57 protein-coding genes, 1 tRNA gene and 1 pseudogene (1 of these 59 running past the window's edge) are annotated in these 56,601 nt (G+C 44.3%); 30 read left to right on the forward strand and 29 right to left on the reverse strand.

Annotated elements, in window-relative coordinates; all coding sequences use genetic code 11:
• From G511_RS0110045 to G511_RS0110090, 10 genes are all read left to right on the forward strand, one after another.
• A protein-coding gene (locus G511_RS0110045; protein WP_028469515.1) for a type II secretion system protein crosses the window boundary here: on the forward strand, positions 1–115 show its final stretch. 941 nt of this gene lie to the left of the window's left edge; only the last 115 of its 1,056 coding nucleotides appear in the window; the start codon falls outside the window, past its left edge; the stop codon is at positions 113–115.
• 87 nt (positions 116–202) lie between these two features.
• The gene (locus G511_RS0110050) at positions 203–706 is read left to right on the forward strand and encodes a hypothetical protein (RefSeq protein ID WP_028469516.1); all 504 of its coding nucleotides are present in this window, start codon (positions 203–205) and stop codon (positions 704–706) included.
• Positions 707–721: 15 nt separating this feature from the next.
• Positions 722–2,770 carry a hypothetical protein gene (locus G511_RS0110055; protein ID WP_028469517.1) on the forward strand — a complete coding sequence of 683 codons (2,049 nt, stop codon included), beginning with the start codon at positions 722–724 and terminating at the stop codon, positions 2,768–2,770.
• Positions 2,751–3,380: a hypothetical protein gene (locus G511_RS0110060; protein WP_028469518.1), complete on the forward strand. Its 630-nt coding sequence runs from the start codon at positions 2,751–2,753 to the stop codon at positions 3,378–3,380. The genes G511_RS0110055 and G511_RS0110060 overlap by 20 nt, the downstream gene beginning before the upstream one ends.
• 11 nt (positions 3,381–3,391) lie before the next feature.
• The gene (locus G511_RS0110065; RefSeq protein WP_051221839.1) at positions 3,392–4,462 is read left to right on the forward strand and encodes a type IV pilus twitching motility protein PilT; all 1,071 of its coding nucleotides are present in this window, start codon (positions 3,392–3,394) and stop codon (positions 4,460–4,462) included.
• A 2-nt stretch (positions 4,463–4,464) separates the two neighbouring features.
• Positions 4,465–6,069: a GspE/PulE family protein gene (locus tag G511_RS0110070; RefSeq protein WP_028469520.1), complete on the forward strand. Its 1,605-nt coding sequence runs from the start codon at positions 4,465–4,467 to the stop codon at positions 6,067–6,069.
• Positions 6,070–6,218: 149 nt separating this feature from the next.
• Positions 6,219–7,448, forward strand: coding sequence for a type II secretion system F family protein (locus G511_RS0110075; protein ID WP_028469521.1), 1,230 nt, complete (start codon positions 6,219–6,221; stop codon positions 7,446–7,448).
• A gap of 10 nt (positions 7,449–7,458) precedes the next feature.
• Complete coding sequence (locus G511_RS22470) at positions 7,459–8,802, forward strand: GspE/PulE family protein (protein ID WP_051221841.1); 1,344 nt, start codon at positions 7,459–7,461, stop codon at positions 8,800–8,802.
• Complete coding sequence (locus tag G511_RS23830) at positions 8,799–9,494, forward strand: type II secretion system protein (RefSeq protein WP_028469522.1); 696 nt, start codon at positions 8,799–8,801, stop codon at positions 9,492–9,494. Before G511_RS22470 ends, G511_RS23830 begins: the two co-directional genes overlap by 4 nt.
• Positions 9,491–10,360, forward strand: a complete 870-nt coding sequence (locus G511_RS0110090) for a prepilin-type N-terminal cleavage/methylation domain-containing protein (protein WP_028469523.1) — start codon at positions 9,491–9,493, stop codon at positions 10,358–10,360. Before G511_RS23830 ends, G511_RS0110090 begins: the two co-directional genes overlap by 4 nt.
• Before the next feature lie 391 nt (positions 10,361–10,751).
• Here the strand turns inward: G511_RS0110090 and nrtS are convergent, their stop codons facing one another.
• The 3 genes from nrtS to G511_RS22485 all read right to left on the reverse strand — a co-directional run bounded on the left by nrtS (position 10,752) and on the right by G511_RS22485 (position 12,754).
• On the reverse strand, positions 10,752–10,955 hold the full coding sequence (gene nrtS, locus G511_RS0110100) for a nitrate/nitrite transporter NrtS (RefSeq protein WP_028469524.1): 204 nt from the start codon (positions 10,953–10,955) through the stop codon (positions 10,752–10,754).
• Positions 10,956–10,957: 2 nt separating this feature from the next.
• Complete coding sequence (locus tag G511_RS0110105; protein WP_028469525.1) at positions 10,958–12,400, reverse strand: dihydrolipoyl dehydrogenase; 1,443 nt, start codon at positions 12,398–12,400, stop codon at positions 10,958–10,960.
• 63 nt (positions 12,401–12,463) lie between these two features.
• Positions 12,464–12,754: a glutaredoxin family protein gene (locus G511_RS22485; protein WP_245573918.1), complete on the reverse strand. Its 291-nt coding sequence runs from the start codon at positions 12,752–12,754 to the stop codon at positions 12,464–12,466.
• A 121-nt stretch (positions 12,755–12,875) separates the two neighbouring features.
• On the opposite strand from G511_RS22485, the gene G511_RS0110115 reads away from it, so the two are divergent.
• The gene (locus tag G511_RS0110115; RefSeq protein ID WP_028469526.1) at positions 12,876–13,856 is read left to right on the forward strand and encodes an AraC family transcriptional regulator; all 981 of its coding nucleotides are present in this window, start codon (positions 12,876–12,878) and stop codon (positions 13,854–13,856) included.
• A gap of 102 nt (positions 13,857–13,958) precedes the next feature.
• Positions 13,959–14,348 (forward strand): DUF6858 family protein, encoded by a 390-nt coding sequence (locus G511_RS0110120; protein WP_028469527.1) that lies wholly within the window; start codon positions 13,959–13,961, stop codon positions 14,346–14,348.
• A 1-nt stretch (position 14,349) separates the two neighbouring features.
• Here the strand turns inward: G511_RS0110120 and G511_RS0110125 are convergent, their stop codons facing one another.
• Positions 14,350–14,922 (reverse strand): TetR/AcrR family transcriptional regulator, encoded by a 573-nt coding sequence (locus G511_RS0110125; protein ID WP_028469528.1) that lies wholly within the window; start codon positions 14,920–14,922, stop codon positions 14,350–14,352.
• A 158-nt stretch (positions 14,923–15,080) separates the two neighbouring features.
• Here G511_RS0110125 and G511_RS0110130 point away from each other — a divergent pair, with 158 nt between their 5' ends.
• A complete protein-coding gene (locus G511_RS0110130) occupies positions 15,081–15,590 on the forward strand; it encodes an HPP family protein (protein ID WP_028469529.1) in 510 nt (169 codons plus the stop codon).
• Here G511_RS0110130 and G511_RS22490 read toward each other — a convergent pair.
• A complete protein-coding gene (locus G511_RS22490; protein ID WP_051221845.1) occupies positions 15,577–16,503 on the reverse strand; it encodes a DMT family transporter in 927 nt (308 codons plus the stop codon). The genes G511_RS0110130 and G511_RS22490 overlap by 14 nt on opposite strands.
• Before the next feature lie 169 nt (positions 16,504–16,672).
• Between G511_RS22490 and G511_RS0110140 the strand changes: the two genes are divergently transcribed.
• A complete protein-coding gene (locus G511_RS0110140) occupies positions 16,673–17,560 on the forward strand; it encodes a LysR family transcriptional regulator (RefSeq protein ID WP_028469530.1) in 888 nt (295 codons plus the stop codon).
• On the opposite strand, the gene G511_RS0110145 is transcribed toward G511_RS0110140, so the two are convergent.
• Entirely contained in the window at positions 17,557–18,303 is a 747-nt protein-coding gene (locus G511_RS0110145; RefSeq protein ID WP_028469531.1) for a sulfite exporter TauE/SafE family protein, read from the reverse strand. The two genes, G511_RS0110140 and G511_RS0110145, sit on opposite strands and share 4 nt — an antisense overlap.
• 117 nt (positions 18,304–18,420) lie before the next feature.
• Between G511_RS0110145 and G511_RS0110150 the strand changes: the two genes are divergently transcribed.
• Both G511_RS0110150 and G511_RS0110155 read left to right on the forward strand, forming a co-directional pair.
• Positions 18,421–20,169, forward strand: coding sequence for an ABC transporter transmembrane domain-containing protein (locus G511_RS0110150; RefSeq protein WP_281170416.1), 1,749 nt, complete (start codon positions 18,421–18,423; stop codon positions 20,167–20,169).
• Between the two features lie 30 nt (positions 20,170–20,199).
• Complete coding sequence (locus tag G511_RS0110155) at positions 20,200–20,553, forward strand: YkgJ family cysteine cluster protein (RefSeq protein ID WP_028469533.1); 354 nt, start codon at positions 20,200–20,202, stop codon at positions 20,551–20,553.
• 13 nt (positions 20,554–20,566) lie between these two features.
• Here G511_RS0110155 and G511_RS0110160 read toward each other — a convergent pair whose 3' ends face one another.
• From G511_RS0110160 to G511_RS0110170, 3 genes are all read right to left on the reverse strand, one after another.
• Entirely contained in the window at positions 20,567–21,226 is a 660-nt protein-coding gene (locus G511_RS0110160; RefSeq protein WP_036551817.1) for a glutathione S-transferase family protein, read from the reverse strand.
• A gap of 114 nt (positions 21,227–21,340) precedes the next feature.
• On the reverse strand, positions 21,341–23,758 hold the full coding sequence (locus tag G511_RS0110165) for a putative bifunctional diguanylate cyclase/phosphodiesterase (protein WP_028469535.1): 2,418 nt from the start codon (positions 23,756–23,758) through the stop codon (positions 21,341–21,343).
• A 54-nt stretch (positions 23,759–23,812) separates the two neighbouring features.
• On the reverse strand, positions 23,813–24,559 hold the full coding sequence (locus tag G511_RS0110170; protein WP_156905192.1) for a transporter substrate-binding domain-containing protein: 747 nt from the start codon (positions 24,557–24,559) through the stop codon (positions 23,813–23,815).
• 466 nt (positions 24,560–25,025) lie between these two features.
• Here G511_RS0110170 and G511_RS0110175 point away from each other — a divergent pair, with 466 nt between their 5' ends.
• Both G511_RS0110175 and G511_RS0110180 read left to right on the forward strand, forming a co-directional pair.
• A complete protein-coding gene (locus G511_RS0110175) occupies positions 25,026–25,574 on the forward strand; it encodes an HD domain-containing protein (RefSeq protein ID WP_028469537.1) in 549 nt (182 codons plus the stop codon).
• Between the two features lie 31 nt (positions 25,575–25,605).
• Entirely contained in the window at positions 25,606–26,478 is an 873-nt protein-coding gene (locus tag G511_RS0110180; RefSeq protein WP_084629069.1) for a phytanoyl-CoA dioxygenase family protein, read from the forward strand.
• A gap of 142 nt (positions 26,479–26,620) precedes the next feature.
• On the opposite strand, the gene G511_RS0110185 is transcribed toward G511_RS0110180, so the two are convergent.
• From G511_RS0110185 to G511_RS24740, 5 genes are all read right to left on the reverse strand, one after another.
• Positions 26,621–27,523, reverse strand: coding sequence for a DMT family transporter (locus tag G511_RS0110185; RefSeq protein ID WP_245573921.1), 903 nt, complete (start codon positions 27,521–27,523; stop codon positions 26,621–26,623).
• 247 nt (positions 27,524–27,770) lie between these two features.
• Positions 27,771–28,490 carry a UTRA domain-containing protein gene (locus G511_RS0110190; protein ID WP_028469540.1) on the reverse strand — a complete coding sequence of 240 codons (720 nt, stop codon included), beginning with the start codon at positions 28,488–28,490 and terminating at the stop codon, positions 27,771–27,773.
• Positions 28,491–28,540: 50 nt separating this feature from the next.
• On the reverse strand, positions 28,541–28,936 hold the full coding sequence (locus tag G511_RS22495) for an AraC family ligand binding domain-containing protein (RefSeq protein WP_051221849.1): 396 nt from the start codon (positions 28,934–28,936) through the stop codon (positions 28,541–28,543).
• Between the two features lie 32 nt (positions 28,937–28,968).
• The gene (locus G511_RS24735) at positions 28,969–29,481 is read right to left on the reverse strand and encodes a threonine aldolase family protein (protein ID WP_245573927.1); all 513 of its coding nucleotides are present in this window, start codon (positions 29,479–29,481) and stop codon (positions 28,969–28,971) included.
• 110 nt (positions 29,482–29,591) lie between these two features.
• On the reverse strand, positions 29,592–29,837 hold the full coding sequence (locus G511_RS24740) for a beta-eliminating lyase-related protein (RefSeq protein WP_281170417.1): 246 nt from the start codon (positions 29,835–29,837) through the stop codon (positions 29,592–29,594).
• A gap of 279 nt (positions 29,838–30,116) precedes the next feature.
• On the opposite strand from G511_RS24740, the gene G511_RS0110205 reads away from it, so the two are divergent.
• A complete protein-coding gene (locus G511_RS0110205) occupies positions 30,117–30,896 on the forward strand; it encodes a Cif family virulence factor (RefSeq protein ID WP_028469541.1) in 780 nt (259 codons plus the stop codon).
• A gap of 97 nt (positions 30,897–30,993) precedes the next feature.
• On the opposite strand, the gene G511_RS0110210 is transcribed toward G511_RS0110205, so the two are convergent.
• The 7 genes from G511_RS0110210 to G511_RS0110240 all read right to left on the reverse strand — a co-directional run bounded on the left by G511_RS0110210 (position 30,994) and on the right by G511_RS0110240 (position 37,809).
• Complete coding sequence (locus tag G511_RS0110210; RefSeq protein ID WP_028469542.1) at positions 30,994–31,680, reverse strand: response regulator transcription factor; 687 nt, start codon at positions 31,678–31,680, stop codon at positions 30,994–30,996.
• Positions 31,681–31,692: 12 nt separating this feature from the next.
• Positions 31,693–33,459 (reverse strand): sensor histidine kinase, encoded by a 1,767-nt coding sequence (locus G511_RS22505; protein ID WP_051221851.1) that lies wholly within the window; start codon positions 33,457–33,459, stop codon positions 31,693–31,695.
• A gap of 30 nt (positions 33,460–33,489) precedes the next feature.
• Positions 33,490–34,836 carry a vWA domain-containing protein gene (locus G511_RS0110220; RefSeq protein ID WP_028469543.1) on the reverse strand — a complete coding sequence of 449 codons (1,347 nt, stop codon included), beginning with the start codon at positions 34,834–34,836 and terminating at the stop codon, positions 33,490–33,492.
• A gap of 132 nt (positions 34,837–34,968) precedes the next feature.
• Positions 34,969–35,553: a class I SAM-dependent methyltransferase gene (locus G511_RS22510; protein ID WP_051221853.1), complete on the reverse strand. Its 585-nt coding sequence runs from the start codon at positions 35,551–35,553 to the stop codon at positions 34,969–34,971.
• Positions 35,554–35,655: 102 nt separating this feature from the next.
• Complete coding sequence (locus tag G511_RS0110230; RefSeq protein WP_028469544.1) at positions 35,656–36,234, reverse strand: hypothetical protein; 579 nt, start codon at positions 36,232–36,234, stop codon at positions 35,656–35,658.
• Positions 36,235–36,337: 103 nt separating this feature from the next.
• A complete protein-coding gene (locus tag G511_RS0110235; RefSeq protein WP_028469545.1) occupies positions 36,338–36,703 on the reverse strand; it encodes a hypothetical protein in 366 nt (121 codons plus the stop codon).
• 44 nt (positions 36,704–36,747) lie between these two features.
• The gene (locus tag G511_RS0110240; protein WP_245573924.1) at positions 36,748–37,809 is read right to left on the reverse strand and encodes a TRAP transporter substrate-binding protein; all 1,062 of its coding nucleotides are present in this window, start codon (positions 37,807–37,809) and stop codon (positions 36,748–36,750) included.
• Positions 37,810–37,994: 185 nt separating this feature from the next.
• Between G511_RS0110240 and G511_RS0110245 the strand changes: the two genes are divergently transcribed.
• The 7 genes from G511_RS0110245 to G511_RS0110275 all read left to right on the forward strand — a co-directional run bounded on the left by G511_RS0110245 (position 37,995) and on the right by G511_RS0110275 (position 45,696).
• Positions 37,995–39,938 (forward strand): ATP-binding protein, encoded by a 1,944-nt coding sequence (locus G511_RS0110245; RefSeq protein ID WP_028469547.1) that lies wholly within the window; start codon positions 37,995–37,997, stop codon positions 39,936–39,938.
• Positions 39,935–41,302 (forward strand): sigma-54-dependent transcriptional regulator, encoded by a 1,368-nt coding sequence (locus G511_RS0110250; protein ID WP_028469548.1) that lies wholly within the window; start codon positions 39,935–39,937, stop codon positions 41,300–41,302. Before G511_RS0110245 ends, G511_RS0110250 begins: the two co-directional genes overlap by 4 nt.
• Before the next feature lie 199 nt (positions 41,303–41,501).
• On the forward strand, positions 41,502–42,482 hold the full coding sequence (locus tag G511_RS0110255) for a TRAP transporter substrate-binding protein (RefSeq protein ID WP_028469549.1): 981 nt from the start codon (positions 41,502–41,504) through the stop codon (positions 42,480–42,482).
• A 57-nt stretch (positions 42,483–42,539) separates the two neighbouring features.
• Positions 42,540–43,058 (forward strand): TRAP transporter small permease, encoded by a 519-nt coding sequence (locus G511_RS0110260; RefSeq protein WP_028469550.1) that lies wholly within the window; start codon positions 42,540–42,542, stop codon positions 43,056–43,058.
• Positions 43,058–44,365, forward strand: a complete 1,308-nt coding sequence (locus G511_RS0110265; RefSeq protein ID WP_028469551.1) for a TRAP transporter large permease — start codon at positions 43,058–43,060, stop codon at positions 44,363–44,365. The genes G511_RS0110260 and G511_RS0110265 overlap by 1 nt, the downstream gene beginning before the upstream one ends.
• Before the next feature lie 75 nt (positions 44,366–44,440).
• Positions 44,441–44,995 carry a hypothetical protein gene (locus G511_RS0110270; protein ID WP_028469552.1) on the forward strand — a complete coding sequence of 185 codons (555 nt, stop codon included), beginning with the start codon at positions 44,441–44,443 and terminating at the stop codon, positions 44,993–44,995.
• A 23-nt stretch (positions 44,996–45,018) separates the two neighbouring features.
• Positions 45,019–45,696 (forward strand): SDR family oxidoreductase, encoded by a 678-nt coding sequence (locus G511_RS0110275; protein ID WP_028469553.1) that lies wholly within the window; start codon positions 45,019–45,021, stop codon positions 45,694–45,696.
• A 24-nt stretch (positions 45,697–45,720) separates the two neighbouring features.
• Here the strand turns inward: G511_RS0110275 and G511_RS0110280 are convergent, their stop codons facing one another.
• On the reverse strand, positions 45,721–46,887 hold the full coding sequence (locus G511_RS0110280) for a TauD/TfdA family dioxygenase (protein WP_051221855.1): 1,167 nt from the start codon (positions 46,885–46,887) through the stop codon (positions 45,721–45,723).
• Between the two features lie 105 nt (positions 46,888–46,992).
• Between G511_RS0110280 and G511_RS0110285 the strand changes: the two genes are divergently transcribed.
• Together G511_RS0110285 and G511_RS0110290 are read left to right on the forward strand one after the other, a co-directional pair.
• Complete coding sequence (locus G511_RS0110285) at positions 46,993–47,877, forward strand: LysR substrate-binding domain-containing protein (RefSeq protein ID WP_028469555.1); 885 nt, start codon at positions 46,993–46,995, stop codon at positions 47,875–47,877.
• A 196-nt stretch (positions 47,878–48,073) separates the two neighbouring features.
• On the forward strand, positions 48,074–48,529 hold the full coding sequence (locus tag G511_RS0110290; protein WP_028469556.1) for an acyl-CoA thioesterase: 456 nt from the start codon (positions 48,074–48,076) through the stop codon (positions 48,527–48,529).
• 3 nt (positions 48,530–48,532) lie between these two features.
• Here G511_RS0110290 and G511_RS0110295 read toward each other — a convergent pair.
• A tRNA-Thr gene (locus tag G511_RS0110295) sits at positions 48,533–48,608 on the reverse strand.
• A gap of 568 nt (positions 48,609–49,176) precedes the next feature.
• Here G511_RS0110295 and G511_RS0110305 point away from each other — a divergent pair.
• Positions 49,177–49,773, forward strand: a complete 597-nt coding sequence (locus G511_RS0110305; protein ID WP_156905193.1) for a hypothetical protein — start codon at positions 49,177–49,179, stop codon at positions 49,771–49,773.
• Positions 49,770–50,183 carry a type II toxin-antitoxin system YafO family toxin gene (locus G511_RS22515; RefSeq protein WP_051221856.1) on the forward strand — a complete coding sequence of 138 codons (414 nt, stop codon included), beginning with the start codon at positions 49,770–49,772 and terminating at the stop codon, positions 50,181–50,183. Before G511_RS0110305 ends, G511_RS22515 begins: the two co-directional genes overlap by 4 nt.
• A 76-nt stretch (positions 50,184–50,259) precedes the next feature.
• Here G511_RS22515 and G511_RS22520 read toward each other — a convergent pair whose 3' ends face one another.
• The 6 genes and pseudogenes from G511_RS22520 to G511_RS24520 form a co-directional block, all read right to left on the reverse strand.
• Positions 50,260–50,547, reverse strand: a complete 288-nt coding sequence (locus tag G511_RS22520; RefSeq protein WP_051221858.1) for a DUF4376 domain-containing protein — start codon at positions 50,545–50,547, stop codon at positions 50,260–50,262.
• A complete protein-coding gene (locus G511_RS0110320; protein ID WP_028469558.1) occupies positions 50,528–50,908 on the reverse strand; it encodes a hypothetical protein in 381 nt (126 codons plus the stop codon). Before G511_RS0110320 ends, G511_RS22520 begins: the two co-directional genes overlap by 20 nt.
• Complete coding sequence (locus G511_RS0110325; RefSeq protein WP_028469559.1) at positions 50,905–54,825, reverse strand: host specificity factor TipJ family phage tail protein; 3,921 nt, start codon at positions 54,823–54,825, stop codon at positions 50,905–50,907. The genes G511_RS0110320 and G511_RS0110325 overlap by 4 nt, the downstream gene beginning before the upstream one ends.
• Entirely contained in the window at positions 54,815–55,237 is a 423-nt protein-coding gene (locus G511_RS22525; RefSeq protein WP_036551820.1) for an NlpC/P60 family protein, read from the reverse strand. The genes G511_RS0110325 and G511_RS22525 overlap by 11 nt, the downstream gene beginning before the upstream one ends.
• A 19-nt stretch (positions 55,238–55,256) precedes the next feature.
• On the reverse strand, positions 55,257–55,787 hold the full coding sequence (locus tag G511_RS0110335; protein WP_028469560.1) for a DUF1833 family protein: 531 nt from the start codon (positions 55,785–55,787) through the stop codon (positions 55,257–55,259).
• 68 nt (positions 55,788–55,855) lie between these two features.
• A pseudogene (locus tag G511_RS24520) lies at positions 55,856–56,601 on the reverse strand (hypothetical protein); the annotation flags it as partial.

The raw sequence follows: 56,601 nt of genomic DNA on the forward strand, positions 1-56,601 counted from the left end.
TACTGCAACAATTACTGCTACAGACCAAATATCTTTCGCTGGCGTTGTTGATGGTGCTGGTGATACCAAAGAAGAAGAGTTGGGTGAATGGGACGGTACTCGTAACACTATCTAATAATCCCTCCATTAGTTAGTGCGAATATCACCCAATCGGGCCGGCTGGTTTCCAGCCGGCCCTCTCTTTATTATGCGAGTTTCTTTTATGCTTTATTCACGCATTTTGTTATCACTGAGCTTATTACTAGCTCTATCTTCAACCGCTTTTTCAGAAAATCTTCCAGATACTGATATAAATAAAGAATTTAAGTCTATAAAGCTAAGCGATTATATCGATACTAACCAAGTATCCGCAGAAATGGCGGCAGCTAAAAATCGTTTCATGTTGCAGCCTAAAGCTATTCAGTTTGATGCCCTCCTCTTACAGCCGCCTAAACCCGGAAAGTTTTCGCTGGTTTATGATGCCCTCTCTTTATGGCAGAGCAACTCACCCCTACCAACGGTTGACCACAGTGCATTTTTACAAACCGATGATGAGAGAGTCATCGCTGTATATGTATCCTCTGTTGCAGCTGAGCAGCTAAAAGCAATCGCGGCACAAAATAGTAAAAAGCCTCAGAAAAGCCATATTTATGCCGTACATATTTACAACTATGCTAAAGGCCCTCGCCTAGTTGTGATTGGTGCATCCCCTCTTTCCAAACAGTAGCGACCGATAGCCATTATGAAGTTTTGGAAAAAAGCAGCACCTGATACGGCCATTAATGGAGCAGATGCGCCAACATCTTATAATGCACAGGATGCGCAGAACGAGCTAACCAACCCTTTTGATACCTCCTCACCGGAGCATTCAGCAGCAACAGAAACGCACCAGCAAACTGACCCAGAACTAGCCGCCGGCGTACTAACATTAAAGAAACGTTTTTCGCTAGCCTCTTTACAAGGTAATTCAGCCAGCCTGATTGCTTTTCAGGCTGGCAGCTTTGGCTTACGCGCAGCATTGGTGCAACAGTCTAAAGGCCGCGTTATAGCCAAAACGCTAGTGCAGTCGCGAACTGTTGACTTTACCCGTGCCATTGCCGATGTCATGGAACAACTAAGGGAAACTCAAAAACGTTTACCTAAACGCGCCATTTTACTAACACCCTCTGTGGTTTCTACGGTTGTTGAACTACCCGTTAGCCCACTGCGCCCGCGCAGTGATGAGCAAATGCAAGAGCTTATCCGTTGGGAGTTAGAAGGCGCTATCACTCAGCAGAATAAGCACTGGATGATTGGCTCAATGCTGATTGAGCGAGGTTACCTCAACTCAGAACAGCGCGATGAGGTCCTCACTGAATTACAGTTCAGGCAAGCTAAAGGAGGCTCACAATCTTTACTACGCTTTGGCGATCTGTCTGTTCAATTAGGTTTTATTACTCGCGACCAGCTCGACGAGTGCTTTGCACTACAAGGGAAACTCGTTGCTGTTGATGATGACCTTGTCTATGGCTGGCAGTCTGCTGAAACCCAACGTGGCGGCTTAAGCGACGAGGTATTACTCAGCCAAGAAGAAGACAGCGATAGCAGCCATGCTTGGCTTGTTAGCGGTATGAGCAAGATTGTACGCCGCCGCTGGGTAGGTGCCTTTAACTTAAACCACATTCACTTGGAAGCGTTTTACCCAACACTAGGGAGCGCTTTTGCTTGTCTAAACTTAGAAAGTGAAACATCACACCAGTGGCTTTTTGAGATTCACCAAGAGCAGCTCGCACTCATCAGCGGTACGCATAAGGTTATTAGCCATTTTCAATCGGCTGAACGCCAGCCAGGAAACACACCGAGTTTAAATGAGTGTATCGATCTTATCGGAATGCTACCCGCTAACATCACACGATTATTTTTAAATACGCCAGGCCAGGTAGACCTTTGTGAGTTATTACAACCACTAGCAGACACATTACAGGTAGAGATCCAGCAAGTCACAACACCAGAAGTAAACGGCAAAAAACATGAAAATAGTGATAAAGGAACACTACCCGGTCTTATTGGTGCAGCGAGTCACTACTTACAACAGATACCCGCCAGTAGGATCAGCTCGATTGAGGCACGAGAGCAAAAAGAACCGACATGGAAAAGGCTCTTAAAGCCTCGCAATTTAGCACTCTCTGGTGCAGCGGTTATTCTAGTAGCCATGTTCAGCTTTTTAGGTTGGGTTTATATCAATACACAAGAGCAAACCATACGCTTGAGTGAGCTTAATACAAAATATGAGCGCGACCTTAAGGTTAAACAACAGCTACAAACACTCTATAGCGACAGTATACAGAGACGTACCGACCTTACTAACATCAAGCAAGAAACTCTTATTTCACAGGAGTTATTGCATCGACTGGAACTGGATCGTAGCCATCGCGCCGTTAATTTAGCGCCACTGCTTAAAGCTATTACACTAGGCTTAACGCCTGATATTGCACTCATTAGCATCGCTAAAAAACAGGACCACCTTACTCTTATTGCCGAAGTCAGCAATCCGGCATTAGGGCAAGAATATGTCGAGACACTCACGCGCTTAGTTCGCCCTGTGCATTATCAGGTGTCTAACTCCATGCTACTTAGAACAGACACTACAAGACAGCACTTCCAGATTGAGCTGGACTTTAAACCAGGGCTTGCCAACCGCTTGCTCAGTTCTATTGAAACCTCTTATACAAAAGCACCTCTAACAACGCCTACAGCATCTGATAAAAAACCTGCCATTAAGGAGAGCTCCGATGTTGCAGTTAAAAAGTAAGTTTCTGAGCTTACCTGCACGTGAGCAAAAGCAGATAATCATTATCGTCCTGCTTGGTACTATAGGCTCCTATGGATTAATAGCGTCTCATATGTGGCAAAGCATGTTTGAAGCACAAAAAATGGCCGACAGACGCGCAAACCGTATCGAGACTCGTATTGGTAACTACAAAACCCCAGAAATAGATGCCAGCTTAACACCCAAACAATTAGATACAGAAAATGCCCAACTAACCCTCATAGAAAAAAGTCTAATTAACTTTAGCGAGCGCTTGCTACCGCTAGACAGCCCCGAACCAAGAGAAAGCCTAAAACTAGAAGTCACTCGCTTGGCGACACAACACGGGATTGCCATTACTTACATGACAGTCTCAAACACTGAGACTCGACTTTTGCCTACAAAATTTACCGGGGAAGCACTACGCAATTTATTTGATAAGCGCCCGCTATTCCAAATCAAAGGCACGGGTGAGTTCTACGACTTTATTAACTTTACTGAAAGCCTGAAAAACCTCCCCTATCGGTGTTTTATTCCTAATCTCAGCATTATGCGGCCAGAAGAAAACTCCCCTACTGGCAGTTTAGTATTCCAACTTGATTTACAGATGTAGGAAATATGTTCGTGGATAACCATCATCTTATTCGCCAGTTAATGGAACAGTGTGTCGGGCTTAATGCCTCTGATCTACACATTTCAGTGGGCTTGCCTGCTACATACCGTATCCACGGTAAAATAAGCCAAGCCCAAAGCACCCCTTACAATGCCGAGCAAGTAGCTGGGATGGCCCAAAGCTTGATGAACGACCTACATAAAGAGTATTTCAAGGCCCACATGACACTCGATATGGGCTTTACCAGTGATAACGGTTTTCGTTTTCGCGTTAACCTCTACCGCGAAAGAGGCAATACCGCACTGGCTATCCGTTATCTAGATGGCTCATTAAAGACACTACCTGAACTGGGGCTACCGCCACAAATTAACTATTTAACAAGTCTAAAGAGTGGTTTGGTGCTGGTATGTGGTGCTACAGGCTCTGGTAAAAGCTCAACGCTGACCGCCATTCTTAATGAAATTAATGAAAAGCAAGAGAAGCACATTTTAACGGTTGAAGACCCTATAGAATTTGTGCACAGCAATATTCGTTCTATCGTGCATCAAAGAGAACTGCACAGTGATGTACCCGATTTTGCCAGTGCTGTAAAAGCAGCCTTACGTGAAGACCCGGATATCATCATGATAGGTGAGATGCGAGATCTAGATACTATGCGCACCGCCTTAACCGCTGCCGAAACAGGCCATCTGGTGTTTTCTACACTGCACACCAATGACGCTGTTGGCGTAGTTGAGCGTTTAATTGGTAGCTTTCCGGGTAACGAGCAAGCCGTAGCGCGCCAACGTATTGCGCATGCATTAAAGGCGGTTATTGCACAAAATCTTTTACCCACTTTATCAGGTGATGGCAGGGCCGTGGTAGCCGAAATATTAATGGTAACCACTGCGGTTGCAAACCTCATTGAGTCTGCAAAATCTAAACAAATTTACTCAGTTATGGAAAGTAGCACCCGACAAGGCATGCAAACATTAGATCAGGCATTGGCGCGTTTAGTGGCACAAAGAACCATCAGCCATGAGCTAGGCAAAGCACTCAGTAGAGACAGCACAAGTTTTGATAGCCTAGTGCGGGGAGCCTGAAAATGCCTATTCAAGAAAACACTCTGGTTAATGCCGCAGTACATGCAGGCCTGATCGAAGCCAGCGCACTGGCTAACCTAAAAATGCAAGCGCGCCGCCAGCAATTACCTTTGCTAGAGCTGCTTTGTAAAAACGGCCGTTATCCACAAACAGCCTTGTATAGAGCCGTTGCTGAAAACCGTGGGCTGGCTTTTTATGAGCGTGAAGATATCAAGGTTGTTACTCGTTACTTAGATGCCCTCAATGCGCAAATACTACTCAAGCGTTTATTTATTCCCGTCCAAGTTGGTGAGCAACTTATTGCACTAACAGCAGACCCTGACGACAAATTAGCGGTAGATACCGTACAACGTACGCTCAATAAACCTGCCACACTTGCATTAGCCAACCCACTTTTAATTGAGGCTTTGCTGCGCGATCACTATGGTGAGCACAGAAACCAGTTTAATGCGGTATCTATCTTTGATGAGATAATGAAGGAGTCTTACCTTCGCCAAGCCACCGATCTGCACTTTGAAGCACTAGAATCTGGCATGCAATTGCGTATGCGTGTTGATGGGCGCTTGCAACACTACGACCGCCCTATTAACAAGGCATTGGCCGAGTCCCTAATGAGCCGTATTAAGGTATTAGCAGGGCTGGATATCGCCGAGCAGAATATGGCCCAAGATGGTGGCTTTGCATACGCAATAGAAGACTGGGAAGACCTTGCACCTATCGAGTTACGTGTTGCTACCTTACCCACACGCTTTGGAGAACGCGCCACTTTGCGAATCCTTGGCCAAGGAACTGCCAACCTAACATTGAGCCAATTAGGCTTACCCTCCCATTTATTACAACCTATGCAAGAAGCAATACACCGACCCTACGGCATTGTTTTGGTCACAGGACCAACCGGTAGCGGTAAAAGCACCACGCTATATGCATCATTGCGTGAGCTCGACGCTGCTAGGCTAAATATCATGACGGTTGAAGACCCGATTGAACAAGTAATTGAAGGGATTTCCCAGGTTCAGGTCGCCGATAAAGTCAGCTTCTCTAAAGCGCTTCGCTCATTTTTGCGCCACGACCCTGATGTAATGCTCGTGGGAGAAATACGCGATGGCGAAACCGCAGAGACCGCTGTACGTGCCGCCATGACCGGCCATATGGTGTTATCTACCCTGCATACCAATAATGCAGTTTCTGCTATCAATCGCCTCATTGATATTGGCTGCCCTTCCTACCTTATTGCTAGCACCCTACTGGGAGTATTAGCGCAGCGCTTATTGCGCCGCATTTGCCAACACTGCCGTTATAGTTACACCGCCACAACCCATGATCTGGAGTTATTAGAAATTTCCGATCCTGATTTACAACTGCACCGGGGTAAAGGGTGCTCGCATTGTATGGGCAGCGGATACAGCGGGCGAGTTGGCGTTTATGAAACGCTATGGATGGACAAACAACTAGAACAACTTATTCATCAAGGCGCATCAGAACAAGCAATGAAGCAATACGCACAAGAAGCAGACAAGCTACAAACATTATGGAAAGACGCCCGCCAGAAAGTATTAGAGGGTATCACGACGCTAGAAGAAGCCAGCACACTTTACCAAACAAGCTGATAAAGCCGTCTTAGCCACCCTAAAATTAGGCGGGTATAACAAAACACCGGCTCAACAAAGTAAGCACACGACTGGGCAAGCCAGGCAACAAGAAAAACCTTAAAAATTAATGATTATCATTCGTTCTACTATTAGTAATAAGGAGCACCATGCATACCTATCGCTATTCAGCAATGGATCATCAGGGTCGTAAGCTTAGTGGCCAACTCACCGCTCCCGGGCTTACCGAGGCGCGTTCACAACTGCGCAACAAAGCACTTTATATCCTTGATATAAGCCTTGCACCTAACTTTCTGAACCCTTTTAGTATATTGGGTGCCCTATTTCGTAAACTCAGCCCAAAGCAGTATCGCAGTGCTTCAGCCGCCGATAAAGTCATACTGTTTCGCCAGTTAGCATTAATGCTGCGCTCAGGTAATACACTCACACAAGGCCTAGAAGTCTGTGCTGAGATGACCGAAAAACTCACACTTAGCCGTAGCTTACTGGATGTGCTTATTCGTATTCGTAGTGGTAGCAGTTTTGCGGCCGCCATGGATGCACAAGGGCGTAACTTCCCCCCCGTGGTATCTAAGTTAATCGCATCGGCAGAGGTATCGGGAGAACTACAAGCCACACTAGAAAGACTGGCAGACAATTTAGAGCGAGGAGCGGCAGTAAGGCGCCAGCTTATTTCTAGCCTGGCCTACCCCATTGTTCTTTTCTTGGCGGCCTTTGGTGTATTTATGGGATTAGCACTGGGGATTGTGCCTAAATTTGCAAAAATGCTAGAGGGAAAATCACAAGACTTGCCTGCTATTACACAAGCTATGCTAGATGTCTCAGCTTGGATGATCGACTACGGGGCTTACCTTGGAGGTTCTTTACTAGGCGGGATTTTAGCCATTCTCATTGCCTACACCACTCGCCCGGGCAAAGCAGTTATCGACAGAATTTTGCTGCGCGTACCTATTATCGGCTCCAGCATTCGTACATCAGGGATGGCACAACTGGGTTGGACCATGTCTATGCTACTGAGCAGTGGTTTAACCGTACTTGAGTCCCTACGCGTGATGAGCAGCATCACCGGCAATCTTCGCTTAGCCAAATGCTTTGATAAAGCAGGCAGTGACATCTTATCTGGCCGCAGCCTTGCTTATGGTTTTCAGCAATCGAACATCCCCGTCATGGTGCAGCACATGACCGGTATCGGTGAGCGCAGCGGCGAGCTTGAGCACGTTATGCACGAGATCGGAAAATACTACCAACACAATGCCGAAATCCGCATTAAAGCCATGATCGCCATGATCGAGCCAGCCATGACGTTAGTCGTTGGCGGCATGGTGGCTTTTGTTTATATCGGTTTTTTCAAAGCAATGATGCAAGTATCAGCAGGCTAGGAGCTAATTAATGAATACACCACTTAAACATAGTGTCTCTGAGTTAAACCAGTTGTCGTTTGTCAGCGTTAATAGTGGCCTAGCTGAAGATAATAACTTTAGCGAAGTTCATGACGACCTGAGCGTCCCGTTGTTTTTGAATCGCACCCTCCTTGCAGCAATCGAACAAGGTGCGTCTGATATCCATTTTGAACCCTATGCAGACAGTTTTAGGATTCGCTTTCGTTTAGATGGGCTCATGCAAGAAGTATCAGAGATGCCTAAAGGCTTTGGTCACTTGCTTGCCGCTCGCTTAAAAGTAATCGCAGGGTTAGATATTTCTGAGCAACGTATCGCACAAGGTGGGCGTTTTAAAGTGATTTTAGGAGAGCAAAACAGTAACGGTTTTGACTTTCGTTGCTCTGTGATCCCTACCATGCATGGCGAAACCATTGTACTGCGCTTACTTTATTTACCTGAAAACCTCTTGCAACTCAGCCTGCTAGGTTTAGAAAACACCCAAATATCTTTAATTCAAAAAGCCATACACCGCCAGCAAGGTATGGTGTTGGTTACCGGCCCAACCGGTAGCGGAAAAACGGTAAGCCTATATACCCTCATTAAACTGATTAACCGCCAGCCACGCTCTATTTATACGGTAGAAGACCCAATCGAGATTGACCTAAACGGCATTAACCAAATAAGTGTGTCTGATAGAATCAGTTTTGCAGAAGCGGCACGTACTATTTTGCGCCAAGACCCCGACGTCATCATGCTCGGAGAGATGCGTGACCAAACAACCTTAGACACCGCCATCAAAGCCGCCCATACAGGGCATTTAGTTTTATCCACCTTACACGCTAATACCGCTCCTAAAGCGATACCGCGTTTACGTAACCTTGGCGTTGATGCTTATAACATCGCCTCCACTGTCACGTTAATTATCAGCCAGCGCCTACTCAGACGTATTGACCCAGAAACCCGTGAAGAGATCACCGTACCCACAGCACGATTATTGGCACTTGGGTTTGAGGAGGACGAGCTTAAAGACCTAACACTGTATCGAGCTCGCCCTGAAGGCAACCACAATGGCTACAAAGGCCGTATCGGTGTTTTTCAGGTGATGGCAGTAACACCGGAACTTACCGACTTGATCGGTAAAGATGCCAGCGATAAGCAAATCTCTGCCCATATAGAACAACAAGGTGTGGAGAACTTACGACGTAGCGCACTCAATAAAGTGAAAGCAGGCATCACAGATATAGACGAAGTTGAACGCGTTTTGGGGCTATTAGGGTCTGCAGAATTAAGCACTGCCATCGCACCGCCAGCCAATGTTATTCAACAAAAAGACACAGCAGAGGCCATCCAATGAACATAAAACACTCATCCCAAAACGGCTTTACCTTAATAGAGCTGTTAGTGGTTATCTCAGTACTTGCCGCGATGGCAGGTATTGCAGTAACCGCCATTGATAGCTACGACGGTGAAGCACGTGAACAGCTGGCCAGAGTCGAGATGAATAATATTGCCAATGCTATTTATCGCTTCAAACAAGATACGGGGTACTTTCCTCATGAGGGAGTGTTTGCATCCTCAGACTCTATTGCGCATGACAGTAACTTTGATTTTCTATTTAGCCCGCCTCAAAGTAGTAGCGTTGACATTCTACCTTGGCAAGCCGATGTTGCCCGCGGCTGGAACGGGCCTTACTTAACAACAACATCACAGCAGCGCCTGCATTTTGCACACGGAGCACCATTAAGCAGCGACTGCGACCTAGCGGCTGTCGATATGACGTCTACCTTTATCGCGCTAGAAGATACTTATGAGCGTGCCCGTGAATATAGCAATACTGATGATTGCTTTGCCATCCACAACGATGGCCAATGGATCCCACGCGCAGCATCGGGGATACCCTACCACTACCAATTAGACTACTTCCAAGCAAGCAACCCCGACTGCCCTACAAGCACATCTAACTGCATTGCTCTTATTAGTGCAGGCAAAGATAGCACCTTTAATAGCGGTGACGATGTAGTCACTATTTTGAGGAAAAACGGATGAGCAACAATACCCGCCGCTTAGAGAATGGCTTCACGCTATTAGAATTAATTGTGGTTATTGCCCTTCTAGGACTGGTTTCCTCACTCGCTACTGACTTTATGGTGAGTAAAACCAACCAACAACGCTACGATACTACTCAAAAGCGCATGGAAAAAATCCGCTATGCGATTATTGGCGATGTATCACGTACACTGAATGGGCAGCCCGTATTTAGTGGTTTTATTGCAGACACCAAAACCGTGCCCACTTACCTCATTCAACTTACCCAGCAAGAATACTGTTCTGATGGATCAAAAAGCAATTCTAGTGACTGCACAACCGCAGGGAGTACATGGGAAACCCAAGCTGCTAGCTGGAAAGGGCCATACCTGTCAGATAGTGATTTGCAGGATGGTTGGGGTAATACATTGTCTTACTTAAATACAAGCGGTGAAAGTGTAAGTGCTGGAGACGATATTGTTATTGCTTCTTTAGGGCTAGATCAAACAAGCGGAACGACTTCTTTTGAACCTGCAGATATTGTCTATGAAGAAGATAAAGACCTGATAATCCCTGCAAGCCATTATGCCGGAGCAGAAATTTCTATTGATCTAACAAACAACACTGGGGAGCCGGATGGTAAATTTTGTTTATTCAATGCAGCATTGCCCTCTACAATTGACTTAAACACAATCCCACCGGTCACGCCTATAACACCATTAGTAGGCGGTAGAATCGCTCTAACTGTACAAAAGAAAATAGGGGCAGTAACAACGGATTGTAGCTCAATAGAGTCTACAGGCTTTACCTATACAGCGAATGCAGTATACGTACACAATCTACTAGATAGCGGCACAGCAGAGATAAATATAACGATAAACCCCTGAGCTAAACTTTATTAGAAAACTTTGACTTACAGTACTTCGCCTTTCTACAACTAGGAAACCTCATACAACACTGGCGCATCGATTGCGCCAGCTGTTTCAGCCTAGCTTGCCTTAACAAGGTCGCCCCTATTGCTGCCAAAAATCCTAAAGCCAACACCCAGCTGCTTTGCAACATAAAAGCTAAAACCAATGCATAACCGGAATATAGCTTTAGTAGTTTGATCAGTAAAAATTCCATTTTTATCTACTCCCAAAGATGCCATCACGTTTCAGTATAGACATACAAAACCCAATCACGCCTCTTTAACGAGTTTATTCCTTGTTTACAAAGTCCCTCCTCTTGATATTCAACCAGAGCAACCCTATGAGCGAGACCATCAAGACAGCACAATTAGCGCGGCCCCGATGGAGAGCCTTGCTGGTTGGAGAGTTGCCCTGCCATAAACACAGCAAAGGGAACACAGTAAGTAAGCACCGCTGGGATTATGCGTAGTTCTGCATCACCAAAAAGCGCATCAAACTGGTTGATTACTAACAGTGCTGTGCCCACCAGCGCTGCAACCTTAAATGCTTTGACTAGCATCAACCGGCTCATATTTAAGCTCCTGGGCCACAATCAATACAACCTTTTACCGCTTCTGGGCCTAGTCGCAATTTAGCATTTACGTCTCTTAAGGCTGTGCGTAAGCCTTCTTCGATTACCGGATGATAGAACGGCATTTCAAGCATCTCTTTAATGGTAAGGCGCTGTTGTAATGCCCACGCCAATAGATGGCCTATATGCTCTGCTGCCGGTCCAAACATCTCAGCGCCGAGTAGCAACCCAGAACCATGTTCAGCATAGACTTTCATTATGCCTTTGTTTTTACCCATGACTCGGCTACGCCCTTGCCCTTCAAAGCTGACTTGGCCAACGGCATAGCTATTCGCATACCGCTCATCTATTTGAGCAAGGCTTAACCCGATATTGGCAATTTGCGGCTCAGTAAAAACCACACCCAGAAAAGCTCTTCTGCGCCCCGCCCGTACCTGTGGGTAACGACCAGCATTACCTCCTGCTATACGCCCTTCGTCTGCGGCTTCGTGTAAAAGGGTTAGTTCGTTATTCACATCACCAGCGATAAATATATGATCAGGTGTGGCTTGCATGCTGTAGTGGTCAAACACTGGCACACCCCGCTGATCTAGTTTTACGTTGGTGTTTTCTAAGCCCAGCTTATCCACATTGGGTTTTCTACCAGTAGCTGCTAGTAAATAAGAGAAAGACTCGGTTACCTCTACTCCAGATTTATCTAAGTAGACAACTTCAACGCCATCACCTTTTTTTCGAATATTACTTACCTGAGCTTTTGTATCTAGGTAGAACTCTTCATTAAATGTTTTTTCTGCATATTCTCTAATTTCAGAATCGCTAATAGTGGCAACAGAGCCACCACGACCAAAGACTTTGACCTTTACACCCAAGCGACTCAACGCCTGCCCTAGCTCTAATCCAATCACTCCTGGGCCAAATACCGCAACGGACTCTGGCAGGTCAGCTAGCTCAAAAATATCATCATTGGTCAGCAAGCGATCTCCTGCTTCTGCAAATAATGGTGGATACACAGGTGTCGACCCTGTCGCGATAACAATACGATCAGCCGTGATTTCGGTATGACCATCAATTCTCAGGGTATGATCATCTTTGAACGTCGCATAGCCTCTGATTTTATGGGCTGCATCAAACGCTTCTACATCTTCCTTAACAAAACCCACGAAGCGATCACGCTCTCGCTGAATTCTTGCCATCACAGCTTTGCCATCAACCTCAACCTGCCCCGTTGTTATACCAAAAAGCTCAGTATGTTGGGAATGATGAGCCGCCTCTGCAGCTGCGATTAGTAACTTGCTTGGCATACAACCAACTCGAGCGCACGTTGTTCCATACTCGCCACCTTCGATAAGAACGAGATTATCGGTATGTTCTCTTGCGGCACGGTACGCTCCCATTCCGGCAGTGCCTGTACCTATGATTGCAACGTCAACGTGTCTTTTGTTCATGATTTTTATCCCTGCATTCTTTCTAGAGCTGTTACTAAAGCTATGAATTGTTGGTATTGCTAATTAAGCACGCTTTGCCGACTGTGCGGCATAACCACGAAGAAAGTGGTTAATATCCGAGGATTCATACAGCCATAGATGTTGCCCATTCTCTTTCTCGATACGAAGGCAAGGTACTTGCGGTTTACCACCCCCTTTTATGAGCGCTGCACGATGCTGTGGTTGGCGCTGAACATCTCTTTGTTCAATCTTTAGCCCTGTTTGCTGCACAACTTTACGAGTTGCCGCGCAGAACGGGCAGCCTTGAAAATGATAAAGCGAAAGCGCTTTGATGTTTTCTTGCGTAGCCATCATAGAATCCCTGTTCTAATAAATTGATTGGGGTCTATTATCCAGTTCTACTTTGAACAAAATATGCTGTAATGTCTGAATAAATTGTCATTTTGACCAGCATAGGTCACAAGGTAGAGATAATATGGATAACTCAGCCAATATGGATGCATTAGCTGATGTATTGAAAGCGATTCGCCTCAGTGCAGATACTTACTTTTGTACCGATTTTAGTGCGCCCTGGGGAATGGAGATCGAAGCAAGCCAACAGGGCATGTTCCATATCGTGGTAGAAAATTCATGCTGGTTAAAGCATGTAAAAGAAGATGGCCCACCACTAGAACTATCAGCGGGAGATATTGTAGCCTTTCCGACTGGCGGTGCTCATTGGATTAGCGATACACCAGAAAGCCCAAGACAAGCCGGCTCCGATGTTGTTGAACATATCCTCAATGGCATGAACCCCTTTCAACCAAGAGCAGAAGAAGACAATACTCAAGAAGCGCATAGCCAAGAGTTCAGCTCAGCAACCACCTTGTTGTGTGGTTCATTTAGCTACGACTCTTCGATGGACCACCCTTTTGTAAAAGACCTGCCCTGCTTTATTCATATCAAGGCATCCGAAACGCCCCAGCTCGCATGGTTAAGGTCTTTAGTGACTGTTCTTGCAAACGAATCACGCCAACCATCCCCGGGCTCTAGCGTGATGGTCGACCGGCTAACAGAAGTATTGTTCATTCAATTAATGCGCACTTACATGGAAAATTCATCCAATAGTTCGGGATATATTGCCGCCCTAGCTGACTTGCAAATTGGCTCAGCATTAAACCTGATTCACTCAGAGACAAAAGCCCACTGGAGCGTTGAGCGGCTCGGCGATGCGGTTTCTTTATCAAGAACGGCGTTTACAGAAAAGTTTTCTAAAATGGTCGGTATGCCACCTAAAACATACCTCATCAATTGGCGCATGCAAAAAGCAAAAACCCAGCTTAAGCACACTGATACAGCCATGATTGATATTGCACAAGGCGCGGGTTACTCATCAGAAGCGGCTTTTAGCAAAGCATTTAAGCATTATTATGACCAGCCTCCTGGGCAGGTTCGTCGTAATAGCAACCCGCACTAGAAGCGCTTAATAAAAATACTCCGTTATAAGTGTTGTTTGTCATCACTAAAGTATAATAATATTAGATAACTCTAATATTATTATACTTTAAGGCTATGCTACATGAAGCAAACAATGTTCCAAGAAAAGTACCCTGTCTTTTTTCTTGAAGTAAGCAAAGAAGAGTGCCGCTTTGACCAGTTCGAAAAAGTAATTAGTTACTTTGAAAACTGCGTAAAGCAGCACCCAAAAGCAAGTTACATTGCCACTTTTGATCACTATGCACATACTGATTCATTGGAAGAAGGTGAAATAGCTGAAGGTATTTTGGCGGCTAAAAATGTCGTGTTTTGCTTTGGTCTTAAACTACCGAATGCATTAGTAATGGCGGTACGCCCTCGCTCATTTGGCATTACAGAATACGCTGATAAATATGTCATCAGCTTTCTTGAAGCACCGATGCCTGTTGCAAATCAAGCCATGGAAGAATGGTCACGCGCGTTGCATAAATAGACTACATAGATCGAATAAGCAGCTTGGCTGTTTCTTTTGCTTTGAGGGCTGCTTTTCGATCACCCTGAACATGTGCCAGTGTAATCGCACCTTCTTTTAATAAGCACAGCGCATCTGTAGCCATGTTGATGCAAGCGGCATCAATACTGGTAGTCTTAACTAACGACTCTATCAAAGCAGCCACGCTTTGCTTATGCATTGCACACTGCTGATGTAAAGGGTGTGTCAAATCGCCAAACTCGGCGCTCACATTGATAAACAAACAACCATGAAAGGCGAATAACGTATCAACTCGATTATTAAACCAATCGTCCAGCGCATCAAATAACGCCTCAACTTTTGCCATTCCTGGGTTAGCAGCCTCTAATCTTTCTTTAAGCCAAGCACAAAAGCACTCATCACGATAAACGAGCACCGCGAGTACCAACGCCTCTTTACCACTGAAGTGGTGGTACAGGGTTTTTTTAGCGACACCAGATTCAACCAATATCTCGTTAATACCCACCGCATGAACACCCTTTTGGTAAAAAAGATTAAAAGCGGTGCTAATAAGGTGAAGACGTTTACTCGACATACAAAATCATTCCTCAAAAAAATAATATTGACACGAGTAGACCGATTTGTCTACCATGACTAGTAGACAGATTAGTCTACCTTGATATTCATCTACATCAGAACACACCATTGGCCCATTTTATTAAGCCCGCTTCTAATCATCACCTGGAGAACGTTATGTCTGCTTTACTTAAAAAAATCAAAGGTGATGGTGCGGCGCTGCCTCCCAAGCATCCGATGAAAAATATTATGCTGGCAGGACTCGGTGGTTTTATAGCGATTGCCGTATTGGCAGGCCTTAGTGAGAACTTAGAAGCCGCTCTGGTATTAGGCTCGTTTGGTGCCTCTTGTGTGCTCGTATTTGGGTTTCCTGATGCGCCCTTTTCACAACCGCGAAATGTTATTGGTGGGCATTTTTTAAGCACATTGATTGGTTTGATTTTCCTGACACTTTGCGGGCCAACATGGTGGTCTGTCGCACTCGCAGCAGGTACAGCCATTGCTCTAATGATGGCCACAAGAACTGTCCACCCACCTGCAGGCTCTAACCCTGTGATCGTCTTTTTATTACAGCCCAACTGGGATTTTTTATTACTACCCACCTTAAGCGGTGCTCTCATCCTTGTAGTGGTAGCTTTGCTTTATAACAACCTTAGCAGAGATGTAAACTACCCTAAATATTGGTAGCTACCGTCTCTTTATTGATAACTACAACCGGTGCTATGGGCTTGTTTTCTACTTGTTTAATAAACAATGCTAAGACAATCAAGACCATGGCAGTTATTTCCAACTGATCTACTTCCTCGCCTAATAAAACAGCTCCAGTCAGCAAAGCAACGACTAGCTCAAGTGACCCCATTAATGCATTTTTATCTGCACAGGACCTTGGTGCACCTACCATAAACAGTATCTGAGGAATGGCGGCCGCTAATAATGCGATACCCAATACCGATAGTAACCCCATGAGTGAAACGGGCAAAACTTGCACAGGTTCACTCCATATCGCTATAGGTAGAAGCACGATAATATGGCCAATTGTCATCCATGCCATTCTGTTCATTGTTGGAATACATCTTCTTGGATTAGATAGATACTGCACCTGAGTCGCGACCACTAACGGTGCTAAAAAGCAGGCAAGTACCGAAAGGTAAGTACCAGCCGAAAGCGTTTCGGGCCTTACTGTTAACGAGGCAGCAATGGCAACCAGTGCAGCAGATATCAAGGCATTTTGTGACGGCTCTCGCTTAAAAACAGCCCAACCAATCAACACACTGAACACGGGATAGGTATAATAAATCAGGATAGCTGTTGCCGCAGGTAGCACATTCAAAGCATGAAAATAGCCAAAGATTGAAACCCCACTGACGACACCTAATATCAGCGTTCGTAGCGCTTCAGGCCAATTGGTTTGCGGTGTTCGAACAAAAAAAGTAAAAAATATTGCCGGTAAAATAAACCGATACAAACTGACCATCTCGGCACTAAACCCCTCTTTAAACAAAAGCTGTGCAAAGAGCGGATTTAGCCCGTAAAAGAAAGCCGCCATTAACACAAAATATTGGCCATTAATGCTCGATTTAATAACAGGTTTAGTGGTCACGTTGATATTCTTCCTTTCATTAGACAGGAAGAATAACTACCACTGATTAAAAAAATAATGAATAATTCTAGATATTGATTAATAGTATGCATATAAAAAGAAACTATTGAGTGATTGCTCATAACGCTCAGCAACACTAAGTTGCGATATAAATGCATGAGGTTAAGGCGTGAGATTAGATATCAGACATTGGGAAATGCTCAAAGCCATTAACGAGTCAGGCACCTTAAGACAAGCTGCTCACGCGCTAGGCATAACACAGTCGGCGCTAAGCCACCGGCTCGCCGAGGCAGAAAGACGCTTAGGTGGTTTACTGTTCGAGAGAGAAGGACGCAAGCTTAAAGAAACATCTGCTGGCCGAGCGATGACACAGACGGCGAATCAGATTATTCCTACTATTCAACGTGCTGAGTTCGATTTTCAGCAGATGGCAGATAACGAAGTGACCGTTGTGCGTTTTGGTGTTGCCGCTTATAGCTGCTACTACTGGTTACCGGCTTTTCTAAAAGAGATGAAGAAAAAAGAACCCGGCATTCAATTGGAGCTGGTTGCCTCTGCGACTCAAAACCCTTTGTTAAACCTCCAAGAAGGCAGCGTTGATGTGGTGCTAGCACCCGGGCACTTGATAGTCCCGGGTATCGACTCCATTCCTGTATTTCAAGATGAACTGGTTCTGGTGACACACTTAACTCACGAACTCGCAACAAAAGCATTTATTGAAGCTACTGATTTAGAAAGCGAGCAATACCTGACTTATAGTAAATCAGCACAACCGGGTTTTGAATATGAGCGCTTTATTCGCCCTTCAGGAATTGCTCCGCACTTGGTAACCATCGTTGAGGTAACAGATGCCATAGTTGAGTTGATAGCAGCAGGGTTTGGTGTGAGTATACTGTCACGCTGGGCGATGCAGTCTGCTATTAAAAACAAAAATGTATCAGTGACTCAAGTGGGAAAAGATAGCCTAGATCTGGGCTGGTCGGCATTAGTGCGTGAGTCGGAGCCTGTTGGTTCTGCAACAAGAACATTATCAAAAAGACTAGCCGAGTGGTTTTAGCGAGTGACAGCACTCATTATTATGTAAGCACCCAAAAGCAACAGAGAGGCAAATAAAAGTCGTTTAAACAGCTGCTCAGATAATCTTTTGCGAACCTTCTGACCCAATACCATTCCTATGATGGCAGGTATTAATGCTAAGGCTGAATACATACCTAGCTCAGCCGATAACAGATCATTACCCTGCAGCGATACCGCTAGTGCAATGGTTGATGCAGTAAACAACATTCCCATTGCTTGAATCAATACGTCTCGCGTTAAGCCAATCGCTTGTAAGTACATAACACCAGGAATGACAAAAGAGCCCGTCATACCTGTGAGTATACCGTTCAAAGCTCCCAGTAAAGGGCCTGCCCACACCTCTTGTTGCCTGCTCAATGTAAACCCGAACCCTGCTAGATTTACCACTGAATATGCGATCAACAATCCGCCCAGTAACATTGATAAAAGTGCCAAATCTACCTGACTCAGCAACAGACCACCCAACCACACCATCACAGTTGCCATAAGCAAAAATGGCCATATTCTTAGCAGCGCTTCTTTAGTACGCTCTCCAATAAAGGCCTGCCATAAATTGGTAACAACGGAGGGGATCAATAACAGCGCCATGGCTGTCGGCATATCAATAGCGACAGCTAGTATCGCAAGGCTTACCGTAGGAAGACCTAAACCGGTCACACCTTTAACAGCACCGGCCAAAAGAAACGTGGCAAGAATGATACAAATAGTGAACACATCAAACATTTTACAACTCTAGTAATCAGAAGGTGAAAATTCACAATAGAAAAGTAAGATGAGCTATCAGCCAGACTTATGCATTAAAATAACCACATAGCCATCTGTTTGCCATAAGGAATACCATTGAACCCTGTTAAAAAGTTCTCCACTCTCGTACAGCTGATTCAATTCATGCGCCCCTACCGCAAGTACTGGATAGGCGCCGTTATCGCTCTCTTGTGTACGGCTGGTGTGACACTGGCGATTGGTCAGGGAGTGAAGCTTGTTATCGATAACGGCTTTATTGCAGGCTCAATAGAGCAATTAAACCATTCGATTTTTATTTTAATCGGTATGTCGATACTAATGGCATTCGGCACCTTTATTCGCTTTTATCTTGTCTCATGGTTAGGCGAGCGCGTAACCGCTGATATCCGCCAAGCAGTGTTTGATAACATCATCAATTTACATACGAGTTACTTTGAAAAAAACCGCAGTGGCGAGATCATGTCACGGCTTACTACCGACACCACACTGCTTCAGTCCATCATTGGTAGCTCTTTTTCAATGGCACTGCGCAGTATCGTCACCACCAGCGGCGCTTTAGTGATGCTCTTTATTACCAATGTAAAACTTAGCCTGATTATCGTAGCCGGTGTTCCCCTTATATTATTGCCTATACTTTTATTTGGACGCCGTGTTAGGCAACTTGCCAGAAAGAGCCAAGATTCAATCGCTGACGTGGGCACTTATGCTGGCGAAGCCATTCAACAGATAAAAACCGTACAAAGTTACAACCAAGAAAGTTACGAAAGTACAAGTTTTGCTAAAGAAGTAGACAACGCTTTTAATATTGCTAAGCACCGCATTAGCCAACGCGCACTGTTAATGGCAACCGTCATACTATTAGTGTTCGGTGCATTATCCGGCATGCTATGGGTGGGCGGATACGATGTTATTTCTGGCGTAATGACTGGCGGAGAGTTAGGCGCATTTGTTTTTTATGCACTCATTGTTGCCATGGGTACAGGCACATTATCCGAAGTTTACGGGGAGCTACAAAGAGCTGTCGGCGCTACCGAGCGATTAATGGAATTACTGCATGCAAAAAATGAAATAATCGCTCCGGAAAACCCGCGAGATGCATACCACTTAAAAGCCAGCCTAGACTTACAAAACGTCACCTTTAACTACCCGTCACGCCCAGAAAAACCGGCCTTATCCAACTTCAACCTAACGATCCCTGAAGGGAAAGTCACCGCGTTAGTCGGGCCATCAGGTGCAGGTAAATCAACGGTATTCGAATTACTATTGCGCTTTTACGACCCTAGCCTTGGCCAGATCTGTTTCGATACAACCGACCTTCGCCAACTCGACCCACATCAATTACGCCAACAGATGGCAGTAGTTGCACAACAGCCAGCGCTGTTTACCAGCAATGTGCTGGAAAACATCCGCTACGGCAAACAAAATGCCTCTGAAGAAGACGTTATCGCCGCTGCCAAAGCCGCTCATATTCACGATTTTATCGAGCAACTACCCAACAAATACTATAGTGACTTAGGCGAAAAAGGCGTACGTTTATCCGGAGGGCAAAAACAACGCATCACAATTGCCCGTGCGATTTTAAACAACCCAAGGGTTTTACTGCTTGATGAGGCCACCAGCGCACTCGACTCTGAAAGCGAAGGCGCTATCCAAATGGCGTTAAACAACTTAATGCAAGGACGTACTACCGTGATTATTGCCCACCGCTTATCCACTATTATCCATGCCGATAACATTGCAGTAATGGATGATGGGCAGGTTGTTGCGCAAGGGAAGCACGCCGACTTATTAGTGCAATCAAAACTTTATTCAAAATTAGCAGCACGACAGTTTAAAGAGCTATAAAATATATCTTGAATAACCGCAGGATTAAAAATGCTAGATAATAGCCAAAAAATTAAGATTTTTCGTGAAGCCATTCCATCATTTGCCTGCAAACCGGGATGCCATGATTGCTGCGGCCCCGTGACAGCATCGTCTGAAGAAGTCTCCCGATTACCGATGAAAAGCGACGTCGAACATGATGAAGCTCTAGCTGAGTTCAATTGCCCTTATTTGGGTGAAAATGGCTGTGAAGTTTACGATGAGCGCCCTTTGATTTGCAGACTATTTGGCACAACACCTAGCTTGCCATGCCCAAACTCTTGCGCTCCAGCTCAGATGACTGATCCGAAAATAGAGCGCCAAGTACTGAAGTTCCACAAAGAAACGCGCCAGGTGCTGCTATAGCGCGATAACGCAATCACTCTGTAAGCCAGTAGTTTTCCTGAGTGTAAATTTTATGCTCAGCATCCATTGCAGGAAGGGATTGCTTAAACGCCTCCCTGCTTGATAATCGCTGATAATAAGCCGCTACGTTAGGAAAGGCTTCGATATCAGTAAATAAACGCCCTACATGTAAGCTGTAGCCAACACCAACATCTACTGCCGAAAACCCACTAGCTAACAAATAATCACGATCTTGAAGCTGACTTTCCAAAACTTCAATAGCCTTTTCTAATCGCCTGGTTTCTAGCTTTTGCACTGTAGGGGATCGTAAGGCCGGATCGCTGATAGCAATCGCCTGCTGGGTTAAGCTCGCCGCATGCACCGTCATTGTTTCGGCATAGTGGATCCATTGAAGCCACTCAGGACGTTCCTTATGTCCTGGCGCACGCCATAACACACCATCGTCGTAGGTTTCGCAAAGGTACTCAGCAATAGCCCCACTCTCAAATAATGTTAGTTCGCCATCTTCCAGACAAGGCACGCGGCCAAGCGGATGGCGGCTTAAATAATCATCGCTGCGCAAAGCGCGGCCAAATGAAAACAGTACAACGTCAACATCGAGCTTGAGTTCGTTGATTAACCATAGAGAACGCATCGAACGCGCTTCATGGCAATGGAAAAGCTTCAGCCCCATTTTATTATCCTTTTTATAAACGCAAAGAAGTTAACTACCTTAAATAACATAGGAAGCTAGCATACCCGCTTTCAACCTAAATAAGTCTGGTAGGAGAAATACATCAGGAGGTGACTAACATTCAACCGTTTTAATTTCTTGCTGGAGAAGGCTATATAAATCGGCTGCAGGAACAGGCTTAGAATATAGGTATCCTTGGAAGACGTGACAACCAAGCTCTAGTAGGGTGTTTCTTTGTTCGTAGGTTTCTACCCCCTCAGCAATGACGACTAAATCCAATCGATCAGCCGTCGCAATGATAACTTGAACGATGGCGGCGTCTTCTGATGAGGGGCGTAGATTAGTCACAAACGAGCGGTCGATTTTTAGGATATCCAGTGGTAAATTTCGCAAATATTTAAGCGACGAGTAACCTGTTCCAAAATCGTCAATCGCAAACGAGATTCCTCTCTGCTTAAGTAACTTCATTTTGCTGCTAGCAATTTCAAAATTATTGAGCAGCATGTTCTCAGTAATCTCCAGCTCTAACATATGGCCGGGGAGTTGAGCCGTTTCCATGAGATCGAATACTCGATCAACAAAATCAACCTGCATAAACTGTAATGGACTGATATTAATTGCCATACGTCTAAATGATTCGGGCAGCCCTTGTTCAACCCAGCATGAAAGTTGCTGAATACCCTGAACAAGCACCCAGTTACCTATCTCAATTATCTGACCACTGTCTTCTGCAATAGCAATAAAGTCACCGGGAAAGATCATGCCTTTGTCAGGATGGCGCCAGCGCAACAAGGCTTCTGCTCCAATGACCTGCTCTCCTACGCCAACTTGAGGCTGGAACCATAGCTCGAACTCATTATTTTCAATCGCTTGGTGTAAGCCTTTTTCAATCTCCAGTCTTTCCTGAGCAGAAGATTGCATCTCTGGATCGTAGAACTGAAAACCGTTTCGTCCTAGAGCCTTGGCTCGATAAAGAGCGGTATCAGCATGACGCAGGATATCTAGTGCGCCATTGGTATTATCAGGAAATACTGCTATTCCGATACTAGTCGTGCCATAGAGAAGATGGTTATAAATCTCAAACGGAATTGCCATGTGATCGAGTACTTTGAGTGCAATGCTTGCTACCATCTCAGCACAGGCTTCTGACGAGTCACTAGTTCCTGGTAACAACACAACAAACTCATCACCACCAAAACGAGCACATGTACTCTCGCTTGGTAGTATGTCTACTAAACGTTGAGAGACCTCACATAGCAACTTATCTCCAATACCGTGGCCTAGAGAATCATTGATTGTTTTAAATCGATCTAAATCCAAATACAGTACTGCACCGTAATTTTCATTGGCCTGATGAAGCTCAACAGAAGACGTTAAACGATCCAAAAAGAAACGTCTGTTAGCAAGGCCGGTAAGAGTATCAAAAAATGCTAAGTCATAAATTTGCCGCTCCGCTTCTTTACGTATCGTAATATCTCGGGCAAGTATCAGAATATAACTCGTATCTTGAAGCGTTAACTTTATGCCACGAGCCTCAATTGGGAACCGATGTTTCTTACCAACCTGAACATCCTCAAATGTTCGGGCTTGTTTAGCATCAATACTATCGAATAAGCTTTGCAGCTGGTCCTGTGAGTAATCTTGACTGAAATCAGCTAGCTTTTTCCCTTCTAGAATATTGCGTGCCACACCAAGGGTTTCAATCGCCTGATTATTAGTTTGTACAATCGTCGTATCAGGAAGACAGAGAAACATCGCATCCCCGGCATTTTCCATGAGTGATCGAGAGAAATGCTCACTTTTTGATAGATCTTGGATAGTGCTATGCAGCTGGTCAGCTACTTGCTTTCGTTCCTGCCATAGCTTATCGAAGCTAGAAACCAGATCGCCGATCTCATCCGCTTCACTATAGGGTAGACTCGTATAATCATTACTGTTGCGGAGTTGATTAACCCACTTAGCTATGCTCAATATAGGCTGAGATAGATAACGATAAATCAGAAGCAGAAAAAAACAAGCCAATATAACATCGTGAATGACCCCCAAGCCCAGACTAACCGCTGCCCGATGCGCAAAGTTATCAGCAATGAAGGTGGCATCAAGATCAATCACTAGTTGCGCAGGATCGCCTTTTTGCACTCCTACCGTTAGTGGAGTGCTAATATGAGTTTGTACTCGAAAAAAGTAGCTGCTAATCGCTGCTAAAGTGGTTGGCTCTGCAGGTTCTCGGGTATGTTCGCTAAGCACATCGCCAAAATCGTCAATAAGGCTAGCACGATAGATCATTGGGTCGGTTATTAGTGTTTTGGTAATGTCACTTGCTTGTTCTGCATCCAAGTTGTAAACAACACGAGTCGCATTTTCTCTATGCAGGACTATTATTCGCTCAATCCTGCCTTGTAAGCTCTCCTGTTCCAATTTTAAATCAAAATAAATTTGCCAACAGGTTGAAATTAGCCCCAATAACAACGAAATAAGTAAAACCGAACGAGCTTGCTTAAACGCGATTCGGTTTCTAAATTTAAAAGCCATCACTAGTGTCCTTTCAGGCTTGTCTCAATCCAACAAGAGTTCGATAGAAACTCTTTATAAGTACTTGCCATAAATCACATCAAATTCACCTGATGCTTTAATACGTTTTAGACCAGTATTAAATTTTTTGAGTAACTCAGCGTTACCTGGATATTGCTTACTCAAACAAAGGTAGAACGCAGAACTTTGCTTATCGGCAAATCGTTTTATCTTTATCTTATCTTGCAGATTTAGCTGTTGAGCTCTATAGAGAGTGGTTAACTCACCGTTATAAAGTATGTCGATATCACGAAACACCACAGAGCGGATACCACTATCCATATCGGGAGCCTTTAGATGCTCGATGCCTTTTTTTGCTAGCTCTTTCTGAACAGACCAGCTGTCAATTGCAGTGACTTTATACTTCTGTAAATCCATCAAGTTATATAATTTACTGCCATCTACCTCTACCGACATTACCGCAACTTGATTTGCTTCACTGACCTTATCACTAAATAAAATATAGGATTCGCGCTCAGGCCTTCGCGCACAACTGGTGTAACCTGCAATATAACCATGCTCTAGGTTCTTCCTAATTCTTTTCCAAGGAGCTGTACTGAACACAACCTCTACATCGACACTAGCAAAAGCGGCGATGATAACATCAACATCAATACCGCTAACCTGCGCCTGTTCATTTACGATGGTATAAGGCGGATAATCAATGGCAAATAGCTCAACGGGCTTTGTTTCAGCAAAGGTAGGTAAAGCCCATAACACCAGAACAGCTAAAAGAGAACATCTTGGTGTAAGTAAAAACATTTCTGATCCTTCAAATAAAGTGTCGACAGCTTCTGAACGCTTTAGCAGTACACCTGTAACCAACCGACAGTAATGATTGCTACTGAGATACCACTCTATACTTCTTACATACAGATCAACTGCTATTTGGTTATTTTACGATCAATTTCAACCGCAGAGTAATACTAGTACAGTTAGTATGCCTTTAATATACTAACGACAGTCACTGCACAAAACTTTACCAAAATCTTAAAAAGATACCTATATACGGCATAAACACTCTAAAAAGGTGATGAACTGTACATAATATGCAGCTGTGAATGCTCGCCCTAAAAGGGCTTTTTCAAACTCTGGGCTCCTGATGGTCTTTTCACACTAGGGCCACAGCAATGCTAAAAGTGACTTGTTTTCTTAATAAAAATGAAACAATAATCTCGCATTATTATCTGGTATATACCAATATAGATTATTTAATGAGAACTAGAGCATGCATACTTTTATTCATCAGATCAGCGAGCTTTTTGTTGCACAAGGCAATAACTCCTACGGCGAGGATATAACCCAAACAGAGCATGCGGTGCAGTGCGCCGAATTAGCGATTCTGGCGAATGAGTCAGATGAATTAATTAGTGCTGCATTGCTGCATGATATCGGCCACTTGATCGCAACCACTGATATAGCTTACGGCAACTATAAACATGACTCAGTGGGTGCTGACTTTCTTAGTCAGCACTTTGGTCCAAGCGTTACTGAACCCATTCGCCTTCACGCACAAGCTAAACGCTATTTATGCAGTGTTGAGCCTGGCTACCTAGAAGGTTTATCCGCTGCATCCTTGGATTCATTTAGTCACCAAGGAGGTCTGATGAGCGATATTGAACAGCATAAATTCATTGCAGAAACCTATGCAAAACAGGCTATAAAACTACGCCGCTGGGACGATGAAGGTAAAGTCCAGGAGCTAAGCCAACAGCCATTTGATCATTACCTACCTCACCTCACAGCTTCTTTCATTAACAGTTCTAGTGCCGTGTAATCTATAAACGCTAACCAGGATAACGATTATTATGAAAAACAGTTATATTGATGAGCTAAAAAGTAGCTTTATTCAGCAGGGTTATATTGTTCTTCCACAAGCCTTGAGTGATGCTGATACAGCTACTCTAGAGCAAGTCAGCCAAGCACTAAACACACGTTCTCAAGAGCTGTTAACAACAGTAAAGAGTAATAACCAAAACCTAAGTGATTTCTATCGAGAAAATCTCTCTGAACTCATTGCCGTCCCAGAGTTTGATAATGAAGAGAAAGTCTGCCGGTACGAATATCTTAATGGTTATAGCCAGCAGATAAAGACATTAATCGTACCTAAACTGCAGCAGATGATTCGCCAGTTAACAGATACTGATTTTGTGTTATTCAAAGATAAATGTAACGCTAAAAATCCTGGAGGCGGTGCGTTTGAGCCACACCAAGATATTATTGCCTACGATCAATTTAAGCCTGCCTATCATGTAACTGCGGCGATCTTCTTAGATGATGCAACATTAGAAAATGGCTGCTTGTATTTTCCAAAAAATTATCAACAGGATCTGGCTGACTTAGAAACTCGCAGAGTACCTACACCAGTCGGCGACTTACCCATATTACAAAGCTATGAAGGTGGAACAACTCACGGCAACATCCGGCAAGAAATTTGTGACCAGATGAATTGGACACCTATCACTGCGAAAGCCGGTGATGTGGTTTTATTTGATTCATACGTGCCTCACTACTCTAAAAAGAATGAGTCACAACTCACTCGCAGAGCGATGTTTTTCACCTTTAATCCACTTAATGATGGAGACTTCTATGAAGCCTATTACGATATGAAGCACCGGGAGTTTGATAACCCTAAATTTCACGTTGCTACCCCTACCGCTCATAGCAAACGGGAATTATAAATACGATATTCGACAGTGCTGAAATTAATTTTAGGGAGGCCCTGCTTCCCTCGATTTACCTTATTTCTCCTTACCAGCAATAAAAACACCTTTAGCCGCTAATCTTTTTATTGGTTTAGCGGTTATTTATCTAAAGTGGTTGTTAAAGAGCAACCAACATCAGCCCCACTAGCATAACTACAACGCCTTGAATACGTGGTAAAGAAAACGGCTCCTTGAGCCACAGCATGCCAATAATCACGCCAAGTGGAATACTCACTTGGCGTAGCGCCACTACATAACTCACCTCAGCCACCAGCGACATACTCACCAACACCAGCATGTAGGTAGTGATAACAAAAATCCCGGCAAGCAAGGCCCAGCGTTTATCGGGTAAACCCAACAACGGCTCACGTAAAACAAATAAAATGAAAAATAACATCCAGCATAACGAAACAGCAGACTGCAATACAACAAAGCTACTTCCTGCCTGAATTGGACTAAATCCGCTATCAAGCATCAAATTGATAGCCATGCTATCTAATATGGAATAACCCGCTGTTGATAGCGCTGCCACCAACACCCAGCCCATTGATACATTAAAGTAGTCGTGTATTTTTATGCTTCTCCAATGTTGTAACGGTACCAATACAGCCCCCAAAACAATCAGTACCATACCGACCAAATCATCAATTTCTAGCTGACTTTCCTTATATATAAAGAAAACTAATATAGGTACAAGAAACACAGGCAGTGCACGCGCAAGAGGATATACGAGGCTTAGATTACCAGTACGGTAAGCTCTTGCTAAACCGATCATATAAAATGTTTGGCATAGCCCCGAAGCAAACAAAATCCCCCAGAAGCGTTCAGGTAATGTTACGAGTAAGTTTTCACTGAGCAGCAGTAAAGGGCTGAATATTAGTCCTCCACAAGCCGTTGTCCAAGCATAAAAAAGAACTGATTGAGAGCTCTTTTTACCTATTACGTTCCAGCTAATATGTAGTACTGCTGAAATCATAATCAGAACAAACGCTGTTGTTGTCATAATTACGTGAGCATCCACAAGACAATGCACCTAAAAATCAGGCGTCATTCATTCATAGAAAAGTAATACAGTATAAAGAAAGGCTATTTACTGGTATATACCAATATAAATATCAGCAAAAATAATGCTCCATTCCACGGGGAAAGGTTAATAGAATTGGCTCGCGTATGAGTTGAATAAAACGTTACACAGCAGAAAAGCATACATGGATGATAGCTATCTTCAGGTTTGAAACTGAACGCTCAGAATAGAGCGCCAAATATCGTCAGTTATTATTCACTTGAACAGCAACTTTTAGCGCATCATGTATCCAGTACTCCCGATCATACTCAAGAAACGCACCGCTCTTATCTAAGGTTAAACGCTGCATATAAAGACCCGCACTACCCGAGTTAACGCCCAGAGCTTCAGCCTCCACGCCTGTTAAAGCCTGAGGAAATATTTCGATGTTTCGCTTCCCAGGAACAAGATCATATTGCTCACGTAACAACAGCCAAATAGAAAGGTCGGTATCTTGATCGAGTAGCCCAGGGCACCCTCGCGGATTGATGTAATTATGTTCAACGACAACACAGCGAAGATCAACAGAGCGGCGGCGTAAAATATGATAGATAGGAGCACCTTCTGCCATACCACTAATATCAGCTAACCAACTCGGCGCTTCTATAAGACGTTTACTAAGGGTTTCTGTTGAGGGAGTAAATCCTTGTTCAGTGACTGTATTATAAAAGCCTATATCTAAGCTTGGGTCATAGATAAGACGCTGTGGTGTTATATACCAGCCGCGCCTGTTAGAGCGAAAAATAATACCTTCTGCTTCTAACTGCCCCAAAGCCTGACGAACAGTTACCCGAGTCGTATTAAAGCGTGACGCCAACTCGCGCTCAGCGGGTAAACGCGCTTGGCTATCCAGCTGTTGCTCCTGAATCCATTGCCAAAGCTGATCTCGGACCTGCACATAAACAGGTATATCATTACGTAGCATTGGCTCAGTTCCTAGCTAACAGATTTGAATTCAGAATCCTACCTGCTCACCTAAGCAATGAGAAGTGTATACATTAATATTTCGAAGGGTTTATTCCGTACCATGTACGAAAAGTTCGGATAAAATGGGTCTGTTTCTGTCCCAGCCAGTTCATCAAAGTACTCATTCAATAGAGAAGGCGCTATACGAAATGTACGCATGCAATATTTACGTTGTTCATGACCTAAACCATCATGAATTTCACCTAGAGGCATAACGGAGACTCGGCCAGGCCCTAACAAAACTGTTTGGCCTTTAAAGCGTTGTTTTTGAACGCCATCGACCACTAGCCCTATGTGATAGTCCAAATGATAATGAGGCCGGAATTCAAACTCCGAATAAAACCCCTCACTCAGAATCAGGTCAGCGTTATCTGCTACTCGGTGATATTGAATACTATCTTTCATAGCCTCTCCAGATATTTTTATCCACTAATAATTCACCGACAAAGCTGTCGTGACGATTGAATAAATGCATCAACTTCCTGTTTAGAGGTGGCATATGATGTTACTAACCTTACCACGCCAGCTCCCCAACGGTCATGATAGAAACTAAAACCCTGCGCCAACAACCCCTCTATAACATGTTCAGGAAGACGGCAAAAAATAATGTTGGCTTCATTAGCCCCAATCAGCTCAACCCCGATAATAGTTGATAGTCCCTGTTCGAGCCTTGTAGCCATTGCATTGGCATGGCGTGCATTTTTAAGCCACAAATCATTTTCTAAATAAGCTTCTATCTGAGCCGAAAGGATGCGCATTTTGGAAAACAGATGGCCACCACGCTTACGCCGAAATGCGAGTTCGTCAACACAGCTTTGATCAAATAACACAATCGCTTCCGCTGCCAATACACCATTCTTAGTGGCGCCCAAAGAGTGCACATCTCCCACTTTACGCTGCGCCGCAATTCGCAGCGCTTGTACATCCAGTTTTGCCTTTTCACCAGGCACTTCGACTAACTTAGCGCCACCGCTATAAAACTCCGGTGCGCCACATTCATCATTATTAATATGGCTATCAGCATGACAAAGTATAGAGCCTCAAGGAGGGTTAAGTGCCGCTAAGCTAAGGCACTGGCCGCAGAGCCAGTGGGTACAAGAGAAACTCTTAAATCGCACTCAAAAATGTCAGCCAAGCGCATCTCTACACTAATAGTATGTTTATCAGCACCATACGGCTGCGCTGCACCCGCACTACAAGCAACGATCGCTTCAAGCACTTCTGATGAGGCTCCAGCGATATTATCACTTGTAAAACCACCTCTAAGCCCCGGTAGCATTTCAGTTATCTGATTACATACTTTCACGCTTAGAACTCCTGAATGTTATTGGGATCCACTTTTGTTTAAACACTAGTATCTACACTAAATAATAATCAGGATTGTAAAATATTGCAGAGAATCACATGCAAAATACTAAACCCACTCTGAGAGTAATTGATGCGACTTTGAATGACTAAGCTGGCTCCTAATAGTTTTTCAGGAACTAAATCAATAGCAATCAATCAATTTAATCTATACCCAAGTAACACTATGAAATATAACTGTTTCATCAGCTGTTTAATCACTCATAACAATGGAAATTTAGTGAATAATTTATCAAAGAAAACATCTAACACCTTTTCAAAACTGGCCAAAGCCACAGTGCTTACCTTTTGTGGTTTAAGTGCAGGGTATACCGCTGCAGCCGTGTCTCCTCAGTTAGAAGCATTCAATACGCAATGGGCTCCTGCCTTTAGCGCAAAAAACATAGACCTAGTTACAAGCTACTATGATGATTCTTCTATCGTCGCAAGCTTCCCGTATAAACCAGAAGCCAATCTTAAAGGCGCTGACGCTATTGGCAAGATGTTTCAAAACGGCCCTTTCAATCTTGAAGACTTCAAGGTAAACGTGATTCCGCTTGGCTTTGAAGAAAAACAAAATACTGCACTGCTGCTAAAAAACTGGAACGTCAGTCACAAAGGTGGCGAATTCTCTGGTTTGGCTATCGAGGTTTTGAACAAAACGCCTGTAGGCTGGAAACGCAAAATTGATATGGCAGCAGGCGGCATGTCCAATGTGGCCGACTTTGCTAAACCAGCGAGTAGCAAAAAATACACTTTTACAGCCATCAACGCCGATGCAGCTCAAACGACACAACTAGGTGTAGTAACACAAAATACCACTTTGAACACCGCACTAGTAGAATTAATGACTAAGAATGACTACCAAAACATTACTAGTATTATCAATGAAGATAATGGCTTGCTAGTGGCTCGCATAAACCATGATGGGCAAGACTATGTGACGTTTAGTGCGCTGAAAAAACAGCAGGATAATTGGAATATCGAAGTTCAGTTCTTCTCAGCTCTTGAAAACAAGTAGCTCTGTAAGCTATCAATAATTACTGATAGCCACCTTCTGTACCGGTTATCTTCCTGCGACAAGAAACGTTTGGAAGATAACTGGCGAAAATACAAACTTAATTATCAAATCGATAGCCTATGCCATGCACAGTACTAATGATTCGCGGCTCTTTAGCATTTAGCTCAATTGCCTTACGCAATTTAGAGATATGCTGATCGAGTGTCCTGCTGTTGGCAAAGTAATCCCGCCCCCAACAATGATTAAACAATGCATCGCGATCCACCACTTTGCCGCGCTGCTCAAAGAGCAAACGTAGTATTTTCAAATCTCTCAGACTTAACTCAATTACCTGCTCATCGCGCAGTGCACGTAGTTCTGATGGCCTGATCTGAAGATCATCCATAACAAAATTGTCGCTGTCTACTGTACCCGCAACAGGTCGCAAAGCTCTTCTTGCTACCGCCCGAATCCTAGCGATAACTTCGCGACTTCCGAAAGGCTTTTTAATGTAATCATCAGCCCCTAATTCAAGCCCTAAAACTTGATCGATCTCTTCTGATTTTGCAGTAATAAAAATCACCGGCAGTTGTTCATTGTGCTGGCGAATACGCCGGCAAACCGCATAGCCGTCTTGTTTGGGCATCATGATATCTAATAGCACCAGATCAGGCTCATGTTGCAGGTACAACTGCCATGCCTGATCACCATCCGCTGCTGCTATACACTCATAGCCTTCAGACTCTAATAACGTCTCCAGCCCTTGGCGGATATGTAAATCATCTTCTGCAATCAACAGCTTCATAACGCTTTCCGTTTAATCATCAGGTTTATCATTCATCATTGTTGGCACGGTTACAGGCGTAACTAAACTCAGCAGAAAACTGGCTCCCGATACAACCTCATCTGTAGGTCTTTGTTCTATTATCAGATCTCCCTGATGAGCTCTGGCCAGATCACGCGCCAGACCCAATCCGATTCCCGTACCACTTACGCCGTCGGTTAGCTTGTTGCTGCCACGGTAAAATGGCTCAAATAACTTTTCAGATTCATTTACGGATACTCCAGGGCCAAAATCACTAACACGAATATAACTATATAAAATACCTGAGGTCTCTTTTTGCCAGCTACGAATATCCACAAACTGACCATCAGCGGCATACTTTTCACAATTACTCAGTAAGTTATTTAAAACTTGCTCCAACGCTTCACCATCAAAATAGCATAGGTGACCAGCATTGCCGGTAAAGCGTATCTTTAAATTTCGCGTACTTAAGACGGGTGTAAACAGCTCAACCACTTGCGCTATACACTTATCAACACCCCCTTGCTGATGCCTAATGCTGACGCCTTCACGCTTGGACCGTGAAAAACTCAGTACATTTTCAATCAACCGCGACAACCTCCCCGCTTCGCTGCCAATCACTCCCAGATAACGCTGCGCAACCACTTCATCTTCTGCCAGTTCTTGCTCAAGCATCTCTGTATATAAACGCACATTGGTGAGCGGTGTTTTAAGCTCATGGGAGACCTGATTAACAAAGTTCACTCTCTGTTCTGCTACCCTCAGCTCTCGGCTATGCTCGCGATATAACCAATAAGCCAAAGTAGACAAGCTCACCGCTAATAAGAGTAATAATGTAAACAAACCCAACCAGCCAGTGATCACGGCAGGCTGGGCGACAGCATAATAATCAAGATGCCAGCTAGTCACAGGGTGACTCAAAGGTAATGTCTGCAGCGGTTTACTGACACCTGCCGCAGAGTCACTCCCCTGCCCCCAGCTGTAGGCCAACTCCCCTCGGTCATTTACCAGGCGAATTTCACTGCTAACTTCCTGCTCTGTAGCTACAGCGTCTCCCGCAACAGCGCTGGACGGCAACAGGTTAATGAGGTCCGATAAAAGTCTGGATGAGTTCAGGGCAAAACCAACCGTATTACCATCACTATCTTCTAGCCAAAAGATCTGTTGCAAACCCGCTTCTGCGTACCAGGCGATCCAACCATGAGGCGTTTCTTCTTCACGCTCTGTAGGTGAAGCATCTGCACTGTAACGAGCTTTGCTAGATACCGAGTCGCTCAATCTGGCGCTCTGTAACTCATCACTGTTCACTCCTAAATAACGTGGGCTAGTAACATTCTTTGGAATAACCGGATCCATAGCCGACATGGTAAAGCGCTCGGGGGCGCTCAACAGATTACGGGTTAGCTCTACGAAGTCTTGCTCATGCTGATTCAACGGCTGGTCTTGCGGAGGAAAACGCCTTTCGCCAGCCTTAGACAATACAAAAATTTGCTTTACCGCAGCCGACTGGCCAATAAAACGACGTACACTCTCAACGTTATATTGCCCCTGTGTTTCTTTCTGTAAAGCTTGTGCTTGGAGGATAAAACGCTGCTGCAGTAAGAAAAAATGTTCCTGAAACTGCTGATCAATACTCTGCAACCGACTGGTGACAAGGTTGTTTAATTGATGTGCCGCAACCTGCTGTTGATCCAGTTGAAAACGAACGCCAAACCAAACCAACAACAAGAGTGGCAGTGCAATAATGATAGCGAGTATTAGCGGCGCTCGTTTTTTCACAGATTCAGTCCGATGATGTGTATAGATGCATTAATACTTTTGTTGAGTAGCTCTTTTATACTGTCGTGCTTTTAACTCTTTACGTTGTTTATTCCAGTCTTGCTCAGTGTCTAGCGCATCTGCATCTTGCAAGGCTTCTTCTTTCTGCTCCTGCAAGCGTGGAGAGCTGAGCGACTGTGCCTGAGAACCCAAATAGGACGCACTGTCCTGCAGAATCTTCTTCGCGCCTTCTAAGTCACCGCTATCACGGGCTTCAATAGCATTTTTGCTGAACTCATTTGCGACCTGTTCAACTGCCGCCTCAAGCGCCTTATCATCACGAGCGGCTTTAACTTCTTGTTGCGAGAGGCTAAATCGAGCAACACTCTGGCCGGATAAGTTTTCTTGATTCTGGGTAAATAGATTATTGTAGCTAACATTAACTGCCACTAGCTCAAGCTCTGTTTCTGCCTGCTGCTTAGGAACTTCTACCTCAAGAATAACGAATTTTTCCTGCTCGCTATACAGCTGATTCAGGCGAGTAGTTACCCGGTTACCAATAATCTCGCTCTCACGCCCCAATAGACGAATAGGTTTTACGCCGTTGCGACAACGGATCTCAATATTAACACCCTGCGCTACCACTGAAAGCACATCACCAAACTCGTACTGAAAAACAGAAGCTAGGTCTTCTGCATTTTCAACAAACGCATGGTTACCATCGCTAAAACCAGCTAAACGGGTCATTAAGTCTTCGTTATAACCCAGCCCTAAACCGATAGTGGTGACACTAATACCCTCTTTCGCCAACGAAGCACCCAGTTCGCCCAGTTCAGACGCAGTTTGAGGCCCTACATTGGCTAAACCATCAGACATCAAGATAACGCGATTTACTTTATTACGGCTTAGAAACTTACGTAGCTCATTAGCCCCTTTGCTCACACCAGCAAACAGCGCGGTATTGCCATTGGCATGAACATTACGAATGGCGTTATAAATTGACTGATGATTACGCACTTGAGTCGCAGGCACGACCACCTGTACTTTAGAGTCGTAACTAACCACTGAAACAATATCCCGCTCATCAAGACGCTTAATCGCCATAATAGCTGCTTCACGGGCGTACTTAATTTTATCGCCACCCATTGAGCCAGACTTATCTAAGACAATGGCTACATTGGCAGGTATGCGAGCCTGCTTGTCTTGTTGCTTAAAACCTTCCAGAGAAACTTTTATAAAAGCCCTGTGACTTTGCTCAGCCTCCATCACAGGAGTTGCCAAATTGATATTCAAACTCACCTGATTAGCCTGAGCCAAAGCTGGCAACAAACTTAGTAAAGCAAACCCAAATGGCCGTATAAATCGTCTTAGCATAGGGATATCTAATTGAGTGTTCATGATGAAGTTCCTGAATAGTGAGTATAGTGGATCAATGCCACCGCTGTATTAACTCTACGTTTAACTGGACAGGAAGAAGTCAGATAAAGTTATCTGTTATGTAAGAAATTTGTAAAACATTAAGCTCATGGGTTAGGAGCACTCCTCAGCCAATATCAACTGGCTAGGTGTTGTTGTAGAACATGGACGCCAATGGTAGACGTAAACCGGAGTGTGATAGACATCTTTTAGCCTAGTAACTTTTACAGGCTGGCACGAAGGCAGTGCAAACGTGTTACTCACAATGCGAATCTCACGAAACAGTTCACACTTCAGCTTTTTATGCAGAGCAACCATACCTCCAGGAAAAAGATAACAGAATAAAATAGAGGCACTGCCTAGGTCTGCTTTTATAAAATCTTTGCGATAAATCGTCAGGTTATCCAAACGTAAGCTGTACTTACGAATGATAGAAATCAGCCATGGAAACCATGAGAGCTCGTAGCCTATCACTTGATAGTGTGGATATTCTCGGGCAAGAGCGACAACAAGTGTTCCCCAACCAGAACCAAGATCAATCAAAGGGCCATTTGCAGGCGGGCTAGTTGAAGCAAGCATCGCTTGGCAGGCCTTGCCTGAACTCATCATGGGCGAAATACCTGTTTGCAACGTGCTCCAAACAATGGATAAAGCAATCAGAAGGACGACAACAACTAGTATCAACTCAAGAAAAAACATATCAACGAGGATCTATGATTTGTTGGGATTTCATTTTTTAGTTGTACCTAACACTTTAGTAAACGAAAGTTAAATAATAGCAACACAGCAAAGTTAGCAATGTTAATACCTCTGTTTAGGCCTAGCTTTATTGTAGCCATATATAACAAAACAAAGTGATATCAACTGCTGAGCCATTAAGATTGGTTTATCTTGCAATAACATTAGGGCTGCCGTACTAAGATTCATTAACATAAAGAAAAGCCAGCCGATGTTGTTCCCCCTAGCCAAATAGTTACTACCCAAGAGAAAACCTAGCATCATTGCGACTTCTAAAATCTGCGTGATAGATGCAATGCCAGAATGATAATTTATACTATATAAAAGACCAAAAATCAGTGAAGAAAAAGTAAAAGCCGCGACTATGTTATTGAATAACTTATTTGATTTTTTATTCTCGTGGTAAGCATTATATAATCCTAATAACATAGCGGGAGTCGCACCAGCTTCAATTGAGGCTGCTATCCAATTTTGACCACTTACTAAAATAATAACCCATGCTGGAACACCTAGAATGTAGATTAACCACGCTGAGAGCTTTAAGTTCTTTTTTGATGCCCCTGTCCTACCTTCTGAAAGAGCGAGCAATATCTTATTTAATAGATAAAAAGTACCGCCCCATACCTGTAAGACTAAATCCATACTGTAAAGATCTCACTTAGCGTTAATTTTATCCGAAAACACCAGCCTACTATTATCTTGTTATTCTCATGCTCCCTATAACCAATACTCAAAGAGTATCATTCTATTTATTGAGTATTCGATTGTTGTACTCCGGATCAAACGCAGTAACTTTCAACGAGTTTTTAAGTATGTTGCTAACACCTTCACTATCGTATTCTTCAATATATACAATACTTCCATCTACTAACTGAGCCTGCAATTTCCGATATTGCTTTTCTTTTAACCATTCCATGAATATCGATACGATATTTTCAATCAAGATTTCATTGTTATCACTACTAACGACTTCAATAGTTTCGTCCATAGCAACCACAAACTTTTGTGTTACAGGTAACATCCGAAATTCTATATCTCGCTTTTCAAACAAAGCAATAAGAGTATTCTCAGGATCAAAAAGAACTATCTCAAATAACGTCTTTTCAGTCATTGATATACCTCTGCAACGGTTAAGTTTAAGGTCGAAAATCTTACTTATCTCGCTTTGGCTTCTGCTCTTAAATCGAGTATTTTTCCTACAGTGCGATTCCAGTTAGCGGCGCATTCTGGGCCGCAGCGCTCGGCCCAGCGGGGCAAGATAACATCCATAGCAATTTTGTTACGCACGATAAGATCAGACTTAGAAGGCTCTACCATTACCATGTTACCGATATCACCAATCGCGCAGGGCCCTTTAGATAAGCACGCTAAAGCAACTGCATCTTCCTTTGCTGTTTCTTGCCACATGCTTTCTGTAAGTACTGCAATTTCATTTTTTAACAGCGCTTTTTGCTCACTGCTTAGCAAATTCCACTTATTCATATTCATTGCCCCAAATGCCAGCCCCCAGCCCACGCGTAAGGTAAAGCCATGCGAAGCAACCTTATACAACTTACTCGTATAAGCAGACATTGTTCCGGTGATTACGCAGTCAACAATTCCTTTTTCAAGCGCTTCAGGTACATCGTTATAGGGAACACTCACTGGGATAGCTCCCACACCTTCGACAAAATCGCCTAGTGTTGTCAGAAAAACGCGTATGCGCTTTCCTTTAAGGTCTTCAATATTACTGACCTTGCGGCTACACCACAGCATTTGGCTTGGAAATGGGTAGAGCATCATCAACTTTGCATTGTATTTTTCTGCAAAGGCACGCTCCAATGTTGGAAAATAAGCATGTGCTACCTGTTTTTGTACATCAATATTTTGCACCAGAGACGATAGATCTGCGCCCTCAAATATTTCACTTTCAGGTACCACATATCCTGGTAAACCAAAGGCAAAATCAAACACCCCATTTTTTACCAAGCGCATGATCTCATAACCCTGCAAGCCCAACTCAGTATGGGGTTTTATCTCACCAATAATCTGGCCGTCGCTCACCTGTGCGATACGCTTATTCCAGAAGGGCCCTTCATGCTTTTGGTAGTTGGTAAAATAATCCCACGTACCCACTGCTTTGATGATAATTGTATCGTTTGCCGCTAAAAAGTTGCTAAATCCTGCGATCATCAAAAAGACTAAGAATGGCGCTGAGTACTTTTTTATTATTTTCATAAACACCGGCTGTTACACGTATTTAAAGCATGTATTAATAGATTTTTAAGGCTAGCTCTATTTATACTGCTGCCTATAAGCAGTGATAGCAACCAAATTATAACAACGACTCCCCTATGACATAATTTCTCATTAATCTCTCAAATGACTATGATGTAACATAAATCCACCAAGGCTCCCGTTATATGAAAAGTAAGTATCGGTTAGGAATTCGCGGTCGATTTTTCTTAGCATTTGGAGCATTAAGCGCCCTAACCTTGCTCGCCAGTATCATTAGCTGGATGTCGTATAACCGGCTTGGAGATGAGTTAAACCAGGTTGTTGAAGGGAATATACATACCCTTAGCCTGATGGCTGACTTAAAAGAAAAGGGAACGAAAATAACCCTGATAGCCCCCACCTTACTCGCAGTAAAAGATGAAGCGAACCGCCAAAATATTCGTCAGGACTTAAACCTCAACATATCTATTATGGCCTATTTGCTACCGCAAATTTCTGCGGCGACTCAAGATCATCAAGCGCAAAAAAACCTTTCTGTACAGATAGAAACGTTAAAAACCACACTGGCAGAGCTGGATAGTAATGTATTTGAAAAACTCAAAATACAGCAGCAAAAAAGATCCGAAAATCAGCGCCTCAGATGGGTAGCATCCAGCTTTTTGAGTGATATCAACCGGCTCACAGAAAACGAGCAACGCTACCTATATAGCCTTTTAAACCAAGAATCACCTGACTCCTGGCTTACAATGAACAACTTTGGTAAAGACGCCGCCAGCACCATAAATGCCGATTTGCAAAGACTGTACCGCATAAAAGCGGATGTAAACCTACTCATTAATTTAGTTGATAGGGCCCAGCACCTACCCGACCTCAACTCCCTGATTGCTACCCAGACGCATTCCGATGAGATCATTCAGCGGATTAAACAAGATATTGAAGCTGTTGGGAATATACATGGCGTTAAAGCCTTAAAGCAGACCATTGTAAATATCGTTTTCCTGACACGCGGCGAAAACAACATGTTTACTATCCGTAGTAAGGAACGAGCCATTCTACAATCCGGTGAATTACTGCTTGACCGTATCAGAGAGGAGCTTGGCAATTTAAATCAAGAAGTATCCATCCAAACAGATAATACCGAAGCGGCAGCTCAAGCCTCTGCACAAAATGCTCGGGAGACAATTAAAAAAGGGCGTATCTGGATGTTGCTAATGGTGGCCGCCAGTTTATTGTTCTCAATTTTGATTGTCTGGCTTTATGTGGGTAGAAACATGGTAGGCAGGATTACCAGTTTAGATGCCAGTATGCGCGCGATTGCCAACGGTAACCTTGATGAAGACGTACAAGTAAAAGGCAGCGATGAGATTGGCACTATGGCACGCTCACTGGTCAGTTTTCGCGACCAACTCGCCACCTTACAAGAAGACCTAGTACAAGCGGGTAAACTGGCGGCTCTTGGCCAATTATCGGCCGGTATCGCCCATGAGATTAACCAGCCACTATCAGCGATTGGGCATTACTCGCATAACGGTTTACGCTTGATAAAATCTGGTCGGCTCGACGAAACAGAGAAAAATCTTAATCAGATATCCAACCTAACTAAGCGTGCGACCACTATTATTACTCGCCTTAAATCTTTAGCCCGTAAGCAACAAGATAACTTAGTTAAGGTTGATCTGCGTTTAGTAGTGGATAACGTACTTTCGATGCTTGAAGGGGATGAAGTCCGAAAACTCACATCAATAGACATTAATTTTGATCATGATCGTAACTTGGTTAATGCCGACTCTGTGCAACTCGAACAAGTCGTACTTAACTTAGTGACTAATGCTCTGGACGCCATTAATGATCAACCAGAAAAGCACATAACCATTAATTGCTTGCATCAACGTGATCGATTTGAGATTTATGTACGTGACAATGGTCCCGGAATTAGTAAAGAATTACGCGAGCAGATTTTTGAGCCATTTTTTACAACAAAACGCCGTGGCCAGAGTTTAGGGCTTGGTTTATCTATTTCATATAACATAATAAAAAGTTTTGGTGGCAGGCTAACAGTCGATGATGGATCGGGCAGCGGCGCGTCATTTTGTATCCAGTTACCAGAATACCGGAGAAGTAAGCCATGAGCTCAGCCATATCTAATGGCCAAGTAATAATCATTGATGATGAAGAGATCGTCCGTGAATCAATGATTCAGACACTGCAGCTTGAAGGCTATAACGCCAGTGCATATGAAAACCCGCAACGCGCCATGGAGCAGTGCTCAATGAACTGGCAAGGGGTGATTATTTGCGACGTGCGAATGGATATCATGGGTGGGCTTGAAGTCTTAAAGCTGATTCTTGAAATTGATCCAGAGATCCCTGTCATCATGTTCAGCGGGCACTCTGATATCGCCATCGCGATTCAGGCAATACGCTTGGGCGCTTACGATTTTTTGGAAAAAACCGATGATCCCCAGCACCATATCAATACAGTGCAAAGGGCGTGGAAAAAGCGCCAGCTAGTACTCGAAAACCGCAGCTTACGCCAAGCGATCCAAGGCCAGCACGAAATTGATAACCGCTTGATAGGCCAGACAGAAGAAATCATTCGCCTACGAGAAACGACTTTACAACTAGCGCATGTCGATGTGGACCTGATCATCAACGGTGCAACAGGTACCGGCAAAGAAGTCGTGGCCAATTGTTTACATGATTTTAGCCCACGTGCTAAAAAACCTTTTGTTGCGCTTAACTGTGCAGCAGTAACAGAATCGATCATAGAAAGTGAGCTGTTTGGCCATGAGGCTGGCGCTTTTACCGGTGCAAATAAGAAGCGTATTGGTAAAATAGAATATGCCAGCGGCGGGACGCTTTTTTTAGATGAGATCGAAAGCATGCCGGCCTCACTTCAGGTAAGACTGTTACGCGTTCTCCAGGAAAGAACCCTGCAACGGTTAGGCGGAAATGCCGATATTGATGTGGATATCCGTGTTATCGCCGCATCAAAAGTCGACCTACGTGACGCTGCCGATCAGGGTCAGTTTCGGGAAGACCTTTATTATCGGCTCAATGTGGCAAGCATCGAGATCCCCAACCTTGACCATCGTAAAGAAGATATTCCCGTTCTTTTTAGTCATTTTGTTGATCAGGCGACGCAACGCTTTGACCGCGAGAGCCGCCCCCTGCCTAAGTCATTATTACAACAGCTAAGAGCACAAAGCTGGCCCGGCAATGTACGCGAACTACGCAACGCCGCTGAGCGCTGGACTTTGGGGCTCTCAATCGACGCGGAAACTGACACTCATGCCTATACGACACAAACAACCAAAAACGCTAATTTAGATGAGCTTGTCGACCGTTACGAGCGCGAGGTTATCGCTGCCGCACTGATAGCAAACAACGGCCAAGCCGAACTTACCGCCGAAGCGCTAGGGATTCCGCGAAAGAAACTGTACCTTCGCATGAAAAAACATGGGCTCGAACGGAGTGACTTTATAGACGAGTGAGTTAAAACTGACTCAGAAAGATCACTACACTTGAGTCAACATTGACCCATAGAGCACTAACCGACTTATACAACAAAAACTAAACTTCTGTTTTTTAAGGGATTAATTATATTTTCCGGGTCTGGTACAAGGTTTGCAAATTACTAAGGTAGCAAATGCCATTGGTATCGCTAACAAACCATTGTCCCGGAGAATAATAATGAAATTTGTACCTAAGAAAACAGCTATCGTGCTTGCATCCCTACTCACACTCGGCTTAGCAGGCAGCGTTTCTGCAGAGACTCAATGGCATATGCCAACCCCTTATGGCGATGCTAACCTTCCTACCCAAATCGCCCATCAATTTGCTGAAGATATAAAAAACAAAACGGCTGGCGATCTCGATATTGTTGTTCACTCTGGCGCTTCACTGATCAAGCACCCTGAAATTCCTCGTGCTGTAAAAACTGGCCAGGTGCAGCTAGGAGAAGTCTTTATCGGCATCATGGGTAACACCCACCCTGTCTTTAAACACGATAACATCCCCTTCTTAGCAACCACTTACGATAGCGCTGAAAAACTCTGGAATGCAGCAAAACCTGAAGTTGAAAAACAACTCAACAAAGAAGGGATGATGTTGCTGTATACAGTGGCATGGCCTGCTCAAAGCCTGTATACCAAGTCTCCGGTTAACTCTTTAGCAGACCTGAAGGGTTCCAAAATGCGCGCTTACAGCCCTTCGACTTCTCGTTTGGCTGATCTAATGAACACGTCACCTACAACAGTGCAGGTGCCAGAAATTCCTCAGGCATTCAGCACAGGTATTATCGATGCGATGATTACCTCCCCTTCTACCGGCGTTAATGGTCAGGCATGGGATTACCTAAGCCATTACACCGATGTTCGCGCATGGATTCCTAAGAACGTTGTTGTTGTTAACAAACGATCTTTCAAGCGACTTGATAAGAAAACTCAACAAGTGATTCTTGCAGCAGCAGCTAACGCAGAACTTAAAGGTTGGGCAGGTGTTCGTGGCAAAGCTTTAGAAGATACTAAAACGCTGGCAGACAAAGGGATTATTGTGTCTGAGCCTTCAGTAGAGTTAATGGCTGAACTGAATAAAATTGGCACAACAATGATCGAAGAATGGAAAGCAGAAGCACCCGAAGTTGAAGCAATACTGTCGAACTTTAACCAGTAATTTTCGTCGCCAACAGGCCCTGCTGATCCAGCAGGGCCCATTACAGAGGTTATTACTATGCGCGCTCTACTCGATAAGCTTTATCTAGCATCCGGGTACTTATCGGGGTTTTGTATTGTCCTGATTACCCTAATTATCACCGCACAAATTGTCGGTAGGATGTTCGGTTTTATTGTGCCTTCAGCAGAAGACTTTTCTGGCTATGCGCTGGCCGCAGCCACATTTTTTGGCCTTGCTTATACCTTTCGTGAAGGCGGGCATATCCGTGTCACTCTGGTTATCCAGCATTGGAGAGCAGGCTCACGCTACATTCAAGAGTTACTCGTACTGTTTTTTGCACTGCTACTAGTTAGCTTTATGTCTTTCTATTCTATTCACATGGTGTGGGAATCGTACATTTTTGAAGAAGTCTCTTCAGGATACGTCTCAATTCCAATTTGGATGCCTCAAGTACCTGTCGCTCTAGGTATTGTCGTATTAAATATTGCTATTTTAGACGATGTTATCGCATTACTAAGACGCCATATTCCTTCATACAAAGCTCACGAAGGCGAAATTCATCTGGAGGATACCTAATGGATATTACAATCATAGGAGCCTCGCTGGCGATATTCATGTTAGCCATGTTAGCGCTGGGTGTTTGGGTTTCATTAGCACTGTTTGGTGTAGGTGTGCTGGGCCTGTACCTATCAGGCAACAGCCAGATAGGCTTACTCTTTGCAACATCAACCTGGGGTGCTAGTACTTCTTGGTCACTAACCGCATTACCGCTATTTATCTGGATGGGAGAGATACTGTTTCGCACCCGCCTTTCAGAAGATCTTTTCAAAGGCTTGTCTCCTTGGCTTAGCGGGCTACCGGGCAAGCTACTGCATGTAAACGTACTCAGTTGTGGTATTTTTGCGGCTGTTTCTGGCTCTTCCGCTGCAACAGCGGCCACCATCGGGCGCATGACACTGCCAGAACTCAAAGCTCAGGGCTACAGCGACCGCATGGCGGTTGGCACACTTGCAGGGTCAGGAACCTTGGGGTTACTGATTCCGCCGTCAATTATCCTGATTGTTTACGGTGTTGCTGCTGAAGTATCGATTGGTCGTCTGTTTATCGCTGGCGCACTGCCCGGGTTGTTATTGGTGAGTTTGTTCATGGGCTACACCATCATCTGGGCATTGCTAAATAAAGACGAATTACCAAAACATAATAAAGAACACGTTTCTTTTGCAGCGAAAATCAAAGCATTACGGTTATTGCTGCCCATTATGGGCCTGATCGGTTTTGTACTCGGGTCAATTTACGGTGGCTTAACCACTCCAACCGAAGCAGCCGCTTTGGGTGTTGTGGGTGCACTGTTTTTGGCAGCAGTGACCGGCTCGCTGGATATGAGCAGCTTTGGAGGAAGCCTAACAGGGGCGGTTAAGAGCTCTTGTATGATCGGAATGATTCTAGCCGGCGCCCACTTTCTTACCTTAGCGATGGGCTTTCTTGGAATACCACGAGCATTAGCAGAGTGGATTGGGCATATGTCTTTATCTCCAGGAGTACTGCTGATTTATCTAACCGTGTTGTTTGTTGCTCTGGGCTGCTTCCTCGATGGCATTTCAGTAGTGGTGTTAACGGTTGCTGTGGTGTTGCCCATGGTGCAACAGGCTGGCATCGACCTACTCTGGTTCGGTATATATATCGTTCTTGTGGTCGAGATGTCACAGATTACGCCACCTGTTGGCTTCAACCTGTTTGTCATTCAGTCCTTAACCGGTAAGAATATTCTGTACGTGGCCCGTGCCGCTCTGCCGTTTTTCTTACTCATCCTGTTTGCTGTGGTATTAATCTATCTATTCCCTGAGATAGTCACTTACCTTCCAACATCCATGAGCCAACGATAATCTACAGAGGGCCGCCACTAAGATGTTCCGGCCCTCTGCTTAACTTCTAATAACAAATACAGTTGAGCCGTATCGATGAATACACGATTTAAAAGCCTGATTAGCCAATACATAAAAGCCAAAGATAACAATAAGCCTCACTTAATGAATGAGGTGTTTGCAGAGCCAGCTACATTAAAAATGCTTGTGCAAACAGACAACATATCATTTCCTGCAGAGGTTGAAGGTTCGAAGAGGATAACCCAGACACTGGTTAGCGAGTTCAACAACAAATACGAGAACATCTATACCCTTTGCCTTAGTGATACCGTGCAACAACAGCAAAATAATCTTAAATGTCGTTGGGTTGTTTGCATGACGGAAAAAGCCTCCGGCTCATTGCGTTTAGGTTACGGTGATTATCTTTGGCACTTTACAGATAATACCCCTGCCCTTGTAAATGATTTAACCATCACTATTGAGAATATGACTCTTTTACCTCAAGAGTTACAGCCTCAAGTATTATCTTGGTTTGATAGGCTCCCATGCCCTTGGGCTCTGTCATCAGAGCTGCAAAAAACAGTGCCTGACATCGAGCTACTCATCACGACTCTAAAGTCTCTTTATCAAACCAAAGACAATCCTGAATAGAAAACTGAAAAGGAACAGATCAAATGCCTACTATATTAATTACCGGTGCTAACCGAGGCATCGGCCATGCTTTAGCTCAGTCTTATCTACAAGATGGTTGGCGTGTTTTTGCGGCCAGCCGCAAGCCAAACGAGTCTTTAATTAACGGAGCAAAAGCAATAACTCTGGACTTAAGCAGCCCAGAATCCATCCAAGAACTAAAGTTAACACTGGCCGGCATCCCCATCGATATTGTCTGGAATAATGCGGGTGTTTATTTGGATAAGAACCAGCCCTTAGAACAGATCGATAATAACGACTGGCTACGTTCGTTCGAAATCAACTGTATCGCGCCGATCCGTATTGCAGAAGCACTGGTAGAAAACGTGAGTATGTCAGAGCGAAAAGTGATTGCCTTCACCACCAGCAAGATGGCTTCACTCGCTGTAAATGGCGCCAGAGCCTACGCTTACCGCTCATCAAAGGCAGCACTCAATATGGCGGTCCGCTGCTTTGCAAAAGACCAAGAAGCTCAAGGAATCAGCTGCCTTCTGTTACACCCCGGTCATGTAAGAACAGATATGGGAGGGCCAGAAGGAGATATCGACATAGCAACCAGCATTACCGGTATGCGATCTGTAGTCGACCAAATTAACCCTGCCTGTAAAGCCAATATGGATGAAGGCTACTTTGATTACGACGGCAGCAGAATTCCTTGGTAAAGATGGCTATTTGGCCTAACAGCTTTATGACAGTTGTTTGGCCAAAATTCTTAAACGGCTTTTAAATTCTGAACGGTCAACGTAGCAGCCCCTCAAATGGCGTTTGCCAGTATTCTCATCAAACGCATTGCGGCCATGTAACACCCGGCGGTTATCAAATACCACCATTTCACCCGCTGACAATTTCAGCTCAATTTTATAGCGCGTATCTTTCAAACGGCCCATCAATTCACGATAAGCAATGTAGTAGTCGTACATAACCTCGCTTGGCAAATCAAAAATATCCGCGAGGTGAGCGTTGTATTTAATCTCGATAATATTGCCAAAGTTATCCAAATTAATGACGGGGTGGTGCTGGCGAATATCATGTGCCTCATCATGAAAACGAAATGGAATCACGTACTCACAAAGCAGCCGAAAATACTCGGGGTGATCTTCACGTAGCTCTTCAAGCACTTTTAAACCATCCACAAAAGTAGACTCGCCACCAACACTGTCATTGCTCAAGCAATGTAAGAACTGGTAGCCCGGCGGCACTTCCTGGTTGGCTAAATCGGTATGCAACGGTAATGAGATAGAAGTATAAGCAAGGTTAATCGGTTTTTTTTCTGATACCACATCAAAAGTCGAACCAAAATTAGTCTGGCGCAGATAGTCGATCCGGCTTGCTGTCTGCATAACGGCTTTGGGGCTATCTGGCATACCATTAATAATGGCGAGCCCATACTTATCCAAAGTGCTCATCCACTCATACAAGGCCCTATCACTGCTCATAATCTCCTGCTGGTTTTGTACTGGAATTCTGTCAACAAACTTACAATCCCAGCTTTGATAGCCACTACTGCGACCCTTTGCCAACTCACTTGAGTAACAGAACTCCCGTAACCAACTTTGCTCAAAATGGCTAATATGCCCTTGTTCAGACCACTCAATAATAAGAACTCCCTTATCAATAGTGATTGATAACGGATAAATATCTTGCGAGACACTTAACAGATCAAAACAACGCTCACCTGTTTGTGGATGAAAGGCCGTGGGGCAGTTATCACGCAACCAGATATAGTGATAAGTAGCATGGCTGCCATCATTCCAACAAACCTGCATGGCTCGATCATTTTGCTCAACAGATTCTATGTAAAAACCGGCGACTATTGGAGAATCTACAATTGGTTCTGATTGCGACGTTTGCATTTTAGCTGACCCTGCATATACATGGAGTAAAGGACTACACCATGCTATGTTGCAAGTAATGCTTATTCAAACAATGAATTTTGACCTACTTGATAAGAAATAATAATGAATAAACGCACCGACCTTCCACCTCTCAATTGGCTCAAAACATTTGAAGCGGCAGCAAGATTACTCAATTTTAGTGCTGCCGGAAGAGAGCTACACCTGACACAGTCTGCGGTGAGCCAGCAAATACGGCTATTGGAACACCATTTGGGTGAGCCGTTATTTACCCGGGAACATCGCACGGTATATTTAACGAACAGTGGCTTGGCATACTTGCCCGTTGTACAGAGCGCAATCAGCAACTTGCAACGCCACACCTCAGAGATTTTTTCCCCGCTTGGTAAAGGTCGCCTAGTGATTGAGGTAAGTATCGCCTTTTCGATCATGTGGCTATCATCTAAATTAAGCCGGTTTTGCGCACAATACCCTGAGCTAAAATTACAGCTGGTCCACGCCAACTGGGATAATGAGTTTAATCGCAGCCCTGCTGATATCACCATCATGCACGGTAATGGCGACTGGCCGGGGATGCAGTTACACCCATTATTTACACCTAAACTAAAACCCTACTGCTCTCCAAAGCTTGCCGATCAGCTGAGTGAGCCTAGTGATCTATTGTCATTACCTCTCTTGGAAGTTTTAGGTACCCGCCAAGGTTGGCAAGAGTGGTTTCAGAAAGCAGGGGTTAAAACAGATAATGCAGACACTCTCTATCACAAGACTGACAACCTAGCCGCAGGAATGTCGATAGGCGAAGCAGGGCTTGGAGTGTTTCTCGGTTATCCCGACTTCTTTACGGGACAATTAAACAATCAAAAACTAATTGCGCCTTTTGATATATGCCTAGAGACAGAAGATAACTATTACCTAACCTACCCAAAAGGCAAGCCTCTCTCCAAATCTGCAACCGTCTTTAATGAATGGTTATTAGATGAGCTGGTATAGACATTAGCATTCGAATAACCACTTGATAATTTAGCAACAAAACGTATTAGTTTTTAGATAACGTTGCTAACCAAATCGAATCACAGGGCTATATTGAATGAAGGGATATGTAAGTGATTATGAGTTCATACGCCAGTGATAATTAATGCTAAGCCACCGAGAATAAGCATCCTATCTTTCTACTCGGATCGCCTGAATGAACCTCTACCTTCGAATGCTCTACTTACTAATTGCATCCTTTTTCAAACCAAGGTTGCCAATTGAACACCCTGAAAACACTCTCACGCTAAGTGTACTGCCCAACGATATCGACCTTAACAGACACATGAATAATGGCCGCTACCTTACCATTTGCGATCTGTCACGGGTTGATATGTTTATTCGTACTGGGCTGGCCAGCACTATGATGAAAGAGAAGTGGATGCCCGTCATCTCAGAGCATACGATGACCTATAAACGACCATTAAGCCTATTCAAAAAATATGAAGTCAAGATGGAGATAACCGGCTGGGACGATAAAGCTTTCCATATGACCCACACTTTTATTTGTGGCGAACGCGTTCTAGCACAAGGGACATCAAAGGGATGTGTGGTCAGCAAACAAGGCGTAATACCACCGGATGAGGTGATAGCAAAAATAAAAGAAAGATGAAGGTGGTGCCGGCACCAAGAGTCGAACTCGGGACCTACTGATTACAAGTCAGTTGCTCTACCAGCTGAGCTATACCGGCGCATGGTCATAAAAGACCACTTCAACCTTAGCATTGATAATGCCAAGATTGAGAAACAAAAACAACCACTTGGCATAGCCCATAAGCGGCTGTTCTCATTGTAGAATTTGGTAGGACTAGGCAGATTCGAACTGCCGACCTCTACCATGTCAAAGTAGCTTGGACAACGGCGAAGATACTACCCTATGTTATTGTTTAAACACAAGTATTTATTGTAAATTTTTAAATGTTTTGCCTTTCGTTCTTAGGAATAGGAAAACGGCAATTATCAATAACAAAAAAGGTCAGGGGTGATTAGTATTGAAGCGGAGTTGCAGTCCGTGAGCAATCATTTGTTAATCAATCACTTAACCCTCACACAGCTAATATAAATGCTAAATAAACGCCTTTTTTATCAATGTTTTACTGTATTTATGCGGCTGTATATTAGCTGTGTAATGGAAATCCCCCTTTTTTATTCTTTTAATATAATTTGACGAAAACCTCTCAAAATTTGCACTTACCGGCACATGTAAACTAAACTTACACTTAACGTTTTGGGTTATTTTGGGTTGTTTTAGGTTTTTTGGTGAATGCAATGATAATGGATTACAGCATACAAGGTGATGCGAAGAGCTTCGTCAGTGAGTATGAGCAAATAGTAAGCGCTCAGATTTTACGTACATCCGCTATTTACTCACCTTCGCCAGAAGTCGAAAAATCAGTAAACGTCGATCTAAAAACATTGCATAGCGCTACTTATAAAATAAACAAAGCAGGCCGTCTATTATTAGAGGACTTGCTTGCGTTGGCGGCGAAGGATCAACTAGCTGTAAATCAGCGCGAAGCGGCGGTTGTTTATGATGACCTTAAAACTGCCTCTCAACAGATGCACCTTCTCGGATCTAAAGTAAGAGACAAACTGCTTAACAAGGCAAAAATCCAAAGCTGGCTTGGCGATTATCAAAGCGACCTTATTAAGGCGTATGAGAAGTACGCCTCTGCATTTGATCGGTATGCAGAAACGACCAATAAGATTGCAGATATATACCGCCAAGAGTCTGATCTCAGCATCTCTACTGACACACGCACGCCTCCAACAAAAGAAGCAATGGATCGTTTTATACGCTCATCAGAGCGAACTCTTCAAAAAGCATTAAACGGTGAGCCTATAGAATTCGTATGATCAAAGTTTATTGTTCAAAGGAGTTGAGCGAAGATCCTGAATTCAACGTTATAAAAGAAGACTTTTTTTCCTATATCGCATCCGAAAAAATTGAGGTTCCTAATTACTTTGGAAAAGACGTTCCATATGAGCGCCCGCCATCAGCCGTTCTAGCCGAGCTCCAGCATATACATCTACAACTTACCCCTGAAGAATGCCGCATCGAGCCCCCCTTAAATCCTTGGGACTCATCTAGGCTGCAGTTTAAAAGAACTAGCAATAAATTCCTCGTTTACACCAGGGGAGAGAAAAGCAGAAACACCTATATAATACTTGCTATTGTCTTCCCTAGAGCACATGAGAAAGCCGATAGTATTGACCATATGAGTGGATTAATAACAGCAGCCAACCAAGCTAAGAAATGCTTTTAAGAGCTCTCTAGTAGGCGACTAAGCGAAGAAAAGAGGAAAGCGGTTTTAAAGCTGCTAGAGAAATAAGAGGCTATAGTTATGCAACCCAAACATTGGTTTGGGCCTGCCCTGCAAGCAATAGCGCCTCTCTTATTTCTTCCCAGGTTACGGTTTGAGTTGAGTTATCAGCCATTTTCCATTGAGTGGTCATGCCTGCCTCACCTACAGCAACAACACGCGCCATGCGGTCTTGAGACTTCTCATCACCATCGAAAACTTTACCTGTAGAAATAGTGACAAGTATTTTTGAAACTTCGCTATCTCTGTGTGCTTTTTTTCGTAAAGCCACCAGCTCAGGCGGCGAATTATGTAGCAGCGTTTTCATGAACAATAAACTCCTTTTCTAAATATTGAATACCTGCCGCAATCATAATTTCATAATCAACAGCCACCGGCCCAGGTACAAACGTAAAATTCATTGGCTCGGTTATAGGGTACTCAACACCCTCGATAGTTGCTGTGCAAGGAACCGGGTGAGTCTCTAGCGTGTAATCTATTTTACGGTGTTTAGAGTGTGGCGAAGTTGTTACATCAACATAGCTATTTTCGTCTGTATCACCGTCGCCCGCCTCAATCCAGCCACCACTTATGCCCGCCTCTTTCGAGAGCATAAGCGGTGTATCGCCCACCTTTTTAAGCACTTCGCCCGTCACTAAGTCATAAATAAGTGCATCGATATGGCTCATGTGTCCTTAACCCCTATTAGTGAAATGATTCTCGATTTAATTTTTGCTACGCCCACCGCTGTTACCACAATCGAATATGTATGGTCGCCTGCTGGCGGCGTGTCTTTCTCGGCTATGGGGCAAGGAATAACTGCGCTTTTATAGCTAGGACTTCCGTTTGGGTTGCTGTCGTATCCTGCTGCTGCCACTGAATAGCTATAGAGCGTTACACTTCCGCGCTTTAATGCAACCGTACAATCTACGGCCATGCCGCTAATGATCACATGCCCGGATATAAAGACCGGCTTACCAACTGATGAAAATAGCTTGCTAACTGCTGTATACGTTTGTCCATTTAGCGTTTTGGTGCCACTAACCTTCCCTGATGCCGGTATTGTTACCGCTTGCCCTGCTAGTTGCAGCGTATCCACTGAAGCGGCTTTTATGTACGCTCCCTCGATGACAGCGAGGCCGTTATAAGTTCCGAGTACTACCTTTGATGGGTCGTTAGGATCTAATACAGAAAAGTTACTCGCCAAAATCACAAACGATGATGTGACACCATCATTCATTAACCCCACGCCAGCTATATGACCGTTAACATCGGTCTTAATCGTCCACTGCGCATAGATACCATCATAGGTAGTGAATTTTTGCTGTACTGATGCGTAGTTGTTATCAACTCTTGTGTCTAACTGAGCGACTGAATCAGCAATAATTCCATCAGCTACCATTCGAGCGTTATGCTCTACTAAGATATTAGCGGTTCTATTGCTTGCTTCCGCCGCCACTTCCTGATTTATAGATGCTTCTCTGTCGGTAACTTCTTGAGAAATAGCCGCCGCTAAAGCATTGCCCGTTGCATTATTTACGCTCACAACAGCTGAGTTTATGGCCGCGTTTCTATCGCTAACCTCTTGAGAGATAGCAGCGCCAATTAAAACTCCTGCTTCTGTTTCTGTTAAACCATCAGCATCAGATACCGCTTGCAATATGCGCTGAGCAACCGACCCATCTATCGTGTCATCTGCTGTAATAAGTTCGATTGAAGCAAGTAAATCTGCATGTAATTGCGACGTTGTTATTCTCGACTCTAGCAGTTCTAATATTGCCGCTGGATCTGTGCCGGTTTCTACATGCTTTCCCGCTACCGCATTAAATGGCCCAGGCACGTCCGCCTTGCTAACGTGCCTAATCCAATAATACAAACTGCTGCCGGGATCGACGGTATCTGTGTAGCGTGTGTGGATAACTGGTTTTACTATGCCTGCTGTTCCAATATCGTTTGTTTCACTGCGCCAAAGCTCTGTATGTGAGTGGTTTAAATACTGATCGGTTGCATCATCCCACACGCATTCCACTGTTACCGTTTTGCCAACAGCATCAAAGCCGGTGGGCACAGGCGGAACCGGCAAAGATGTAATACCAGGCAATATATTAAGCGTTGCCCAGCCGCCGATAATATCCTCGTTACGCGCCGCTATTCGCACTATTGACGCAACAGGGTCTACGTTTTTAGTAAAAGCGAGTACTGAGCTTGTGCCGAACGGTTGCCATGTGCTGCCGTTATCGTGTGAAATCTGCAATATATAGCTGGTTGCATCATCAACAGAGTTCCAGCCAAATTTAACAATAGGTTGCGATGCTGTGCCGCTGTAAGAAACATTTAAACCTGTGACCAGCGATAAAGCGTTTTCATTGATTGTTGTTCCTGGTGGAATGCTAATTGTTCCATCAGCAATTAGGTCGTCAATTTCATGTACTTTCGGGTCGTCATATTCACCCGTAAAGCTGAACTGATGACCACCAGCATGACGAGAAGAGCGCATTAAAAAACGGCGGTAATGCTTATCAGCAACACCGAACATAAACGAGGTGCGCTTACGCTTAAAGCCCTTATAGATACTGGCATTATGCGTGCTGTTAATAACTATTTGATTTGATTTACTACCCGCTGTTACAACATACGGGCCTTGTGGCTGCTGTAGCTTATCAGCCAAGTTAACAACATAGGTTTTACCCGTTTCAAAAATAGCGTCTTCTGATAGCGTGAGCGTTTGTGTACCATCGCCATTATCAACGAGATCTAATACTTCGCCGCTCGTTCCCCAGTTACTCGAGTAATGACTGACTGCAACACAACTTCCCTTTTCTGGTAACCCACCAGCAAGCTCGGTTTTAAATTGGCAAATACGGTTGCGATACTCACTCTTACCGGCTTCAAACATACCTTCCCGGTATGCTTGTGTGTGATTGGTAATGCCATCGCGCTTTAGCTTAACGGGGTTTGTGCCTGCTTTACCTGGTAACACACATAGCACTTGCACAGGCATACCGGTATCAGCGTCGCGGTATTCCATTTCTACCGCGTCGTTTTCCCACTGATCCATTGTGTCGTATTGAAGATCAAAAGAGCCGGCGATAATCTCTGTCATGCCAAACATATAGTCTGGCACTATCTTTGGCTCATCACGAACCATTGAATACACGCCTTTATACTCGATTTTTTCGGCGCGCCCTGCTTTAGCTATCATCTGCAAAACAGCATCAAGCGAACTTTTTGTATCTATATTAAAATCAAAAAAGTCATTGCGTGAAAGCCACACATCAGCCAACCGTTTAATCGCGGGCAAGTCTAAATAACTATCATCATACTCACCCCCATAATCAGCTTTTACTTGATCACAAAAGGCCCATGCAGGGCTTCGGGTCGCTTGTGGTTGGCTCCAACTTGTACCATCCCAAACAGGCAATAAGCGCTGACGAACAACATTAAAACGGCGCTCGCTTTGACCTGATAACTGCCCATCCACTTTAATTTTTACAGCCCATACGGTGTGGTCATAGGTATGATCAGACTCGATAACGCACTTAAGCTCACCCCAAAAAACACTGTCTTGCAAACGAATATTACTCGGCCCTGCACTATCAGAGCTGCGGCGCATTCTGACTTCATAGCGGCCCGGGGGTACTTCTGTCGCTACTGTTGTGCGTATAGCCTCAACGGTTTTCCCTTCTAGGGTCCAGCTATCAAGATGCGCCCAGGCACCAATACCTATATCGCTTTCATCTACCGCTCGATATTCAGCCTCAATAGTGACAGACACCAGTGATAATGCGCCGGTTTGCTTGTCTTGGAGCCCTAACCCTTGCGGTGCGATAAGGTCCGCACCAATAGTGGTAACTTGCACATCTGAAGGTGAGACTGTATGAGGACCAGACCAGCCCAAATGCTTCTCATCGTTAGGCGCGAACAGTTCAATATTGCTTACATCACTAGAGGTATAAACATCAGGGCTAAACAGAGTTACCCGCTCACCCGGCATGCATACTTGCTGCTCGTAATTCTCGAAATTACTAAGCAGTGTATTGCCAATTTTCGCTTCTGAAAGCGCGTTTTCACCTTGGCCTACGGAAAAAACGTGGAATAAATACTGATCACCATCAATGAAACGTCTGAACGGCATTGCCGCAAAATCAGGCCACACACGCTGACGCCCATAACCCACCGGAATGGGTTGACCAAGGCGAGGGCTATTACCTTGCGCGTTTAAATCATAGGTTGGGGATTGTTCGGGTAAGTCTTTATGGTTGTTGTTGAGGTTCTGCATGGACTGCATTTGCGTATAGGTATATATCGCAGTAATTGCAGTAAAAGCCATAATCGCCCAACTGATCGGATCCACACCGAACGGGCGCGGGCGCAGCGTTAAATGCTGGCCGTTACATAGCGGGGTAATATCCCAATCAATCGCGGGTATTTCTTCCCCATCGATGCGAGCAATAACAGGCTGATAAGTGCCCGGTTTAAAAGCAGGGTTTAGTTTTATTACGAGCCCTTCTAACGTGATAGAAGATTTTACATCTAGCTCATAATCAAATTCTTTAGCGCCTACAGAGCTTAATGGGTGCTTATGGACTGTGACTTTAACCGACATATTCCCAGTACTCTACTAAGTTGTAATTTGATAAATGCGCGGGACCGTCTAGCGCCACACCAACACCTTCAGTGCTGTGTAATAAACGCCCACCGTTTATATCTAGCCAGATACCGATATGATGAAAACGAGTAGCTGTCGCCAGCAACACAACACAGCCATGTTTTTGATGGTGTGTTTGCCGCCAGTGGCCCGACGTTATTTCTTGTGCAACGACTCGCACAAAGGAGCGCGGGTTTTTAGTTGGGATATCTAAATGACGATCTAAAGCAACACCGTGAAGCTGATAAAACGCATAGACCACAACGCCCCAGCAATCCCATGCCTCTACACCTTCAACATTTTCACCTGTGGCATAGGCGCGCCACGGCTTGCCCAGCATGCAACTAAGCCATTGATAATCGTCTTTCATGTGGGTTATCCGGGGTGGGTTATGACGCTAACGCGGGGTGTGTTTTGAGCGTGTAAGGAATGCTTGGAACAGATTTATTAATAGAGTCGCTGAACACTAGCGAGCCGGTAGCACGCCCGCCACGAATAGACGGTTTTAACATGGTTAAGCCGGTTTCGATTCGTCCAGGATAAGTAAGCATGTCTGATTGATATTCTCGCACTGTTGCGCTAATTTTTGTGCGGGGTGAGTAATCCGCTACTCTTTCTAATTGCTCAACCACATCAGTGCTGATAGCGTCCATAACCAGTTGAATATCACGCCGACCTTTTGCATTTTTTTCTGGCCAGCGAACCGTAAACGCACCCGCTAGACACGTTACTACATCGTCATTTTCTAGCGTAACTGTGAGCGGTTCGGGAGCATGCACTATGCGAATAACACCAGCAGGCAAACCCGACATTAAAAATGCAGGATGCTTTAACTCAAGGGTTATATATTTTATCGAACCTGTGGGCGCGCTTGCGTAATGCTCTGCCAGTAATTGCTCAGCCTCTTCTTTTGGTGTCATACATATCTCAAATTTGAGCCATAAAAAAGCCCGCACTTAGCGGGCTGTTAGCAAAACTAATTTAGTTGCTATGACGCATTAATATTGATATTCCATTCCTGATTTTCTGCGTGTAAAACGTTGTTTTTATAAACGTTATAACCAGCTTTATGAACACCGGCGAGCAGCCCAACAACAGAATAAGAGCCATTCTGGTTAAGGTTAAAACCAGCCAAAAACGGCGCTACTGCTTCCGCTCGCCAAATAGCAGCATTACCTGCGGGTAGACTTAGGTGCTTATAAATAACACTCGCACTGTGTGAGCCAGTTAAGCCTGGCGGCGGCACAGCATCACCACGCACACCAACCAATACCGTTACGGCCGTGCGGATAACAGTAACCGCCGACCAAGCACCATCACCAATACCGTTAACGGCTCTCACTTGGAATGGATGATCTGTATCTTGAATTAAGCCAGTTAGATCAGCAGGAGAGGTAAACGCAACCGCTGTAGTGCCTCCATCAACAGTCCACTCAAGGCCGGTCGCATCAGACCCGGCGTAACTAGCATTAACTGAAATACTGTTATCTGTTACAGAGTAAGCACCAATAACAGGTACACCGGCTGGTTCAGCAGAGATGGGCTCGATAACATTAATCGTTTGTGTTACTTGTGTGGCCACATTACCGGCTGCATCAGTGGCGTCAAACGTGGCTGTGAACGAATTTACACCTGTTGTAACGACCGTATCACCACCCACATCAACCGTAATACTACCATCAACATTATCCGTAGCTGTTGCCGGCGCCTGCGTGTATGTATCGCCAATCTCAA

Origin of the sequence: Neptunomonas japonica DSM 18939 (assembly GCF_000422765.1) — a bacterium.
GTDB classification, from domain to species: domain Bacteria; phylum Pseudomonadota; class Gammaproteobacteria; order Pseudomonadales; family Balneatricaceae; genus Neptunomonas; species Neptunomonas japonica.

Excerpts from the sequence above, each read along its gene's own strand:
- G511_RS0110050 (WP_028469516.1), top strand. The coding sequence starts at position 203 with ATGCTTTATTCACGCATTTTGTTATCACTGAGCTTATTACTAGCTCTA.
- G511_RS0110055 (WP_028469517.1), top strand. The coding sequence starts at position 722 with ATGAAGTTTTGGAAAAAAGCAGCACCTGATACGGCCATTAATGGAGCA.
- G511_RS0110060 (WP_028469518.1), top strand. The coding sequence starts at position 2,751 with ATGTTGCAGTTAAAAAGTAAGTTTCTGAGCTTACCTGCACGTGAGCAA.
- G511_RS0110070 (WP_028469520.1), top strand. The coding sequence starts at position 4,465 with ATGCCTATTCAAGAAAACACTCTGGTTAATGCCGCAGTACATGCAGGC.
- G511_RS0110075 (WP_028469521.1), top strand. The coding sequence starts at position 6,219 with ATGCATACCTATCGCTATTCAGCAATGGATCATCAGGGTCGTAAGCTT.
- G511_RS22470 (WP_051221841.1), top strand. The coding sequence starts at position 7,459 with ATGAATACACCACTTAAACATAGTGTCTCTGAGTTAAACCAGTTGTCG.
- G511_RS23830 (WP_028469522.1), top strand. The coding sequence starts at position 8,799 with ATGAACATAAAACACTCATCCCAAAACGGCTTTACCTTAATAGAGCTG.
- G511_RS0110090 (WP_028469523.1), top strand. The coding sequence starts at position 9,491 with ATGAGCAACAATACCCGCCGCTTAGAGAATGGCTTCACGCTATTAGAA.
- nrtS (WP_028469524.1), bottom strand. The coding sequence starts at position 10,955 with ATGAGCCGGTTGATGCTAGTCAAAGCATTTAAGGTTGCAGCGCTGGTG.
- G511_RS0110105 (WP_028469525.1), bottom strand. The coding sequence starts at position 12,400 with ATGAACAAAAGACACGTTGACGTTGCAATCATAGGTACAGGCACTGCC.
- G511_RS22485 (WP_245573918.1), bottom strand. The coding sequence starts at position 12,754 with ATGATGGCTACGCAAGAAAACATCAAAGCGCTTTCGCTTTATCATTTT.
- G511_RS0110115 (WP_028469526.1), top strand. The coding sequence starts at position 12,876 with ATGGATAACTCAGCCAATATGGATGCATTAGCTGATGTATTGAAAGCG.
- G511_RS0110120 (WP_028469527.1), top strand. The coding sequence starts at position 13,959 with ATGAAGCAAACAATGTTCCAAGAAAAGTACCCTGTCTTTTTTCTTGAA.
- G511_RS0110125 (WP_028469528.1), bottom strand. The coding sequence starts at position 14,922 with ATGTCGAGTAAACGTCTTCACCTTATTAGCACCGCTTTTAATCTTTTT.
- G511_RS0110130 (WP_028469529.1), top strand. The coding sequence starts at position 15,081 with ATGTCTGCTTTACTTAAAAAAATCAAAGGTGATGGTGCGGCGCTGCCT.
- G511_RS0110145 (WP_028469531.1), bottom strand. The coding sequence starts at position 18,303 with ATGTTTGATGTGTTCACTATTTGTATCATTCTTGCCACGTTTCTTTTG.
- G511_RS0110155 (WP_028469533.1), top strand. The coding sequence starts at position 20,200 with ATGCTAGATAATAGCCAAAAAATTAAGATTTTTCGTGAAGCCATTCCA.
- G511_RS0110160 (WP_036551817.1), bottom strand. The coding sequence starts at position 21,226 with ATGGGGCTGAAGCTTTTCCATTGCCATGAAGCGCGTTCGATGCGTTCT.
- G511_RS0110165 (WP_028469535.1), bottom strand. The coding sequence starts at position 23,758 with ATGGCTTTTAAATTTAGAAACCGAATCGCGTTTAAGCAAGCTCGTTCG.
- G511_RS0110170 (WP_156905192.1), bottom strand. The coding sequence starts at position 24,559 with ATGTTTTTACTTACACCAAGATGTTCTCTTTTAGCTGTTCTGGTGTTA.
- G511_RS0110175 (WP_028469537.1), top strand. The coding sequence starts at position 25,026 with ATGCATACTTTTATTCATCAGATCAGCGAGCTTTTTGTTGCACAAGGC.
- G511_RS0110180 (WP_084629069.1), top strand. The coding sequence starts at position 25,606 with ATGAAAAACAGTTATATTGATGAGCTAAAAAGTAGCTTTATTCAGCAG.
- G511_RS0110190 (WP_028469540.1), bottom strand. The coding sequence starts at position 28,490 with ATGCTACGTAATGATATACCTGTTTATGTGCAGGTCCGAGATCAGCTT.
- G511_RS22495 (WP_051221849.1), bottom strand. The coding sequence starts at position 28,936 with ATGAAAGATAGTATTCAATATCACCGAGTAGCAGATAACGCTGACCTG.
- G511_RS0110210 (WP_028469542.1), bottom strand. The coding sequence starts at position 31,680 with ATGAAGCTGTTGATTGCAGAAGATGATTTACATATCCGCCAAGGGCTG.
- G511_RS0110220 (WP_028469543.1), bottom strand. The coding sequence starts at position 34,836 with ATGAACACTCAATTAGATATCCCTATGCTAAGACGATTTATACGGCCA.
- G511_RS22510 (WP_051221853.1), bottom strand. The coding sequence starts at position 35,553 with ATGTTTTTTCTTGAGTTGATACTAGTTGTTGTCGTCCTTCTGATTGCT.
- G511_RS0110230 (WP_028469544.1), bottom strand. The coding sequence starts at position 36,234 with ATGGATTTAGTCTTACAGGTATGGGGCGGTACTTTTTATCTATTAAAT.
- G511_RS0110235 (WP_028469545.1), bottom strand. The coding sequence starts at position 36,703 with ATGACTGAAAAGACGTTATTTGAGATAGTTCTTTTTGATCCTGAGAAT.
- G511_RS0110240 (WP_245573924.1), bottom strand. The coding sequence starts at position 37,809 with ATGAAAATAATAAAAAAGTACTCAGCGCCATTCTTAGTCTTTTTGATG.
- G511_RS0110245 (WP_028469547.1), top strand. The coding sequence starts at position 37,995 with ATGAAAAGTAAGTATCGGTTAGGAATTCGCGGTCGATTTTTCTTAGCA.
- G511_RS0110250 (WP_028469548.1), top strand. The coding sequence starts at position 39,935 with ATGAGCTCAGCCATATCTAATGGCCAAGTAATAATCATTGATGATGAA.
- G511_RS0110255 (WP_028469549.1), top strand. The coding sequence starts at position 41,502 with ATGAAATTTGTACCTAAGAAAACAGCTATCGTGCTTGCATCCCTACTC.
- G511_RS0110260 (WP_028469550.1), top strand. The coding sequence starts at position 42,540 with ATGCGCGCTCTACTCGATAAGCTTTATCTAGCATCCGGGTACTTATCG.
- G511_RS0110265 (WP_028469551.1), top strand. The coding sequence starts at position 43,058 with ATGGATATTACAATCATAGGAGCCTCGCTGGCGATATTCATGTTAGCC.
- G511_RS0110270 (WP_028469552.1), top strand. The coding sequence starts at position 44,441 with ATGAATACACGATTTAAAAGCCTGATTAGCCAATACATAAAAGCCAAA.
- G511_RS0110275 (WP_028469553.1), top strand. The coding sequence starts at position 45,019 with ATGCCTACTATATTAATTACCGGTGCTAACCGAGGCATCGGCCATGCT.
- G511_RS0110280 (WP_051221855.1), bottom strand. The coding sequence starts at position 46,887 with ATGCAAACGTCGCAATCAGAACCAATTGTAGATTCTCCAATAGTCGCC.
- G511_RS0110285 (WP_028469555.1), top strand. The coding sequence starts at position 46,993 with ATGAATAAACGCACCGACCTTCCACCTCTCAATTGGCTCAAAACATTT.
- G511_RS0110290 (WP_028469556.1), top strand. The coding sequence starts at position 48,074 with ATGAACCTCTACCTTCGAATGCTCTACTTACTAATTGCATCCTTTTTC.
- G511_RS22515 (WP_051221856.1), top strand. The coding sequence starts at position 49,770 with ATGATCAAAGTTTATTGTTCAAAGGAGTTGAGCGAAGATCCTGAATTC.
- G511_RS22520 (WP_051221858.1), bottom strand. The coding sequence starts at position 50,547 with ATGAAAACGCTGCTACATAATTCGCCGCCTGAGCTGGTGGCTTTACGA.
- G511_RS0110320 (WP_028469558.1), bottom strand. The coding sequence starts at position 50,908 with ATGAGCCATATCGATGCACTTATTTATGACTTAGTGACGGGCGAAGTG.
- G511_RS0110325 (WP_028469559.1), bottom strand. The coding sequence starts at position 54,825 with ATGTCGGTTAAAGTCACAGTCCATAAGCACCCATTAAGCTCTGTAGGC.
- G511_RS22525 (WP_036551820.1), bottom strand. The coding sequence starts at position 55,237 with ATGAAAGACGATTATCAATGGCTTAGTTGCATGCTGGGCAAGCCGTGG.
- G511_RS0110335 (WP_028469560.1), bottom strand. The coding sequence starts at position 55,787 with ATGACACCAAAAGAAGAGGCTGAGCAATTACTGGCAGAGCATTACGCA.